The organism is Agrobacterium genomosp. 13 str. CFBP 6927, from assembly GCA_900012615.1.
In the GTDB taxonomy this organism is placed as follows: domain Bacteria; phylum Pseudomonadota; class Alphaproteobacteria; order Rhizobiales; family Rhizobiaceae; genus Agrobacterium.
The window spans coordinates 114,294-171,122 of the sequence record LT009757.1; the positions used below are offsets into that span (position 1 = coordinate 114,294).

The 56,829-nt window shown below is 58.3% G+C and carries 54 protein-coding genes (1 of these 54 cut by a window edge); 16 read left to right on the plus strand and 38 right to left on the minus strand.

What is annotated here, in order from left to right; all coding sequences use genetic code 11:
- Positions 1-156 precede the first annotated feature (156 nt).
- Positions 157-1,428, minus strand: a complete 1,272-nt coding sequence (locus tag AGR13A_RS14910; protein ID WP_080820771.1) for an ABC transporter substrate-binding protein — start codon at positions 1,426-1,428, stop codon at positions 157-159.
- A 92-nt stretch (positions 1,429-1,520) separates the two neighbouring features.
- Here AGR13A_RS14910 and AGR13A_RS14915 point away from each other — a divergent pair, with 92 nt between their 5' ends.
- Positions 1,521-2,411, plus strand: coding sequence for a helix-turn-helix domain-containing protein (locus tag AGR13A_RS14915; protein WP_080837051.1), 891 nt, complete (start codon positions 1,521-1,523; stop codon positions 2,409-2,411).
- On the opposite strand, the gene AGR13A_RS14920 is transcribed toward AGR13A_RS14915, so the two are convergent.
- Complete coding sequence (locus tag AGR13A_RS14920; RefSeq protein ID WP_080837053.1) at positions 2,408-3,262, minus strand: AraC family transcriptional regulator; 855 nt, start codon at positions 3,260-3,262, stop codon at positions 2,408-2,410. The genes AGR13A_RS14915 and AGR13A_RS14920 overlap by 4 nt on opposite strands.
- Positions 3,263-3,385: 123 nt before the next feature.
- Between AGR13A_RS14920 and AGR13A_RS14925 the strand changes: the two genes are divergently transcribed.
- Positions 3,386-4,588: an MFS transporter gene (locus tag AGR13A_RS14925; protein ID WP_003522697.1), complete on the plus strand. Its 1,203-nt coding sequence runs from the start codon at positions 3,386-3,388 to the stop codon at positions 4,586-4,588.
- Positions 4,589-4,673: 85 nt separating this feature from the next.
- Positions 4,674-5,570: a LysR substrate-binding domain-containing protein gene (locus AGR13A_RS14930; protein ID WP_080837055.1), complete on the plus strand. Its 897-nt coding sequence runs from the start codon at positions 4,674-4,676 to the stop codon at positions 5,568-5,570.
- A gap of 24 nt (positions 5,571-5,594) precedes the next feature.
- Here the strand turns inward: AGR13A_RS14930 and AGR13A_RS14935 are convergent, their stop codons facing one another.
- The 10 genes from AGR13A_RS14935 to AGR13A_RS14980 all read right to left on the minus strand — a co-directional run bounded on the left by AGR13A_RS14935 (position 5,595) and on the right by AGR13A_RS14980 (position 15,929).
- Positions 5,595-6,875, minus strand: a complete 1,281-nt coding sequence (locus tag AGR13A_RS14935; protein WP_080837058.1) for a TRAP transporter large permease — start codon at positions 6,873-6,875, stop codon at positions 5,595-5,597.
- Between the two features lie 3 nt (positions 6,876-6,878).
- Positions 6,879-7,430 carry a TRAP transporter small permease gene (locus AGR13A_RS14940; protein ID WP_059757030.1) on the minus strand — a complete coding sequence of 184 codons (552 nt, stop codon included), beginning with the start codon at positions 7,428-7,430 and terminating at the stop codon, positions 6,879-6,881.
- 129 nt (positions 7,431-7,559) lie between these two features.
- A complete protein-coding gene (locus AGR13A_RS14945) occupies positions 7,560-8,555 on the minus strand; it encodes a DctP family TRAP transporter solute-binding subunit (RefSeq protein WP_080837060.1) in 996 nt (331 codons plus the stop codon).
- Between the two features lie 20 nt (positions 8,556-8,575).
- A complete protein-coding gene (locus AGR13A_RS14950; protein ID WP_080837062.1) occupies positions 8,576-9,478 on the minus strand; it encodes an NAD(P)-dependent oxidoreductase in 903 nt (300 codons plus the stop codon).
- Between the two features lie 12 nt (positions 9,479-9,490).
- Entirely contained in the window at positions 9,491-9,793 is a 303-nt protein-coding gene (locus AGR13A_RS14955) for a putative quinol monooxygenase (RefSeq protein WP_080840203.1), read from the minus strand.
- Positions 9,794-9,810: 17 nt separating this feature from the next.
- A complete protein-coding gene (locus tag AGR13A_RS14960; protein ID WP_167377554.1) occupies positions 9,811-11,169 on the minus strand; it encodes an NAD(P)H-dependent oxidoreductase in 1,359 nt (452 codons plus the stop codon).
- A 262-nt stretch (positions 11,170-11,431) separates the two neighbouring features.
- The gene (locus AGR13A_RS14965) at positions 11,432-12,445 is read right to left on the minus strand and encodes a LacI family DNA-binding transcriptional regulator (protein ID WP_080837066.1); all 1,014 of its coding nucleotides are present in this window, start codon (positions 12,443-12,445) and stop codon (positions 11,432-11,434) included.
- A gap of 114 nt (positions 12,446-12,559) precedes the next feature.
- The gene (locus tag AGR13A_RS14970) at positions 12,560-13,570 is read right to left on the minus strand and encodes a D-altritol 5-dehydrogenase (RefSeq protein WP_080840205.1); all 1,011 of its coding nucleotides are present in this window, start codon (positions 13,568-13,570) and stop codon (positions 12,560-12,562) included.
- A 16-nt stretch (positions 13,571-13,586) separates the two neighbouring features.
- Positions 13,587-14,357 carry a galactitol 2-dehydrogenase gene (locus tag AGR13A_RS14975; protein WP_080837068.1) on the minus strand — a complete coding sequence of 257 codons (771 nt, stop codon included), beginning with the start codon at positions 14,355-14,357 and terminating at the stop codon, positions 13,587-13,589.
- Between the two features lie 258 nt (positions 14,358-14,615).
- Complete coding sequence (locus tag AGR13A_RS14980) at positions 14,616-15,929, minus strand: ABC transporter substrate-binding protein (RefSeq protein WP_046800382.1); 1,314 nt, start codon at positions 15,927-15,929, stop codon at positions 14,616-14,618.
- Between the two features lie 299 nt (positions 15,930-16,228).
- On the opposite strand from AGR13A_RS14980, the gene AGR13A_RS14985 reads away from it, so the two are divergent.
- The 5 genes from AGR13A_RS14985 (at position 16,229) to AGR13A_RS15005 (ending at position 21,355) form a co-directional block, all read left to right on the plus strand.
- On the plus strand, positions 16,229-17,236 hold the full coding sequence (locus AGR13A_RS14985; RefSeq protein ID WP_167377555.1) for a tagatose kinase: 1,008 nt from the start codon (positions 16,229-16,231) through the stop codon (positions 17,234-17,236).
- The gene (locus AGR13A_RS14990) at positions 17,233-18,510 is read left to right on the plus strand and encodes a D-tagatose-bisphosphate aldolase, class II, non-catalytic subunit (protein WP_080837070.1); all 1,278 of its coding nucleotides are present in this window, start codon (positions 17,233-17,235) and stop codon (positions 18,508-18,510) included. The genes AGR13A_RS14985 and AGR13A_RS14990 overlap by 4 nt, the downstream gene beginning before the upstream one ends.
- Before the next feature lie 123 nt (positions 18,511-18,633).
- Complete coding sequence (locus AGR13A_RS14995; RefSeq protein WP_080837071.1) at positions 18,634-19,506, plus strand: carbohydrate ABC transporter permease; 873 nt, start codon at positions 18,634-18,636, stop codon at positions 19,504-19,506.
- Positions 19,507-19,519: 13 nt separating this feature from the next.
- Positions 19,520-20,344, plus strand: coding sequence for a carbohydrate ABC transporter permease (locus AGR13A_RS15000; protein ID WP_080837073.1), 825 nt, complete (start codon positions 19,520-19,522; stop codon positions 20,342-20,344).
- A 12-nt stretch (positions 20,345-20,356) separates the two neighbouring features.
- Complete coding sequence (locus AGR13A_RS15005) at positions 20,357-21,355, plus strand: ABC transporter ATP-binding protein (RefSeq protein WP_080837074.1); 999 nt, start codon at positions 20,357-20,359, stop codon at positions 21,353-21,355.
- Between the two features lie 250 nt (positions 21,356-21,605).
- On the opposite strand, the gene AGR13A_RS15010 is transcribed toward AGR13A_RS15005, so the two are convergent.
- The 10 genes from AGR13A_RS15010 to aztA form a co-directional block, all read right to left on the minus strand.
- A complete protein-coding gene (locus AGR13A_RS15010) occupies positions 21,606-22,682 on the minus strand; it encodes an ABC transporter ATP-binding protein (protein WP_080837076.1) in 1,077 nt (358 codons plus the stop codon).
- Between the two features lie 4 nt (positions 22,683-22,686).
- Positions 22,687-23,517: a carbohydrate ABC transporter permease gene (locus AGR13A_RS15015; protein WP_035228147.1), complete on the minus strand. Its 831-nt coding sequence runs from the start codon at positions 23,515-23,517 to the stop codon at positions 22,687-22,689.
- Positions 23,518-23,520: 3 nt separating this feature from the next.
- On the minus strand, positions 23,521-24,465 hold the full coding sequence (locus AGR13A_RS15020) for a carbohydrate ABC transporter permease (protein ID WP_003525091.1): 945 nt from the start codon (positions 24,463-24,465) through the stop codon (positions 23,521-23,523).
- Positions 24,466-24,615: 150 nt separating this feature from the next.
- A complete protein-coding gene (locus AGR13A_RS15025; RefSeq protein WP_035228149.1) occupies positions 24,616-25,875 on the minus strand; it encodes an ABC transporter substrate-binding protein in 1,260 nt (419 codons plus the stop codon).
- Positions 25,876-25,913: 38 nt separating this feature from the next.
- On the minus strand, positions 25,914-27,086 hold the full coding sequence (locus AGR13A_RS15030) for a PLP-dependent transferase (protein WP_035228151.1): 1,173 nt from the start codon (positions 27,084-27,086) through the stop codon (positions 25,914-25,916).
- Positions 27,083-27,775 carry a FadR/GntR family transcriptional regulator gene (locus AGR13A_RS15035; protein ID WP_035228153.1) on the minus strand — a complete coding sequence of 231 codons (693 nt, stop codon included), beginning with the start codon at positions 27,773-27,775 and terminating at the stop codon, positions 27,083-27,085. The genes AGR13A_RS15030 and AGR13A_RS15035 overlap by 4 nt, the downstream gene beginning before the upstream one ends.
- 229 nt (positions 27,776-28,004) lie before the next feature.
- Complete coding sequence (locus AGR13A_RS15040) at positions 28,005-28,478, minus strand: ribonuclease H family protein (RefSeq protein ID WP_080837078.1); 474 nt, start codon at positions 28,476-28,478, stop codon at positions 28,005-28,007.
- Positions 28,479-28,595: 117 nt separating this feature from the next.
- Positions 28,596-29,609 (minus strand): zinc ABC transporter substrate-binding protein AztC, encoded by a 1,014-nt coding sequence (aztC, locus tag AGR13A_RS15045; protein ID WP_080837080.1) that lies wholly within the window; start codon positions 29,607-29,609, stop codon positions 28,596-28,598.
- A gap of 29 nt (positions 29,610-29,638) precedes the next feature.
- Complete coding sequence (gene aztB, locus AGR13A_RS15050) at positions 29,639-30,505, minus strand: zinc ABC transporter permease AztB (RefSeq protein ID WP_080837082.1); 867 nt, start codon at positions 30,503-30,505, stop codon at positions 29,639-29,641.
- The gene (gene aztA / locus AGR13A_RS15055) at positions 30,498-31,325 is read right to left on the minus strand and encodes a zinc ABC transporter ATP-binding protein AztA (protein ID WP_080837083.1); all 828 of its coding nucleotides are present in this window, start codon (positions 31,323-31,325) and stop codon (positions 30,498-30,500) included. The genes aztB and aztA overlap by 8 nt, the downstream gene beginning before the upstream one ends.
- A gap of 287 nt (positions 31,326-31,612) precedes the next feature.
- Between aztA and zigA the strand changes: the two genes are divergently transcribed.
- Positions 31,613-32,818, plus strand: coding sequence for a zinc metallochaperone GTPase ZigA (gene zigA / locus AGR13A_RS15060; protein ID WP_080837085.1), 1,206 nt, complete (start codon positions 31,613-31,615; stop codon positions 32,816-32,818).
- 190 nt (positions 32,819-33,008) lie between these two features.
- Here the strand turns inward: zigA and AGR13A_RS15065 are convergent, their stop codons facing one another.
- The 3 genes from AGR13A_RS15065 to AGR13A_RS15075 form a co-directional block, all read right to left on the minus strand.
- Positions 33,009-33,446 carry a YqaA family protein gene (locus AGR13A_RS15065; RefSeq protein WP_080837088.1) on the minus strand — a complete coding sequence of 146 codons (438 nt, stop codon included), beginning with the start codon at positions 33,444-33,446 and terminating at the stop codon, positions 33,009-33,011.
- A 97-nt stretch (positions 33,447-33,543) separates the two neighbouring features.
- On the minus strand, positions 33,544-33,819 hold the full coding sequence (locus tag AGR13A_RS15070; RefSeq protein ID WP_080837090.1) for a hypothetical protein: 276 nt from the start codon (positions 33,817-33,819) through the stop codon (positions 33,544-33,546).
- Positions 33,816-34,922, minus strand: coding sequence for a CobW family GTP-binding protein (locus AGR13A_RS15075; protein WP_080837092.1), 1,107 nt, complete (start codon positions 34,920-34,922; stop codon positions 33,816-33,818). Before AGR13A_RS15075 ends, AGR13A_RS15070 begins: the two co-directional genes overlap by 4 nt.
- A 474-nt stretch (positions 34,923-35,396) precedes the next feature.
- Between AGR13A_RS15075 and ugpB the strand changes: the two genes are divergently transcribed.
- From ugpB to AGR13A_RS15095, 4 genes are all read left to right on the plus strand, one after another.
- Entirely contained in the window at positions 35,397-36,707 is a 1,311-nt protein-coding gene (gene ugpB / locus AGR13A_RS15080) for a sn-glycerol-3-phosphate ABC transporter substrate-binding protein UgpB (protein ID WP_035228176.1), read from the plus strand.
- A gap of 68 nt (positions 36,708-36,775) precedes the next feature.
- The gene (gene ugpA, locus AGR13A_RS15085; RefSeq protein ID WP_035228177.1) at positions 36,776-37,657 is read left to right on the plus strand and encodes a sn-glycerol-3-phosphate ABC transporter permease UgpA; all 882 of its coding nucleotides are present in this window, start codon (positions 36,776-36,778) and stop codon (positions 37,655-37,657) included.
- A gap of 10 nt (positions 37,658-37,667) precedes the next feature.
- Positions 37,668-38,516, plus strand: coding sequence for a sn-glycerol-3-phosphate ABC transporter permease UgpE (ugpE, locus tag AGR13A_RS15090; RefSeq protein WP_080837094.1), 849 nt, complete (start codon positions 37,668-37,670; stop codon positions 38,514-38,516).
- A complete protein-coding gene (locus tag AGR13A_RS15095) occupies positions 38,516-39,577 on the plus strand; it encodes a sn-glycerol-3-phosphate import ATP-binding protein UgpC (protein WP_080837096.1) in 1,062 nt (353 codons plus the stop codon). The genes ugpE and AGR13A_RS15095 overlap by 1 nt, the downstream gene beginning before the upstream one ends.
- Before the next feature lie 47 nt (positions 39,578-39,624).
- On the opposite strand, the gene AGR13A_RS15100 is transcribed toward AGR13A_RS15095, so the two are convergent.
- The 5 genes from AGR13A_RS15100 to AGR13A_RS15120 all read right to left on the minus strand — a co-directional run bounded on the left by AGR13A_RS15100 (position 39,625) and on the right by AGR13A_RS15120 (position 44,403).
- Positions 39,625-40,731, minus strand: coding sequence for an acyltransferase family protein (locus AGR13A_RS15100; protein WP_080837097.1), 1,107 nt, complete (start codon positions 40,729-40,731; stop codon positions 39,625-39,627).
- A 231-nt stretch (positions 40,732-40,962) separates the two neighbouring features.
- A complete protein-coding gene (locus tag AGR13A_RS15105; RefSeq protein WP_080837100.1) occupies positions 40,963-41,406 on the minus strand; it encodes a glyoxalase superfamily protein in 444 nt (147 codons plus the stop codon).
- Positions 41,407-41,613: 207 nt separating this feature from the next.
- The gene (locus AGR13A_RS15110) at positions 41,614-42,312 is read right to left on the minus strand and encodes an OmpW/AlkL family protein (RefSeq protein WP_080837101.1); all 699 of its coding nucleotides are present in this window, start codon (positions 42,310-42,312) and stop codon (positions 41,614-41,616) included.
- 303 nt (positions 42,313-42,615) lie between these two features.
- Positions 42,616-43,911 carry an MFS transporter gene (locus AGR13A_RS15115; RefSeq protein ID WP_035228188.1) on the minus strand — a complete coding sequence of 432 codons (1,296 nt, stop codon included), beginning with the start codon at positions 43,909-43,911 and terminating at the stop codon, positions 42,616-42,618.
- 90 nt (positions 43,912-44,001) lie between these two features.
- A complete protein-coding gene (locus AGR13A_RS15120) occupies positions 44,002-44,403 on the minus strand; it encodes a MarR family winged helix-turn-helix transcriptional regulator (protein ID WP_035228191.1) in 402 nt (133 codons plus the stop codon).
- A 910-nt stretch (positions 44,404-45,313) separates the two neighbouring features.
- On the opposite strand from AGR13A_RS15120, the gene AGR13A_RS15130 reads away from it, so the two are divergent.
- Entirely contained in the window at positions 45,314-45,538 is a 225-nt protein-coding gene (locus tag AGR13A_RS15130; protein ID WP_080837104.1) for a hypothetical protein, read from the plus strand.
- Here the strand turns inward: AGR13A_RS15130 and AGR13A_RS15135 are convergent.
- Complete coding sequence (locus tag AGR13A_RS15135) at positions 45,511-46,281, minus strand: hypothetical protein (protein ID WP_139786071.1); 771 nt, start codon at positions 46,279-46,281, stop codon at positions 45,511-45,513. The two genes, AGR13A_RS15130 and AGR13A_RS15135, sit on opposite strands and share 28 nt — an antisense overlap.
- A gap of 492 nt (positions 46,282-46,773) precedes the next feature.
- On the opposite strand from AGR13A_RS15135, the gene AGR13A_RS15145 reads away from it, so the two are divergent.
- On the plus strand, positions 46,774-47,196 hold the full coding sequence (locus AGR13A_RS15145; RefSeq protein ID WP_080837110.1) for a DUF4174 domain-containing protein: 423 nt from the start codon (positions 46,774-46,776) through the stop codon (positions 47,194-47,196).
- Positions 47,197-48,113: 917 nt separating this feature from the next.
- Here the strand turns inward: AGR13A_RS15145 and AGR13A_RS15155 are convergent.
- The 6 genes from AGR13A_RS15155 to AGR13A_RS15185 form a co-directional block, all read right to left on the minus strand.
- Positions 48,114-48,746: a nucleotidyltransferase family protein gene (locus tag AGR13A_RS15155; RefSeq protein ID WP_080837113.1), complete on the minus strand. Its 633-nt coding sequence runs from the start codon at positions 48,744-48,746 to the stop codon at positions 48,114-48,116.
- Positions 48,747-48,784: 38 nt separating this feature from the next.
- Entirely contained in the window at positions 48,785-49,708 is a 924-nt protein-coding gene (locus tag AGR13A_RS15160) for an XdhC family protein (RefSeq protein ID WP_080840209.1), read from the minus strand.
- A 362-nt stretch (positions 49,709-50,070) separates the two neighbouring features.
- Entirely contained in the window at positions 50,071-50,919 is an 849-nt protein-coding gene (locus AGR13A_RS15165; RefSeq protein ID WP_080837115.1) for an oxidoreductase, read from the minus strand.
- A 72-nt stretch (positions 50,920-50,991) separates the two neighbouring features.
- Positions 50,992-51,519 carry a nuclear transport factor 2 family protein gene (locus AGR13A_RS15170; protein WP_080837117.1) on the minus strand — a complete coding sequence of 176 codons (528 nt, stop codon included), beginning with the start codon at positions 51,517-51,519 and terminating at the stop codon, positions 50,992-50,994.
- Positions 51,520-51,591: 72 nt separating this feature from the next.
- Complete coding sequence (locus tag AGR13A_RS15175; RefSeq protein WP_080837120.1) at positions 51,592-52,404, minus strand: SDR family oxidoreductase; 813 nt, start codon at positions 52,402-52,404, stop codon at positions 51,592-51,594.
- Between the two features lie 611 nt (positions 52,405-53,015).
- Positions 53,016-54,713, minus strand: coding sequence for an ATP-binding protein (locus tag AGR13A_RS15185; RefSeq protein WP_080837124.1), 1,698 nt, complete (start codon positions 54,711-54,713; stop codon positions 53,016-53,018).
- 606 nt (positions 54,714-55,319) lie between these two features.
- Here AGR13A_RS15185 and AGR13A_RS15190 point away from each other — a divergent pair.
- Positions 55,320-55,739, plus strand: a complete 420-nt coding sequence (locus tag AGR13A_RS15190) for a PAS domain-containing protein (RefSeq protein ID WP_080837126.1) — start codon at positions 55,320-55,322, stop codon at positions 55,737-55,739.
- A gap of 30 nt (positions 55,740-55,769) precedes the next feature.
- On the opposite strand, the gene AGR13A_RS15195 is transcribed toward AGR13A_RS15190, so the two are convergent.
- Positions 55,770-56,829 carry the 3' end of a winged helix-turn-helix domain-containing protein gene (locus AGR13A_RS15195; RefSeq protein WP_080837128.1) on the minus strand. 1,817 nt of this gene lie beyond the right edge of the window, so only the last 1,060 of its 2,877 coding nucleotides appear in the window; the start codon falls outside the window, past its right edge — the gene reads right to left on this strand; it ends in the stop codon at positions 55,770-55,772.

Genomic DNA, 56,829 nt, shown 5'->3' on the forward strand with positions numbered 1-56,829 from the left:
CGTCCCGGAGGGGGAGAAGGTCGGCCCGGAAGGGTCGGAGTGGACGGGGCTAGCTCTCCGGATATCTCCTACCCTCCGCCCCCTCATCCCGCTGCCGCGGACTTCTCCCCTCGGGGAGAAGAAACTTGTGGCACCCGCTCGGTCCTAGCCGCTGGCTTACTGCGCGACGGGCAGCCCCGTGGCCGTTTCGATCTGCTTGGCCGCATCATCAAGCGCTGCTTTCGCATCGGGATAACCGCCGGCGAAATATTTCGTCTGCGTCGCCTTGTAGATCGCATCCGCATCCGACTGGAACGCCGTGCCGCGGCTCGGCACGATCTTCGGCAGGGTGGCCAGAATATCGGTCCACACCGCCTGCCCGCCCCAATAGGCCTGCTTTTCCTTGACGAAGGGATCGTCGATGGCTGAGAGCAGCGAGGGAACGAGGCCAAAGGATTTCAGCATCGTCACCTGACCTTCATTGGTGGTCAGCGCGTAATCGATATATTTCCACGCCGCTTCCTTGTGCTGAGACGTCGAGCTGATCGCCAGCGACGAACCGCCGAGATTGGCCGCATGCGGACCATCCGCCGTCAGGCTCGGCATCAGATAGACGCCCCATTTGCCGGAAAGATCAGGCGAGCCGGAACGAACCGTGCCTTCATACCAGGCGCCATACATCTGGCTGGCGGCCTTGCCGGCGGTATTGGCCTGGATTTTCTCATCCCAGATCGCCGCCGTGATGATGCCGGCGTCCTTCATTTCCTTGACCTTTTCAAGGGTCGCGACACAGGCGGGCTGGTTGATGGTGATGTTCTGGCCATCGGTCGAAAAGTAACCGCATCCCTGCTCATTGGCGATCATGCGAAACCATTCGCTATCGCCATTGAAATCGGCCTGCGCCATCACGGTGCCGGGATTGGCGGCCATGACCTTCTTGCCGGCGGCGATGAAATCATCCCAGCTTTTGATGGTGGCCGGATCGACGCCTGCCTTCTCATAGAAGTCGCGGCGATAAAATACCGCCACCGGACCGGAATCCCACGGAACCGCATAGGCGACGCCGTCAACCTCCAGCTCCGTGCGCTTGAAATCAGGGAAAAGCGCCTGTTTCTCAGGCGTATAGCCAAGCTCGGTCAGATTGGCGAAACAATCGGGAAAACGGCTCCAGAACAGTTCCGCTTCGAAATTTTCAATGGTGACGATATCAGGAAGACCATCGCCCCCGGCTGCGCAGGCGGCCAGTGTCTTGTCGAAAACCTGATTGTTTCCAAGGTCTTCAACGACGATCTTGATGTCCGGATTCTGCTTGTTGAAGCCCTCTACCGTGGATTTCAGCGCGGAAGCTGCGACGTTCCAGCTCCAGATGGTGACGGTTTCCGTTTGCGCGAAAGCCGGGGCTGCGAGAAGCAGCATGGCCGTAGACGCGCCAAGAAATTTCAAGCACATTGAAAACCTCCCTTTTTCAATTGCCGTTCTTCAGCGAACATGGGCACATTAGCGGCGACAGGAAATCTGTCTCGTAAAAAGGGAACATCGATTTGGCGGAAAGTAAGATTGCTGAAAGAGCCTTCTACCAGCCGGGTGCAAGCAGCATCGAAGGCATGCCGACGACGCTGCAGCTTTTTCACAATCATCCGCCCATCATGCTCAGGCCTCACTGGCACGCGCAGGTGGAAGTGAATTACGTCATGTCGGGATCGGTGCATTATCGCATGGGCGATCACGACCTGACGCTTAATGCCGGCCAGATGTGCATCTTCTGGGGTGGCCAGCCGCACCAGATGGACCACTCCTCCGACGATTCCTTTTACGCCGGCGCGCATCTGCCGCTGGTGCACTTCTTCCGCATGCGGCTGCCCGCCACCGTCTCCAGCCTGCTGATGGGTGGTGCTACGATGGTGAGCGCTGAGACCGACCGGGCAGATGCGGAAAATTTCGGCCGCTGGTTCCGTTACGTCACTTCGGGCGATCCGGCGAAAGCCCAGCACGCGGTGGAGGAATTGCTGCTCAGGGTCGAGCGGATGTTCCTTGAACCCTACTCCGTCATATCATCCGCCGCCAATGGCAAACGCAGGGAGGATGACGAGGGCATGGCGCCCTCCATCGGCGTGGTGCGCATGTGCGACTTCATCGCCGCCAATTTTCTCGACGATATCGACGCGACGGAGATTGCCCGTGCCGCCTCGCTGCACCCGAAATATGCGATGAACCTGTTCCGCAAATCCACCGGCATGACGCTGATCAAATATCTGACCCTGCTCCGGCTTTCCCGCGCGCAGGCGATGCTGATGACGGGCAAGGACAATATCCTGCAAATCGCCATGGAAAGCGGCTTCGGCTCCGTCAGCGCCTTCAACAAGGCGTTCCGCCAGATATCAGGCATGTCTCCTTCCGATTTCCGCCGCGACATGCGGGCGACTGCGGCTTAACCTTCGATCTCTTCGAAATCGGAAAAAGCAGCGCTGCGCTGCCGCGCCGCCTGCCGATAGGCCCTTGGTGAACTGCCCAGCATTCTTCGGAACATGGTGGTGAAAGCCGGTATGTTTTCATAACCGGCATCCAGCGCCACATTCGTCACCGCCTCCCCCGCCGCCAGCCGCGGCAGCGAGGCGAAGATACAGGCCTGCTGGCGCCAGGTGACGAAACTCAACCCCAGTTCCTTGCGGAACAGCCGCGTAAACGAGCGGCGGCTGATGCCCATGGCCGCCGCCCAGTCGTCAATCTCCACCCGGGCCACCGGCTTTTTCAGGAAATCGCGGCACAGCGCCGCCAGACGCTGATTATCTGGAAAAGGCAGTCCGAGCGGCCTTTCCGGCAGGCGGTTGACCTCGTCCAGCAACAGCGCCCGCACAAGGCCCTGCCGGTGAAAAGCCGTCGGCTGGTGTTCTTCACCCAGCAATTCCGAAATCAGGCTGGAGGCGAGATCGGTTATTTCCACCACGCGCGGTGCGCCCGCATGAAACAGGTCCGGATGGACGTAGATCGAATGCATCTCCACCGTCGAGATGGTTTCCGCCTCATGTTGCAGCCCGGCGGGAATGAGCAATCCATGACCGGGCGGTATCATCCAGCGACCATCCGCAGTGCTGACAAGCACGACGCCCTGACGGGCGCACCAGATCTGCACGCGGCTATGGCTGTGGGGCGGCGTCCGGTGCCCGGTGGGGTAAACGCGGCAAAGCGCCAGCACCGGCTCATTGGTGCCGTCGATCAATTTCAGACTGCGTTCATGCTCGTCATGCGTCAGTCCTGAAGGCTGCCGCGATTTGATTTTTGCCATTTGGCCCACTCACAAAGAAAATCGTCCAGAACACAAATGCAGGCCAGAAACAATATGAATAAAAGCGGGAAGAAATAAAGACATGTTTCCCGTCTTCCGCCGGGAACCCGAGAGGACTTCATCATGGCCACTGTTACCAGCGCCGGCAACAGCTTCAATCCGCAACGCACGGCGTTTTCGATCATCGCAGCCGCCAGCTTCTGCCACATGCTGAACGACATCATGCAATCGCTGCTGACGTCGCTTTATCCGCTGCTGAAGGCGAATTACGCGCTCGATTTCATGCAGATCGGCCTGCTTACCTTCGCCTTTCAGGTCACTGCCTCGCTGCTGCAGCCGGTTGTCGGCATGGTGACAGACCGCTGGCCCATGCCGTTCTCCCTGCCCGTCGCCATGCTGTCCACCTGCGCCGGCCTCATCACGCTTGCTTTTGCCCATAGTTTCGAGGTTCTGGTGATCGGCGCCTGCCTCATCGGCATCGGTTCGGCGATCTTCCATCCAGAAGCCTCGCGCGTTGCGCGTCTCGCATCCGGCGGCCGTCATGGTCTGGCGCAGTCCTTCTTCCAGGTGGGTGGCAATACCGGCACCGCCATCGGCCCGCTGCTCGCCGCCTTCATCGTCATCCCGCTCGGCCAGACGAGCCTCAGCTGGTTCTCGCTGATCGCACTCGTCGGTTTTGGCGTGCTTTCCTGGGTTGGCGTCTGGTACACCCGCCACCGCCGTGCAACGGTCGGCAAGGCGCCGGCCAGCCGCACGCTTCCCCTTGCCCGTGGCACTGTCATGATGACGCTTCTGGTGCTGGTGGTTCTGACCGCCACCAAGAATGCCTATCTCGCCAGCCTGTCCAGCTACTTCACCTTCTACACCATCGACAAGTTCGGTCTTGGTGTTCAGGACGCGCAAGTTCTGCTGTTCCTCTTCCTCGGCGCTTCGGCACTGGGCGTGTTCTTCGGCGGCCCGATCGGCGACCGTTTCGGCTCGCGCGTCGTCATCTGGTTCTCGATCCTCGGCGTCATTCCCTTCGCGCTGCTGCTGCCCTATGCGAACCTGTTCTGGACGGCCATTCTCGTCGTCGTCATCGGCTTCGTGTTCTCCTCTGCTTTCTCGGCCATCGTCGTGTTCGCGCAGGAACTGGTGCCGGGCCGCGTCGGCCTCATCGCCGGCATGTTCTTCGGTTTCGCCTTCGGTTTCGGCGGCATCGGCGCTGCGGTTCTGGGTGTTTATGCGGATAAGGAAGGCATCGAATTCGTCTACCGCATCTGCTCCTACATGCCGCTGCTCGGACTGCTCACGGTGTTCCTGCCGAAACTGCCGAGCCACCGCTAAAAGCCTCGCGTTCAACGCTTTTCAACACGGTGGTCACCTGTGATACTCAGGTGACCGCCGTGATCCGTTGAGCGAAGACTGAGCCATGCAAATCCCGATAAAATCGATCCTCGTTTTCCACGCCGCGGCAAGGGCGGGCAGCATTTCCCGGGCGGCGGAAGAATTGAGCGTCACGCCATCGGCCGTTTCCCAGCAGATCCAGTTGCTGGAAGGCCAGCTCGGCACGACCCTGATGGCGCGAACCGGCCGCAAGGTGACATTGACGGAAGCGGGCGAGCGCTATTTTTCAATGATCACCGCCCAGATCGAGCAGATATCGGACGCCACCGACAGCATTCGCGGCTTCCGCTCGGTCACCACGCTGACGATCCGGGCGACGCCGACCATCTCCAACAAATGGCTGCTGCCGCGTCTCGGCTCGTTTCTGGAAGAGCATCCCGAACTGGAAGTGCGCCTCGACGGCACCAACGAGCCGACCGATTTTTCGCAGGAACTCGTCGATATAGAGCTGCGCCATGGCGATGGCCGCTGGCCGGGCCTCTTCGTGGAAGGGCTGGTGGAGGAGGAATTCCTGCCGGTCTGTTCGCCAAATTATAAGGGCGCCGGTAAATTTCTGCCCGAGGAATTGCAGAACCAGCGGCTGATCCATTCGGTCAAGGCGCAGGCGCAATGGAACCACTGGTTCCCTCTGGCCGGTGTCACGGCTGAGAAGCGCTGGCGGCGGGTCCTGTTCGACCGCAGCCACATGGCCATCGATGCCGCCGTTCTCGGCATCGGCGTGGCGCTGGAAAGCACCTTGATGATGGAGCGGGAGCTGCAGGACAAGATGCTGGTGCCGGCCGTGACGGACGCGCCGCGCATCAAGCTCGTCACCCAATGGATCGTTTGCCCGCATTCCCATCTGCGGCAGAGAAAAGTCATGCTGTTTCTGGAGTGGATGCGAAAACAACGCGACGAGTGGCGTGCCCGTCGCGTTGTCTGATTTTTCAGTTCTGTTCTTCCCGTTTCAATAAAGCCCCATCAGCCGAATCGGCCCGAGCGTCAGTACCGGGAACAGCACCAGCGCGAAGATGGCAAGCGTCAGCACCGTCATCGGCGCCAGCGAACCGCGAATGACATCCTCGATCTTCATATTCGCCACCTGTGCCGCCGCAAACAGGCAGACCCCCACCGGCGGCGTCACCAGCCCGAGCGTCAGCGTCATGACGGTCACGATCAGGAAATGGATCGGATCGATGCCCAGGGCCTCGACCGGCGGCATCAGCACCGGGATGAGGATGAACATCGCCGGGATCGCTTCCATGAAGATGCCGATGATGAGCAGGAACACGAAGATGACGAGCATGCCGGTCATCGGTCCAAGGTTCATGGCCTTCAAAAGCTCGGCCACCTGTTCGGGCAGACCATCGAAGGTGAAGACCCAGGCGGCGAGCTGCGAGGTGGCGGCGATGAACAGGATGGTGCCGGAAATGCGCGCGGTCGAGATCAATATTTCCGGCAGTTCGCGTATCGGTAGCGTGCGGTAAACGATGACGCCGAGCACCGCTACGTAAACCACCGCGATGGCAGCTGCTTCCGTTGGCGTGAAAAGGCCGCTGGCAATGCCGATGATCAGGATCAGCGGTGTCAGCATCGGCAGGATGGCGCGCAGACCCGTGACGACCACCAGACGGAAATTGAACGGTGTCGGCGGATTGTAACCGTAATGCACCGAATAGAAGTGGTTGAAGACGAGGAAGGCGAAGGCGATGAAAAGGCCGGGCACCAGACCCGCGATCAGCAGCGTGCCGATCGACACGTTGGCGATGGAACCGGCAATCACGATCAGGATCGACGGCGGAATGATCGAGGAGAGCGTCGAGGTGCAGAGTGTCATGCCGACGGCATAACCCTTTGGAAAACCGTGGCGCTCCATGGCCTTGATCTCGATGGCGCCGACCGAGGCGATATCGGCGACGGACGAGCCGGAGACGCCGGAAAAGATCACCGATGAGATGACGTTGACGTGGCCAAGCCCGCCGGGAAGCCAGCCGACCATGGCCTCGGCGAAATCAAAGATGCGCTCCGCCACTCGCCCCCGCTCCATGACCGTGCCGACCAGAATGAACAGCGGCACGGCAACGAGCAGGAAGGAGTTCATCGACGAGAACATCGTCTGCGACAGCAGGTCCATGGGCATGGATGTGAAGAGCCAGAGCGTGCCGACACTGGCGAGCGCCAGCGCGATGGCAAGCGGCACGCCGAGCATGCTGAGACCGAAAAAGGCGACGAGAAGAAAGACCGACATGGCTCAATGTCCTGCTGAAATGGAGATATCGGCATGGGCGATCTCGTCCGCCGGCAGGCCAAGTTCGGGAAGCGCGATGAGCTCCCGGCGGCTGCGCAGCGATTCGATGATGGCCAGCACGGCGATGATGGCGGAAACCGGTAACACGATACCGATGGTCCACATGGGGATCGGCAGGGTGGCGGCGGTCTCGTTCATCATGATCTGCTGGCGCACCAGGGTCAGGCCCGTCCAGCCCATCATGCCGAAAAAGAACACCGAGGAACCGACATAGATCGGCACCGCCAGCCGCCGGAAGAAGCGGTGAAACAGCACCAGAAACACCACGACACGGGCGCTTTCAACGGTGCGGAAGCCCGCGGCAAGGCCAAGGAACACCATCCAGATGAAGAGGAAACGCGTCGCCTCCTCGGTCCAGGGAAGCGGGCTGCCGGCAAGGCGGCCGATGACCTGAAGAAGAACGACGATGAGAATGCCGGCACAGGCTGCCCCTGCGGCCACATCGGCGATGAGTTTAACGATGGTGCCGAGCACCGAAGGTTTCGTATCGTTCATAACAATACCCTTCCACTGCTGAAACCGGATATCCGGTAAAACGAATGCCGCACTGCCTCTGCGGCAAAGCAACCCTTGCTGACGTTGGGGAAGGCCGGACCGAGATCCGGCCTTCCATGCACGAAAACGTCAGTTCGTCTTGAGAAAAGCCTGCGTCTTGTCGAAGAAAGCCTGATCTTTCACCAGCGCGGAGAACTTCGCCGAAAGGCCGGCCGCCACCGCCACGAAAGCCTTGCGTTCGTCGTCGGTCAGCGTGTTCACCTCCATGCCGTTCTTCTTCAGCGTTTCGAGCGACTTGTCGATATCGGCAGCGTCGTTCTGCGCCTTCCAGGCTTCGGTCTCGGTGGCTGCTTCCTTCAGCGCGGTCTTGAAGTTCTCATCGAGACCTTCGAAGCGGGCCGGGTTCATGCCCAGCACCCAGGCGTCAGCAATGTGATTGCTGATCGTCAGATACTTCTGCACTTCGTAAAGCTTGGCGCTAACCGGCACGTTGACCGGATTTTCCTGTCCGTCGACGACCTTGAGCTGGAGAGCATTATAGACCTCGGCAAAGGCCATCGGCGTCGGAGCCGCACCCATGGCGCCGAAGAATTCGACCCAGAGCGGATTGTTCGGCACGCGCAGCTTCATGCCCTTAAGATCGGCCGGCGACTTGATCGGCGCCTTGGAATTGGTGATCTGGCGCAGCGGCCGCGACCAGAGATCGAGCCCGAGAATGCCGATCTTGCTCAGATCGGTGGAAAGCTCTTTGCCGAGATCGCTGTCGAGATAGACCCGGAGCTGGTCGATATCGCGGAACTGGTAGGGAATGGCGATGGCCGTGAACTTCGGATTGAAGGTCGCGTAAAGCGAGGTCGAGTTCAACAGCATGTCAAGCGAACCGCCGGCCAGCTGCTTGACGCCCGCCGAAGGGTCGCCGCCATAAAGCGTGCCGTTCGGAAACACCTTGATCTTGAGCTTGCCGTCGGTCTTTTTCGAAACGATCTCGGCAAACTTATTGGCGGCGAGCGTGATTTCGGAATTGTCGGCATCCGGCGTCGAAAGCGTCAGCGTTTCGGCCTGCGCGATGGATGCGACCAGCATGGTGGCGGCGAGAGCCAGCCCGTAAAGTTTCGAAATTTTCATGTGTTCCTCCCTTGTTATCTCTAGACAGTTTCGAGCGTTCCTCCGAACGCATTCATGCGCTTAATCTCAAGGATCACACCGCTGTGATCAAGCTCACCCGCGCCATGCTCGACCATGGAGCGGAACAGCCGGTCAACCTCCTCGCCAACCGGTAGTCTGAGGCCCCGGCTTCTGGCGAAGGCCAGCGCCGTGGACGTATCCTTCACCTGATATTTTGCCGGGCCACCGGGGCGGAAATCGCCCTCCACCATGCGTTTTCCGTGCTGGCGGAAGACGGTGGAATCGGCAAAGCCGCCAAGCAGGGCTTGGCGCACCTGCGCCGGGTCTGCTCCCCCCTCTTCCACGAGGGTCAGAGCTTCGGCGACGGCGCATATTGTCGAGGCGACGATCAACTGATTGGCGAGCTTAGCCAGAGAACCGCAGCCCACCGGACCGACATGGGTGACGCGGCCCAAACAACCAAGGAGCGGCCGCAGCACATCCACATCCTGTTGTTCGCCGCCGGCCATGATGGCGAGCGTTCCTTCGATAGCTCCCTTTTCGCCGCCGGATACGGGCGCATCGACATATCTGACCCCGCATGCCCTGGTTGTCTCCGCCTGTTCCATTGCGGTCTCGACGGGAATGGAACTCATGACCAGCAGCACCGCGCCGGGCTTCATGGCTGAAACGACGCCCGATGGGCCGAGCAGAACCTCGTTGCAGACCGGCCCGGAACTCAGCATGCAGAGCACGGCATCCGCTTCAGACGCGGCCTCGGCTGCCGTTGTTACCGCCAGCACGCCCTTGTCGGCCAGAACCGCAGCTTTTTCAGCGCTGCGGTTCCAGACCTTGACGGAAAATCCGGCCTCCGCCAGACGCGCCGCCATGGGAGCACCCATGATACCCGTTCCGATAACGGCGATCCGGCGAATGTCAGCCATTGTTTCCATCCTTCAGAGCCATTGCCGGTTCAGAAAACGCACCGGCAGTTCTTCTTCGATGAGGGCGGGAAATGCTTCCCGAAACCGGTCGAGATGCGGTGTTTTCAGATGGTCGTCGAAAGCCTGACGGCTGTCATAGACCTCGTAGAACACCACATTGTTCCCCGCTTCCGGCCGCACCACATCGAATTGCCGGCAGCCCGGTTCATCCTGAACCGAATGCCTGGCGTCATCGCGCGCCGCATCGAGAAAGGCATCCATCGCGTCGGGCTTCACCCGGAATTCTGCGATCACCACGAAAGCTCCGTTCGACATGCTCTCTGCCCCGCCCATCACGCCGCAGCGTCTTTTTGCGGACGGAAGTTGTTTTCCATGTCCTGGCGCAGCTTCACCACATCGAGATCATTGACCAGCTCCACATCGTCGAAGCTGACGATCTGGTCTTTCTTGATGGCGCGCTTCAGCTTGACATTATGGGCAAGGCCGATGGGCAGCGCCTTGATATCAAGGCTGCGGGTGGCCGGAATGGCGTTTGCCCAGACCGCGTAACCGCCCTCGCCGTCGAGCATCTCGCCGGGCTGCATATCCTTCTTCGCGGTTGCAACCGCATCGCCGCGGAACTCCTTCGAGCAACCGGTGGCTTCATTGCGCAGCACGGCGGACAGCACGCTGATCGAGGTTTCCAGCCCGATGATGTGGAACGGACGCCACATGGAAGCATACCAGCCGGAGGGATCAGTCAGCAGGCCATATTGTTTGAAGCAGGCGCGGGCATATTCATTATGCGCCTTGAAGGTGACGAACACGCCGTAACGGATGTTGTTGAACACCTCGCGCCCATCCGGCTCCTGGCTCGCGGCAATATCGACCAGACCGGAGCGCGACATGCGGCCGCCATCGGCAGCCGGGCGGAAGACGCGGGCGAGATCATGCAGGCCGGCGGGCGGGAAGGCCAGACCGTCATCCGGGCAATCCAGCCCCGTGCCGTTGGCGACGGCCGCCATTTCGATGGCCGCCTTGGTGCCGTCGGTGAAGGAATTGTACATTTTCGGATTGAAGTCGCCCTTGGCCACTTCCTCGTCGGTCCAGCCGAAATAACCCCAGACCGTGTCCGGCGTCGAATAACGGTAACGCGGCTCGAAATTCATGCCCTTGCCGGCGGAAACGACCTCGAAGCCGGTGGCTCGCGCCCAGTCCACCAGCTCGCAGATCAGCGCCGGCTGGTCGCCGTAAGCCATGGAATAGATCAGGCCCTTGGCCCGGGCCTTTTCAGCAAGGATCGGCCCGACCATGACATCGGCTTCGACATTGACCATGACGACGTGCTTGTTGTGCTCGATGGCGCCCAGTGCATGGCGCGCGCCGGCCAGCGGATGGCCGGTCGCTTCGATCACGCATTCGATCTCGCCGCAGGCGAAAAGCTCGTTCACATCGTCGGTCACATAGGTCTTGCCGCTCTTCAGCGCATCGGCGCAGCTTGTCGCGTCGTAACGCTCCTTCGGCCAGCCGACGCGGTCAAACGATTCCCTTGCCTTGCCGACATTGAGGTCTGCGACGGCGACCATGTGGAAACCGGCGATGCGCTGCGCCTGCGCCAGCACCATGGAGCCGAACTTGCCGGCGCCGATAAGACCAACCCGGACAGGTTTGCCGCCGGCTGCACGCGCTGACAGAAGAGAATAGAGATTCATGTTTTGACATCCTTCGCTGGGGAAATTGCTGGCGAGAATGTCCAGACTGCCCGGCGAAGGCCATGCGATACCGAGGCTGCGAAGGTTCACCCCTCGCGGCGCTGGCCACATGACGTTTCTGCGTTCCTCCCGGATCCCGGCACGCCTTTGCGCCGGCTCTCGCGGTCGCCTCCCAAAGCAACCTTGAGACCAGAGTAGGAGCGTTCAGATATTAGTTCTATTTAGAAAATCAGATTTTTCGTTTAGTTTATCTAACAAGCTATCAGGCCGATTTGCGTAGCATCAGATCGGCGCTGAGCAGGATGCGTTCACGCATCCGTGTCGTGTCATCCGTCTCATCATCCAGCTTCTGCAGCAGAAGCTCGATCGACAGCCTGCCGATCTCGTTATAATTCTGCGCCACCGTGGTAATCGGCGGGCAGGCATAACGCGACAGCGGATGATCGTCATGGCCGGCAACCCTGAGGTCGTAATCGGCGCCATGGCCAACCTTGATGCCCTTCTGGAAGGCGGCGGCGATGACGCCGAAGGCGATACGGTCATTGGCGCATAAAATGGTGCGCGATGGCAAATGCCCCGCCCCATCCATCAGCCGCGTCGCTTCATCAAAGGCGAAACGCTCGAAATCCCAGGTGACGATGCCGGGAACATCGATGACATGCGGCTCGAAACCGAGACGCTGCATCGCCTCCTCATAGGCGGTGCGGCGTGTCGCGGCGTTGGTATTGACCTGCGGCATATCGAAAAAACAGGGTGGTTCGCCCGAACGGCAGAGATAATCCACCATCAGCCCGACACTCTGGCGGTTGTCCGTGCCGACAAAGGCCGAAGTCTCATCCAGCGGCGAATCGACATAAACGATCGGAATGCTGGCCGCGAGCTGCTCCAGCGTGGCGCGATGGGATTTGACGCCGAGCGGCGCGATGATGGCGCCCGCCACATTCATCGACTTGAAGGTGCGGATCGCCCGGTCCTCGATTTCCGCCTTGCCATCCGACGACAGCACGAAGGCAAGGAACCCCGCCTCGTTGGCGATGAGTTCGATGCGGCTCGTCAGCGCCATGTAGAACGGATCGGTTGAGTTCGGGATGATGATGCCGATGATATTGGAACGGCGGCGGTTGAGGTTAACGGCGAAGATATTCGGCCGGAAGCCCGATTTCTTCAGCGCATCCTCGATGGCATCCCGCGTTTTTTTGCGGACCGAGGCCGGATCATTGAAGTATTTCGAAACGGTCGGGCGGGAAAGGCCGACGAATTCCGAAAATTCTTCCATCGTCCTGATAGATTTGGCCAAAGTGCTTGCCCCCATGAAATATTACATGTGGTACTCTATATCGACCGGCCTTCGCACGAAAAGCCGGTCGAATGGTTATCAACGGCCAAACGATCATTCGGCCGCAAACTGCACTTTCATCGTCGCCGGATCAGACGGTTTTTTCGTAAAGAATGGCAGCATTTCCGAAAGCGGCAGCCGGTGCGACACCAGTCGCGCCATGAGATTGCCATCCGTCTCCAGAATGGCAAGCGCCTGCGGTATGTTGCGGTTCAACGAATGGGAGCCGACAAGCTTCAGCTGACGCCGGAAGATTTCGAAAGGCGCCACCGAAATGCGGGCATCCGGCGCGCAGACGCCGAAAAACAGCGCGGTGCCGCCATCCGCAACCAGCGGGATCATCGCTTCTGCAACGGGTGCGATACCGGTCGCATCGGCGACGACATCGAAAGACTTCTGTTGCCGCAGCAGCGCGTCCGAGCCGGAAACCGCCACCTGGAGCCCGAGACCTTCGGCAAAAGCCAGCCTGCTTTCGTTGATATCGGCAATCGTCACCGTCTCGATGCCGCGCGCTTTCAGCGACAGGGCAAGCAGCAGGCCGATGGGACCGGCGCCAAAAACGAGGGCGTTTTCAGCCACCGTTCCGTTCTCGCCAATGCCCGCGCTCTGCATGCCGTTGACGACGCAGGCGAGCGGCTCGGCCAGCGCCGCGACATGATAGGGCATGGCACCGATGCCATGCAGGTGATCGGCGTGTACGACGCTGAATTCCGCGAAACCGCCATTATGGGAAACGCCATAGGCCTTCAGCGTGCTGCAAAGATTGGTCAGCCCCTTACGGCAGCTCGGGCAGGTGCCGCAAGGCAGATTGGGATCGACCACCACCCGGTCGCCGGTCTTTATGCCCGTCACATCGGCGGCCACGGCTGCGACTTCACCGGCATATTCATGGCCCGGAATGACCGGAAAGGCACCGTCGCCGTAACGCGCGTGGAGAACGTCGATATCGGTGTGGCAGAGGCCGGAAGCCTTGACCCGCACGAGCGCGTGGCCCGGCGGCAGATCGGCAACGGGAACTTCCGCCAGAACGGCCTGTCCCTTCTCGACGAATTGAATGGCATGCATGGTCATCTCCGGCTTTTCAGCTCATCCAGTTGCCGCCGTCGACATTATATGTCTGGGCGAGAATATAATCGCTGTCGGAAGAGGCGAGGAAAACCGCAAGCCCCTTGATGTCATCGGGCGTCGCAAAACGGCCGATCGGCACGGATTTCGCCACCGCCGCCTTCTTCTCACCCGGCTTCAGGCCTTCCCATTTGGCAAATTCCGCATCGACCACTTCCCAATGCTCACCATCCACCACACCGGGTGCAATGGCGTTGACATTGATGCCGTGCTTGACGAGCGCCAGCGCCGCCGACTGCGTGGCGGAAATGATCGCCGCCTTGGAAGCGCAATAAAGCGTGACGAGCGCCTCGCCGCGACGGCCGGCCTGGCTCGCCATATTGATGATCTTGCCGCCGCGCGCCCGCTCGATCATCACATTGGAAACCGCCTTCATTATGAAAAGCGGTCCCTTGAGATTGATGTCGAAGACCCGCTCATAACTCTGTTCGGTAATGCCGTTGATCGGCGCCATGTCGAAGATCGCGGCATTGTTGACGAGAATGTCGATGCCGCCGAATTCCTCATCCACCGCCTTCACCACGGCGTCGATCTCGGAAAGATCGGTCACATCCAGCTTCACGGCCTTGGCTGCAGGGCCGATGGCGGCAGCAGAGGCTGTCGCGCGGGCAATATCGATATCGGCGATAATCACCTTCGCACCTTCATCGGCAAAAGCCTGCGCGAAACCAAGGCCGATGCCGCGGGCGGCGCCGGTGATCAGCGCGACCTTGTTCTTCAATCTCATGTCGATCTCCGTGATGCATGGTGGGGAATCTGGCCATGCTCGCTTGTTGTTAGATATTGTTCTCACCGGCTCATTCCTGTGCTTGTCACAGGAAACCAGCAGACGCGGCTCCCACGCGGCGAGAGAGTCCTTCCAGCCCAAAGACTTGGGCTGACTGGATTCCTGTGACAAGCACAGGAATGAGGGTCGCGGGTGTGTGAAACCACCCATGCCGCCCGCCCCCGAAAGGCGAACGGGCGGCACGCCGGGAGGACGCGGCTACTTGATGTAGCCCGCGCGGGTCATGTCACGCTCGACCTGTTTCTGCGCGCCTTCGAGCGCCGCATCGACGGTCTGCTGGCCGGAAAGGGCGGCCGCGATCTGCTGGCCGACAACCGTACCGATGGACTGGAACTCCGGTATGGCGACGAACTGCACGCCGGTATAGGGCACCGGATCCTTGGTCGGCTTGGACGGATCGGCAGACATGATCGCCTTCAGCACCGTATCCGCGAAAGGCGCAGCCTTCTTGTATTCCGGCAGCTCATAGGTGGATTTGCGCGTGCCCGGCGGCACGGCCACCCAGCCTTCGCTTTCACCAACCGTTTTCACATAGGACTTCGAAGTCGCCCATTTGACGAAGGACTTGGCGGTTTCAAGCTTCTTCGTGCTGTTCGGGATTGCAAGGTTCCACGACCACGACCAGCTCGAACCGTTCGGCGTTACCTCGACCGGAGCACGCGTAAACGCGGTCTTGTCGGCAACCTGGCTCTGCTTGGGGTCATAAACGCGGCCCGCCGCCGAGGTGGCGTCGATCCACATGGCGCAACGGCCGGATGAAAACAGCGTCTGGTTTTCGTTGAAGCCGTTGGCGGCCGCACCGGGCGGGCCGTAGGAGGTCATCAGCGCCACATAATCCGCAATCGCCTTTTTCCACGGCTCGCTCGTCAGCTGCGGCTTCCAGTCCATGTCGAACCAGCGGCCGCCATAGGTATTGATCATGGTGCCGAGGAAGGCCATGTTTTCGCCCCAGCCCGGCTTGCCGCGCAGGCATATGCCATATTGCTGTTTCGACTTGTCGGTCAGCTTGGCGGCGAAATCCTTGATCTGGTCGTAGGTCGGATTGTCAGGCATCTTCAGGCCGGCGGCGTCGAACAGATCCTTGCGGTAAAGCGTGAACGAGCTTTCGGTGTAGAACGGCACGGCGTAAAGCTTGCCGTCCACCGTCAGGCCCTTTTTGATCGGGTCGAGCAGATCGGCATAGTCATAATCGTCGCCGAGATCGTCGACGGGCGCCAGCCAGCCCTGCTTGCCCCAGATCGGCGCTTCGTAACCGCCGATGGTCATGATGTCGAACTGGCCGCCATTGGTGGCGATATCGGTGGTGACGCGTTCGCGCAGAACATTCTCTTCCAGCACGATCCAGTTGATCTTGTTGCCTGTTTCCTTCTCCCAGGCGCTGGAAAGCTTCTGCATGATGATCATGTCGCCATTGTTGACGGTGGCGATGTTGATCTCTTCCGCCTGCGCCAGCCCGGCCAGAAGCCCGGCTCCAACCACAGACGACGACAGAATTCCAATGAATTTGCTCATGATACCCGCTCCTCCTTTACGGATGTCCACGCATAACAATACATGCGTAAATTTTTTATCTCGCGAAATCGCATCCATTGTCAACATCCAAAAATAAATGATCGCGCAGCCAAACCGCCCGAAACCTGCATAAATCCTTGTTTATACCAATATATTCGCTTCATAATTTATTATTTCGCGCATTTTCATTGCTGCATCGCAGCAGAAATTTCATCCATCGATATATTGACGCGCGTAAACTTTAACTGATATCCGGAAAAGCAGCAGACCAAAAATGCACCTGCCCGGCAGGACGGCACATGCTTATGGAGGAGACGATGAGGCAGGCATCTACACTGGCGCCGCAGACACAGGGCCCGACCATCACGGCCGGCGAAATCCTCGTGGAGATCATGGCGACGACGGTGGGAAACGGCTTTCTCGAGCCGCAAACGCTGATCGGCCCTTTCCCGAGCGGCGCACCGGCCATCTTCATCGATCAGGTGGCGCGGTGCGGCGGAACCGCCGGCATCATCGCCGCCGTCGGTGACGACGATTTCGGTCGCCTCAATGTCGAAAGACTGCGCCACGATGGCGTCGATGTCTCGGCAATCGCCACTATTCCAGATCGCCCAACCGGCAGTGCCTTCGTGCGCTACCGGGAGAACGGCGCGCGCGACTTCGTTTTCAACATCGCCCATTCGGCGGCCAGCGAAACGCAGATGACGGATGAGGCGCAGGCGCTCATCGAAAAAGCCGGCCATGTGCACGTCATGGGATCGGCCTTCGCGATTGCCGGCATTGGCGACATCATTCTGGCGGCGATCGGACATGTCAGGGCACGTGGCGGTTCGGTGTCTTTCGATCCGAACATCCGCAAGGAACTGGCGCAGGGTGACGAAGGCCGCAGGCTGATCGACGATCTGCTTGCCGTCACCGATCTCCTGCTGCCGTCAGGCGAGGAACTTCAGGCCGCCTCCGGACTGGACGATGAGGAAGCGGCGATAGAAAAGCTGCTCGCCTCCGGTGTCGGCGAAATCGTGCTGAAACGCGGTGCGAAGGGCGCAAGCCATTTCAGCCGCACCCATGGGCGCATCGACGCCCCCGGCCTGAAGGTGGCGGAAATCGACCCGACCGGTGCCGGCGACTGTTTCGGCGCAACCTACCTCACCTGCCGCCGCCTCGGCATGCACCCGGCAAAAGCGCTCGCTTACGCCAATGCATCGGGTGCCCACAACGTCATCAGGCGCGGCCCGATGGAGGGCGCTGCCAGCCTTGCCGAACTCGATGCCTTCATGGCCGCGCAATTGTCGGAGGAAGTCCTATGACCGCCATTCTGGAAAATCTCGCCGCCGCCCGCCGCGCCGGCAAACCCGCGGGCATCACGTCCGTCTGTTCGGCCCACCCCGTCGTCCTGCGCGCCGCGATCCGCCGCGCCGCCGCCAGCAAGACAGCCGTGCTGATCGAGGCGACCTGCAATCAGGTCAACCATCTCGGCGGTTATACCGGCATGACGCCGCGTGATTTCGTTGCCTTCGTCAACAGCATCGCGGCGGAAGAAGGACTGCCCGGCGAACTCCTGATTTTCGGCGGCGATCATCTCGGACCCAATCCCTGGCGCAGGGAGAAGGCCGAAGAGGCGCTGACAAAAGCCGCCGCCATGGTCGAAGCCTATGTGGCATCGGGTTTTCGCAAGATTCACCTTGATGCATCGATGGGTTGCGCCGGTGAGCCGGCAGCGCTGGATGACGTCACCATCGCCAACCGCGCCGCCAAACTTGCGGCCGTTGCCGAAAAGACGGCCACCGATGCCGGCCTGCCCAAACCGCTTTATATTCTCGGCACCGAAGTGCCGGTGCCTGGCGGTGCCGACCATGTGCTCGACACGGTTGCGCCAACGCAGCCGCAGGCGGCGCGCAACACCATCGACCTTCACCGCGAGATATTCGCGCAGCACGGTCTTTCGCAAGCCTTCGAACGGGTCATCGCTTTCGTCGTGCAGCCCGGTGTGGAATTCGGCAGCGACAATGTCGTTGCTTATGATCCGCAGGCCGCGGAAGCGCTGAGCGCCGTTCTGGACGGCGAACCGCAGCTGGTGTTCGAGGCCCATTCCACCGATTACCAGACCGAGCCTGCCCTTGCCGCACTGGTGCGCGACGGATATCCGATCCTCAAAGTCGGTCCGGGCCTCACCTTCGCTTACCGGGAAGCGCTTTATGCGCTTGATATGATCGCATCCGAAATGGTCGGCACCTATGGCGACCGGCCGCTGGCGCGGACCATGGAAAAACTGATGTTGAGCGCGCCGGGCGACTGGCAGGGCCATTACCATGGCGACGACATCACGCTGCGATTGCAGCGCCACTATAGTTACAGCGACCGCATCCGTTATTACTGGACGCGGCCGGAAGCGTTGCAGGCCGTTTCCGCCTTGCATAAGGCGCTGGATGGGAAGACAATTCCCGAAACCCTGCTGCGCCAGTATCTCGGCGAATTACCGCTCGCCACAGTTGCGGGCGAGGACGCGGAAGAGATTTTGATCGCGGCTGTGGATCAGGTTCTGGCGACCTATCACGCAGCGACGGGCGAAGGCCGCCATTGACGGCAATCATAAATCCGGATGCCCCTGCGGCAGAGGCCGCCGGAGCGAAATGGGGGAAGTGCGAGCGGTTTCATCTGAAGTCCCGCTCATACTCATAACTATATCCGTGAGGGAGGACGACTAATGGCAACCCGAAACACGAGCGGTCTTGCGCGGGTTATGCTTGCGCCATCGGTGCTGTTATTGCTGGTGTGGATGATCGTGCCTCTGGCGATGACGCTCTGGTTCTCGTTCCAGAACTACAATCTCCTCAACCCGGCCAATGTCAGCTTTGCGGGCCTGTTCAATTACCAGTATTTCTACACCGACCCGGCCTTCTTCCAGTCGATCTGGAACACGCTTTTGATCGTCGGCGGCGTGCTTGCGATCACCGTCATCGGCGGTATCGCCATTGCGCTCTTGCTCGACAATGACATTTTCGGCCAGGGCATCGTCCGCATCATGATCATCTCGCCCTTCTTCGTCATGCCGCCGGTGGCCGCATTGGTGTGGAAGAACATGATCATGCATCCCGGTTACGGCGTGCTTGCCGATCTCTCCCGTTTCTTCGGTTTCCAGCCGGTCGACTGGTTCGCGCAGTTTCCGCTGCTGTCGATCATCATCATCGTCGCCTGGCAATGGCTGCCGTTTGCGACATTGATCCTGCTCACCGCCCTGCAGTCGCTCGATGGCGAGCAGAAGGAAGCGGCCGAGATGGATGGCGCCAACTTCGTCAACCGCTTCGTCTACCTGACGCTGCCGCATCTGTCGCGCGCCATCACCGTCGTCATCCTGATCCAGACGATCTTCCTGCTCGGCGTTTACGCGGAAATCCTCGTCACCACCAATGGCGGACCGGGTTATGCCTCCACCAACCTCGCCTTCCTCATCTATCGCACCGCGCTTCTCGGTTACGACGTCGGCGGCGCTTCGGCCGGCGGCATCATCGCCGTCATCCTCGCCAATATCGTCGCCATCTTCCTGATGCGCGCCGTCGGCAAGAACCTCGACCGGTAAAGGGGGAAACATCATGGCCCGCAAGACAACCACACGTGCGAAGATCGGCTTTTCCATCGCGGCCTGGGCCGTGGCGCTCCTGCTATTCTTCCCGATCCTCTATGCCTTCCTCACCTCGATCAAGACCGAGCCGGAGGCAATCGCCGGCTTCAGCCTCATTCCCTCGGGCACGCTTGAGAATTACGTGACGGTGCAGACCCAGCGCGATTACTTCAAGCCGTTCATGAACTCGGTCGTGCTGTCGCTCGGCTCGACGATCATTGCGCTGATCATCGCCATCCCCGCCGCCTGGGCCATGGCGTTCTCGCCGACCAAGCGCACCAAGGACATTTTGATGTGGATGCTCTCCACCAAGATGATGCCGGCCGTCGCCGTGCTGGTGCCAATCTATCTGATCTTCCGCAATGCCGGCCTGCTCGATACCCGCATTGGGCTCACCATCATGCTCACCTTCATCAACCTGCCGATCGTCATCTGGATGCTCTACACTTACTTCCGGGAAATCCCCGGCGAGATTCTGGAAGCGGCCCGCATGGATGGTGCATCCTTGTGGAACGAGATCGTGCATGTGCTGACGCCGATGGCGGTGCCGGGCATTGCCTCGACGCTGCTCCTCAACGTCATCCTCGCCTGGAACGAAGCCTTCTGGACCATCCGGCTGACGACCACCAATGCCGCCCCGCTGACGGCCTTCATCGCCTCCTTCTCAAGCCCACAGGGGCTGTTCTGGGCAAAACTCTCGGCCGCCTCGATGATGGCGATCGCCCCCATTCTCGTCATCGGCTGGTTCTCGCAGAAACAACTCGTGCGTGGCCTGACCTTTGGCGCCGTGAAATAAGGAACGACAAACATGGGCAGCATTTCCCTTCAGAACGTGTCCAAGCTCTTCGGTGAGGCGAAAGTCATCCCGTCGATCGATCTCGATATCAACGACGGCGAGTTCGTCGTCTTCGTCGGCCCGTCCGGCTGCGGCAAGTCCACGCTTTTGCGCCTCATCGCCGGGCTGGAGGACGTCTCCGGCGGCAAGATCGTCATCGACGGCAATGACGCCACCGAAAAGGCCCCGGCCGAGCGTGGCCTTGCCATGGTGTTCCAGTCCTATGCGCTTTATCCGCATATGAGTGTCAGGAACAACATCGCCTTCCCGCTGAAGATGGCCAAGCTCGACAAGGCCATCATCGATAAAAAGGTCGAGGATGCAGCCCGGGTGCTGAACCTCACCGATTATCTCGAACGCCGGCCCTCGCAGCTGTCGGGCGGCCAGCGCCAGCGTGTCGCCATCGGCCGCGCCATCGTGCGCGAACCGAAAGCCTTCCTGTTCGACGAACCGCTTTCCAACCTCGATGCGGCGCTGCGCGGCACCATGCGGCTGGAAATCTCAGAACTGCACAACACGCTGAAGACAACGATGATCTATGTCACCCACGACCAGGTGGAAGCCATGACCATGGCCGACAAGATCGTCGTCTTGAACCGCGGCAATATCGAGCAGGTCGGTTCGCCGATGGAGCTTTACCGCACCCCCGCCAACCTCTTCGTCGCCGGCTTCATCGGCTCGCCGCGCATGAATCTGGTGACCGGCGACTACGCCCGCCAAAAGGGCGCCGCCACCGCCGGCGTGCGGCCGGAGCATCTGGTGCTGTCGAAGGAAAGCGGGCTCTGGCAGGGCAAGGTCACCGTCGCCGAACATCTCGGATCGGATACCTTCCTGCATCTCGAGGTCGACGGCATCGGGCCGATCACCGCCCGCACGGACGGCGAGTTCGAATGCAAACACGGCGATACCGTCTTCATCACGCCGGATGAGACCAAGATCCACAGGTTCGATGAGAAGGGTGTGGCGATCTAGGTGCTGGCTTTCACAAGGTTTTTCCATTCACAGCGGACCCTCAGGCGCGTGAACGAAAAATCCTGTGAAAGCTCACATCCAGCCGGAGCCTCCACAATAGACGACCGAAGGGCAATCTGATGCCACGGTTGGCGCGTTTGCGAAGGTTCTCAACGTTTCCAGCTTTCCGCCGTTCCGGCTCAAGGCCGGAATGACGGAGGTGGATGTGCAACCGCACAGGAAATCTTCCTGCCGAGTACTATGCCAAACCTCACGCCTCCACGATCCTGACGCCATTCCTGTCGAAGACATGCAGCCTTTCCTGCGGGAAACCGACCCGCAGGGATTTACCCGGTTGCAACAATGCCCGGTCTGACGAAAACAGCTTGAAGGGCAATCCATGCACGGTGAGGTGCAGGATGACGCCGAGGCCGGTCGGCTCGACCAGATCGACCGTCGCTTCCACACCGCCTTCAGCCGGCGCTACGCTGACATGTTCCGGGCGGATGCCGAGCGTGACCGGCTCGCCATCGGCGAGGTCCACTTCACGGCCGAGCGCCAGACGCGTGCCGTCACCCAGCACGACGAAACTGCCGCCATTCTCCTGCACGAGCCGTCCTTCGAGGAAATTCATGCCCGGCGAACCGATGAAACCGGCGACGAAAAGATTGGCGGGGCGGTCGTAAAGATCGAGCGGCGCACCGATCTGCTGCACATGGCCGGCGTTCATGGCGACGATACGTGAGGCAAGCGTCATCGCCTCGATCTGGTCATGGGTGACGTAAACCGAGGTTGCGCCAAGATCGGCATGCATGCGCTTGATCTCGGCCCGCATCTGCTCGCGCAGCCGGGCATCGAGATTGGACAGTGGCTCATCGAACAGGAAGGCCTTTGGCTGGCGCACGATGGCGCGGCCCATGGCGACGCGCTGACGCTGACCACCGGAGAGCGCCTTCGGGCGGCGGGCGAGATAGGGATCGAGACCGAGCTTGGCCGAGGCACTGGAAACCGCCGCAGCGATGGTTTCCTTCGGGCTGCGGCGCAGCCGCAGACTATAGCTCATATTGTCGGCGACGCTCATATGCGGATAGAGCGCATAGGACTGGAAGACCATGGCGATATCGCGATCCTTCGGCCGGCGATCATTGACGCGTTCGCCGTCGATGGACAGGTCGCCGGATGTTATCTCTTCAAGCCCGGCGATCATGCGCAGCAGCGTCGATTTTCCGCAGCCGGATGGGCCGACGAGGACGATGAACTCGCCATCCCTGATATCAAGATCGACGCCATGCAGCACGGCGAGGTCGCCATAGGTCTTGCCGACATTCTTCAGCTCGATGGAAGCCATGGGATTATCCTTTCACCGCGCCGGCCGTCAGGCCCTGCACGAGATAACGTTGAATGAGCAGGAAGAAGAGGCAGGCCGGAATGAGCGCCAGAACGCCCGCCGCCATCATCTGCCCGAAATCGACGGAGAATTTCGAAACGAAGGTCAGAAGGCCAACCGGGAAAGTGGCACTCTGGTTGCCGGAAATCAGCATCAGCGCAAACAGAAGCTCGCTCCACGCGGCGGTGAAGACGAAACCGAGCGTCGCGGCAATGCCCGGCAGCGTCAGCGGCAGGATGATCTGGCGGAAGGCCGTAAACCGGCTTGCCCCGTCAATCATCGCCGCCTCTTCCAGATCCTTCGGAATGCCATCGAAGAACGACTGCATGAGGAAGGTGGCGAAAGGCACGTTGAAGGCGGTGTAGACGATGACCAGACCCGTCAGGCTGTTGGTGAGGCCGAGCGGCGACAGCATCTTGAAGATCGGCGCGACCAGCATGACCAGCGGAAACATCTGGGTGATCAGCATTAGCGCCACGATCCAGTATTTGCCCTTGAAGCGGAAGCGTGACAGCGCGTAACCCGAGAGCGATGAGAGTATCGTTACGGCAATTGCCGTGGAACCCGCGACGATGACGCTGTTCTTAAAAAACGTCGGGAAGGCACTGTTTTCTATGACGAAACGATAGTGATCCCATGTCGCCCGCGACGGCCACATCCTGACACCTTCGCTATAGAGCAGATCATTCGGCGTCACGGACACCTTGAGCAGCCAGAACAGTGGGAACAGTGCAAAGGCGATATAGGCAAGGATCGCCAGACGATGGGCAAGGGTGAGAAATATCCTTGATGTCATCGGTCAGTCCTTCTCGATCAGGCGCTGGCGCAGCAGCACGATCAGCATGGAATAGGCAAGGAGCAGCACCAGAAGCACCAGCGCAATGGCCGAGGCATAACCGAAATCCAGACGCCGGAAGGCCTGGGTGAAGATGTAGCTGGCGACGATCTGCGTGCGGTCGGCCGGCCCGCCATTGGTCATGACGATGATGAGATCGGCGAAATTGGCGATCCAAACGGTGCGCAGCAGGATGGTGATGGCGATGGTGGGCGCCAGAAACGGCAGGGTGATGGAGGTGAAACGCTGCAGCGGGTTTGCCCCGTCAATTTCCGCCGCCTCATAAAGATCGCGCGGGATGGCCTGAAGTGCGGCAAGCAAAGTGATGGCGAAGAAGGGAATGCCCCACCAGACATTGGCGATGATCGGCCCCCACATGGCAAGCTGCGGATCGGCGAGGATATTATTGGGCGCGGAGAGAAGTCCGAGCGAAACCATCCAGTGCGGCAGCGGCCCGATGACCGGGTTGAACAGCCATGCCCAGTTGAGACCGGCAAGGAAAGTCGGCACGGCCCATGGCAGGAACACCAGCGCCTGCGCCAGCCCCCTGCCCGCAAAGGGTTTATCGAGCAGCAGCGCCAGAATGAGGCCGAAGAAGAATTGCAGGAAAACCGAAGCGCCGGTCCACCACAGCGTGTTTTTCAGCGCCCGGTAAAAGGCCGCATCCTGCGACAGCGCCTCCAGATGTTTGAGGCCAACAAAACCGCCGGAAAACGGATTGAGCAGCTGCACATCGCGAAAGGCATAGGAGAGGCCGAGCACCAGCGGCACCAGCATGACCGCGACGATGAGCACCAGCACGGGCGCGCTGTAAAGCCAGGGTTCGGCCCAATCGGCAAACCGCCGCATCGCGGGCTTGCCAGCCGGTTTGCGCGCAGCCACCGGCCCGGCGCCATGGGCATAGGACATTGTATCGCTCCCTGATCGGACGACGGAACGGACGGGTTTTCCAGCCTCTCGGCTTACCGATCCGAAAAATTGCGAGGAAAAGGCCTGTCGCAGCGAAGGCCGGCAAGACCGCCGCACGGGCATTTGCGCCCGCACGGCCGGTCAATGTCGTTACTTCGAGGCCAGGAACTTCTGCTGCGCCTTGGTCATGTAATCAGCCCATTGCTTGGCAAGGTCTTCCGGCGTGATGTCGCCGAGCAGCGCTTCCTGCGATGTCTTGATCACAAGCGAATCCTTGAAGAAGGCGAATTCCTCAAGGTAGGTCGGCATTGTCGTCGGCACGGCGTTCTTGTCGGCCAGTTCATCGAACCAGCCCTTGAACTGCTCGCTGGCATAGAAGGGGTCCTTCTCCGCCGACTTGTGCACCGGCAGCGCCCCGGTCTTCTTGTTCCACTCGATATTGCCTTCCGGCCCTTCAAGCGTCTCGATCAGCTTCCAGGAAAGGTCCTTGTTTTCGGATTTCGACATCATCGACCAGCCGGCGAAACCGATCGTCGGGAAGGTCTTGCCGTCAGGTCCCTTGGGCATGGTCATGACGCCGAAATCTTCCGGCTTCATGCGCTGGGCGATGGCGATAAGCGCATCCGGATCCTGATCGAGGAAGGCGCAGGTGCCGGAATAAAAGCCGGCGACGATTTCGTTGAAGCCCCAGTTGACGCTGTCCTTCGGCGCATAACCGTTCTTGTAGAGATCGACCACATAGGTCAGGCCCTTCACCCAGCCGGGGCTGTCGAAGGTGGAGGTGCCGTCCTTGGTGAAGAACTCGTTCGAACCGGCCATGGATGCGCCGAACATGACCCAGCCGTTAAGGCCGCCCGGGCCGCCGCGCAGGCAGTAGCCCGATTTGCCGGGAAGGGCTGCGACCTTCTTGGAAGCATCGGCAAATTCCTCGAGGGTCTTCGGCGGCTCCTTCACGCCTGCCTGTTCCAGCAGTTTCTTGTTGTAGAACATGGCGCGCAGGTAGAAACCATAGGGCAGCATATAGGCCGTGTCCTTGACATCGCGGCCGAGTTCCAGCGTGCGCTCGCTCAGGCCCGCGGTGTGCTCCCATTTGGCAAGATAAGGCTCAAGGCTCTCGAGCATACCGTTATTGGCATAAAGCGACAGCCATGTGTCGGGCATTTCCATCACGTCAGGAATATCGCCGGCCGAGACCATGGTGGCGAATTTCTGGAAGGCTTCGCTCCACGGCAGGGAGATGATTTCCACCTTGGTGCCGGGATTGGCGGCCTCGAATTTCGAAACGATGCCTTTCAGTGTTTCCGTCCGCTCGGGACTTGTGATGACCTCGACCAGTTTCAAGGTCGTGTCCGCGAGCGCCGTTCCGGTCATCAGGGCGGTGAAGATTGCTGCTGTTACCAGTTTTTTCATGTCGTTCTCCCCTTTTTTGTCGTCAGTTTAAAAACGCGTCAGGCGGCGGTGGCCGCCTTGATCGCGGGTTCGAGATCGTTCCAGAGGGCTTCCGTGCCCTCCAGCCCGACATGCAGGCGCACCGAACGCGCGCTGATGCCGAAGGTGTGGGCGGAGTTTGGCTGCGCCTTCTGTTCGAGCACCACTTCGCCGGGGACGATGAGGCTTTCATGCCCGCCCCAGGAAACACCCAGTTTGAAAAGCTTGAGGCGGTCGGCAAAAGCGCGCACATCCACCCCTTCCTTGAAGATGAAGGAAAACAGGCCCGAGGTACCGTGAAGGCCGGGCGGCAGGCGGTTCGCCAGCCCCGGGTGGCAGACCTTCTCCACCACATCCAGCGCCTGCAGGCGGGTTGCGACCTCAAGTGCCGAGGCCTGATGCGCCTTCATGCGCAGCGGCAGGGTGCGAAGCCCGCGAATGAGCAGCCAGGCATCGAAGGGCGACATCTTGCCGCCGAGATAGGGATAGGTTTCCGCCCGGATGCGGTCGATCATCGCCTTCGAACCGGCCACCACACCGGAAACCACGTCGCTGTGACCGCCCAGATATTTCGAGGCGGAATGCACGACGAGATCGACTCCGAGCGAGATCGGCTGCTGGAAGACCGGGCTTGCCCAGGAATTGTCGATGACGGTGACGGCGCCATGCCGCTTGCCGATGGCGGCAAGCGCACCGACATCATGCGCCTCCATCACCCAGCTCGTCGGGCTTTCCATGTAAAACAGCTTTGCGCCCGGCATCGCCTTTTCAACCGCCGCCTCATCGCGGCCGTCGACATAGGTCACTTCGATATTCATGCGCTGCATGAAGGTGCCGAACAGGCGGAATGCATCGGGATAGACATGGCGCACGGCGACGATCCGGTCGCCCGGCGAAACGAAGGACAGCACGGTGGAGGAAATGGCCGACATGCCGCTTGCAAAACCGAGCGCATCTTCGGCCCCTTCGAGCTTCGCCAGCATCTCCTCAAACAGCCGCACGGTGGGGTTCAGCCCGCGCGTATAGACCGGCCGCACCTTTTCGCCGCGATAGGTGGAGACCATTTCGTCATAGCTGGAAAAGGTGAAAAGCGAGGTCTGCACGATGGGCGGCACCACGGCCTCGAAGGCGTGGGCCTCGTCATGCGCAACGATAAATGAGGCGGGATCGAAGAGATCGTTGCCATGGTTCATTTCGACATGTCCTTGATATCCTCCTCGACGACAGCGAGGATTTTCAGTGTTTCTTCACGCGCACCGGCCGCATCGCCGGCGGCGATGGCGTTGAACAGCGTGCGGTGAAAGGGGAAGGAGCGGCCGGCAAAATCCGGGCGGTCGAAGGGCTTCGACCAGAAACGTTCGAAACCTTCGCGCATCTGCTCGAGAAGCTGCTTGAACAGCGTATTGTGGGTGGCGTCATAAATCGACAGATGGAAGGCAAGGTCGGCCTTGCCGGAAGTGCCTTCGGCCAGATGCACCCGCTCCATCTCATCGAGCCGCGTTTCCATGATGGCGATATCCTCTGGCGTGCGCCGGCGCGCGGCTGCCATGGAGGCCTCCACTTCGATGCCACGCCGTACCTCCAGCGTCATCAGCAGCGCATCACGCAGGCTTTCGGCATCGATGGAAATCGGCATATGCACGGTGGCGGCGGAAATCGGCTTCAGCAGATAATTGCCGCTGCCCTTGCGGCTGTCGATAACGCCGAGCGCCTGAAACTTGCGAATGACTTCACGGATGGTGGAGCGACCGACGCCCAGCGCCGCCATCAGTTCCCGCTCCGCCGGCAGCCGGTCTCCCGCCTTCAGCCCTGCCCGCTCCACATAGTCGGAAAGCGCGGCCTCGACCTGGCGCACGCGGTCGCTCGGTGGAATCGGCTGCATGAGTTCCCGGCTGGACCTGTCCAAGACGCATCCTCTAAATTGGTCTGACATCTTACCATTTCAAACGGGATGGCGATTGTCAACCGGCAAGCGGCCGTGCGTGCACACCATTCGTTCGGCGTCGCGAAAGAGTACTGGCGCAACCGCTCGATACGGAAAAAGGTCGAGACCGGGGATGGCTGAAGTGAAGAGATTAATGCGCCGAATCACGGCGACTGACGGCCGCCGGCTAAGTCACCGTCGCGGAGGAAACTGCACGCGCCAAAGCATCGGCATGCTCGTTGCCGACAGTGCCGGAATGCCCTTTGCACCATTCTACAACCACATGGGGATGCCGCTCCAGCAGGCTGTCGAGCTGCTGCCAGATTTCCCTGTCGGGGATCGGTCTTCGGCGGGAGCGCTGGTTGGGCGTGATCCGCTTCCAGCCGTTGTTACGCCAGATCGCCCTATATCGACGGCAGCCTTCGATGACATGAACCGAATCCGTCCAGAGCGTAACCGCCCGCGTTGGCGCATCGGCGGCGATCCAGGATAGTGCGTTGAGGACGGCGAGGACCTCGAACATATTGTTCGATGATCCGACCGCCCTGCCCGAGGCGGAATGAATTTGATGGCCAGCATCATGAACGACGAACGCCCATCCTCCGGATCGGGAAGCATCATCGAAGGAACCGTCGGTGAAGATGTGAAGCGCATCGGACATGAGGGGGCTTTGTAGCACCGATATGAAAATCGCTAAAGGAGCGCTAGTGCTTTAACACGAAAAGCAGAGAGGGCAGCGCAAGCCACCCTCCCCTAACTCACGATGAATGAACGGAAATCACTGGCTGAGGACAGCCGCCTTGATCGTATCGATATTGTGGTTGATCATGTCGATATAGGTCGCGGCCGGGCCATCGGCCGTGGAAAGCGCGTCGGAATAAAGCGTACCGCCGACCTTCAGACCGGTTTCACTGGCGATCTGGTCGATCAGCCGCTTGTTGGTGATGTTTTCGACGAAGATTGCCGAGGCCTTGTCGTGCTTGATCTGGTCGACCAGCTTGGCGACATCGGCCGCCGATGCTTCTGATTCCGTCGAAACGCCTTCCGGCGCCAGGAATTCGAGGCCATAGGCATGCTCGAAATAACCGAAGGCATCATGCGAGGTGATGATGACGCGTTTCTCCGGCGGAATGGCGGCAATCTCGGTCTTCACCTTCTCGTTCAGAGCAGTGAGCTTGGCGACATAGGCTTCCGAATTGGCGGTGTAAGTGGCGCAACCCGCCTTGTCGACCTCGCAAAAGGCGCCGGCGATGTTCTTCACGTAGATTTCCGCATTCTTGATCGACTGCCAGGCATGCGGATCGAACTCGCCATGATGGTGGTGCCCCTCATGGTCATGCGCCTCAGCGGATTCGTGCTTGTGACCCACCTCCTCTGCCTTGTGGTCGTGAGCTTCCTCTTCTTCTGCCTCCGGATGGGCGTGACCGGCCGGCTCGTCGGAAAGCTTCAGCGGTTCCACGCCCTTGGTCAGTTCCACCACCGGCGCCTTGGTGCCGCTGGTGTCGATCAGCCGCTTCAGGAAGCCTTCGAATTCCAGACCGTTGACCAGCACCACATCCGCCTTGCTGACGGCGACGGCATCGGCCGGGCGCGGCTCATAGACGTGCGCATCGCCATCCGGCCCGACGAGCGTGGTGATCTCGACCCGGTCACCACCGACGTTCTTCGCGAAATCGGCGATGATCGAGAAGCTGGCCACGACCTTGAGTTCGGCGGCGGAGGCCTGCGCCATCAGGACCGGGGAGAGGGAAAGAAGGCTGGCGCAGGTGGCCAGACGGAAGGTTTTGAACATGAATGGTTCTCCTTTTTCAGACGCTGTTTTCAGGCCGTTCTGTGGCGGCCGGAACCGAGAAGATCGCTGAGCACGCCGCGCGTGCCGACGAGGATGGAGAGCGCATAAATGACGCCCGCGGAAAGGATGATCGCCGGGCCGGACGGCAGCGACGCGTGATAGGACAGAAGCAGGCCGGCAAAGCAGGACACCATGCCGATGCCGATCGAAATGAAGCACATGGGCGCGACGCGGTTGGACCAGAAGCGGCTGGCTGCCGCGGGCAGCATCATAAGGCCCACCGAAAGCAGGGTTCCGAGCGCCTGAAAGCCACCGACCAGATTGAGCACGACGATGGCGAGGAAGAGGAAATGCACCGGACTGCCCCAGTTGCTGACCGAACGCAGGAACAGGGGATCGAGGCATTCCGCCAAAAGCGCCCGCCAGAACACCGTCATCACCAGCAGCGTGGCGATGCAGATGCCGCCGATCAGGCCGAGCGCCTCGTTGTTCAGCGCCAGAACCGTGCCGAACAGCACGTGCATGAGATCGACGCTGGAGCCGCGCCACGAGACGAGCAGCACGCCGAGCGCCAGCGAAATCAGATAAAAGGCGGCAAGCGAGGCATCTTCCTTCTGGATGGTGAAGCGCGACACAGCACCCGCACCCAGCGCCACCAGAAGGCCGACAACCAGCCCGCCGATGGTCATCGGCAGAATTTCCAGGCCATAAAACAGAAAGCCGACAGCCGCCCCCGGCAGGATGGCGTGAGCCATGGCGTCACCCGTCAGGCTCATGCGGCGCAGCATCAGAAACACCCCGACCGGCCCGCAACTGATGGCCAGAATCAAGGCCCCGGCCAGCGCCCGCTGCATGAAGGCATATTGAATGAAGGGTTCGATGAAGATATCAGCCATGGCTATTCGAATTCGCGTGGGAATGGGCGTGAGAACGGGCTGGCGGCACCGGTGGACTTGCGTGGAGCAAGCTCGCTGCCGGCGTCTCGACCGGTTCGCACCAGGGCGCATTTTCCTCCCACGCCTCGTGGAAATGCCGCGCCTGCCGGATATTGTCCGCCTTCAGCACATCGGCCGTTGGACCAAGTCCAACGAGCTTTCGTGCAAGGAACAGGGTCTGGGGGAAATGCTGCCGGACCAGTTGATGGTCATGAAGAACGGCCAGAACGGTCCGCCCCTCCGCGACCCACGCCTTGATCAGAACCAGCAGGTCAGACACGGTCCGCTCATCAACGGCGTTGAAGGGTTCATCCAGCAGGATCAGCTGCGCGTCCTGCAACATGGCGCGGGCGAACAAGGCGCGCTGCATCTGGCCGCCGGAGAGCGAGTCGATATTGCGTTTTTCAAAACCGGAAAGCCCCACCGCCTCCAACACATGGCCCATTGCCGCCCGATCCTCGGCACGGTGGCGGCCGAGCAGGCCGCGTTTCGGCCAGAGGCCCAGCGCGACGAGATCCCGCACCTGCGCCGGAAAGGACCGGTCGAGTTCCGATTGCTGCGGCAGATAAGCGACGGAAACGCCTAAACTCACCCGGCACTCGCCGCCGAGCGGCTTCAGAATGCCGGCGATGCCCTTCATCAGCGTCGATTTTCCCGAGCCATTGGCGCCGACGACCGCAGTGAGCGATCCCCTGGCGATATCGCCATCCAGATGATGCACCGCCGCGCGGCCGGCATATCCAAGCGTCAGATTTTTGAAAACAAGGCACGGATCGCTCATCGATCCCTCCGGGGCAGGATGTCATTTGATGGCCCTTGATATGTAATGTTATTACATTCGTCAAACGAATACGTAATGAAATAACATTAACTTTAGGAAAGGTGGGTGGGTGCACCGAGCCACCTCCACCCGACACGCAATTTTTCGGCAGCCAGTTGACACGCGACGCCTATGTAATGTTATTACGTTACACAAGAGAGACACTGTGGCGATGCCCAGTCGCTCCCAAACCGCCTGCCGGGGCCGCCTGGACGTCCCCGCAACCCGCGCTGACAAACGAGGTCTTCATGTCGAAAAAACTTCCCGTCACCGTGCTTTCCGGCTTTCTCGGCGCCGGCAAGACAACGCTTCTCAACCATATTCTCGCCAATCGCGATGGTCTGCGGGTCGCGCTGATCGTCAATGACATGAGCGAGATCAATATCGACGCCGCACTGGTGCGCGATGGCGGCGCCAATCTTTCGCGCACCGAGGAGCAATTGGTGGAAATGACCAATGGCTGCATCTGTTGCACGCTGCGCGACGACCTGCTGACGGAGGTGCGGGCGCTGGCTGAACAGGGCCGCTTCGATTATCTGCTGATCGAATCCACCGGCATTGCCGAGCCGCTTCCGGTCGCCGCAACCTTCGATTTCCGCGATGAGAACGGCCGCAGCCTGTCCGATGTTGCGCGGCTGGATACGATGGTGACGGTGGTGGATGCCGCCAATCTTCTCAACGACTACGGTTCCTCCGACTTTCTGGCCGACCGGGGCGAAACGGCAGGTGATGGCGACAACCGCACCATCGTCGACCTTCTGGTGGAACAGATCGAATTTGCCGATGTCGTCGTTCTCAACAAGATCGGCACCGCCACACCGGAACAGCGAGACGCCGCCCGCAAGATCATTGTCGGGCTGAACCCGGATGCGAAACTGATTGAAGCCGATTTCGGCAAGGTGGCGCTGAAGGAGGTTCTGGGCACGGGGCGTTTCGATTTCGCCAGGGCCGAAGAACACCCTTTGTGGTTCAAGGAATTGCACGGTTTCAAGGATCACATTCCCGAAACCGAGGAATATGGCATCCGCTCCTTCGTTTATCGCGCCAAAAAACCCTTCGACCCCGTGCTGTTCCAGCGTTTCATCGATCGTGCCTGGCCCGGCGTGGTGCGTGCCAAGGGCTTCTTCTGGCTGGCGACGCGGCCCCGTTATGTCGGCGAGATCAGCCAGGCCGGCGCATTGGTGCGCACCGGCAGGATGGGCCTGTGGTGGTCTGCCGTGCCGAAGGAACAATGGCCGCGCGAAAAGCAGTTCCTCGACATGATGAAACCCTATATCGACCCGGTCTTCGGCGACCGCCGGCAGGAGATCGTCTTCATCGGTTCCGATCCGATGAGCGAAGCACGCATCCGCGCCCAGCTCGATGCCTGCCTGATCGACACCGAGGCCTTCACGCCGGATGCATGGCGGCACCTGCCCGATCCCTTCGCAAGCTGGGACCGGCAGGCGGCTTGATTGCCCTCACCGCCCGCATCAAGATGAGCGGATGCCTCTTTCGCCTTCTCCCCGGCGGGGAGAAGGTCGCGGCAGCGGGATGAAGGGGCAAGGGTGCAGTTTATCGCCGGCGTTGCCCCCTCATCCGACCCTTGGGGCCACCTCTCCCCGCAGGGGAGAAGAAACCGGCCGCACCGTTTCGTGCGAAACACTAAAGAAAATTCAGCGTGACCAGCGCCAGAATGAGATAACGCCCGACCTTGGCGATGGTGACCAGCAGCAGGAAGACCGGCAGCGGTTCCTTCATGATGCCGGCGGCAACCGTCAGCGGATCGCCGATCAGCGGCGCCCAACTGAGCAGAAGAGACCATTTGCCGTAACGCCTGTACCAGTTTTGCGCCCTTTGCAGCGCCGCTTCGCCGATGGGAAACCAGCGCCTGTGCCGAAAGCGCTCGATGCCCCGGCCCAGCAGCCAATTGGCAAAGGAGCCGGCGACATTACCGGCACTGGCCACCGCGACCAACAGCCAGACGGGCTGGGCTTTCAAGAGAATAAGCCCCGCAAGTGCCGCCTCCGACTGCATGGGCAGGATGGTCGCCGCAACAAAAGCCGTCAGAAACAAGCCCGCATATACCGCAAGATCGGCCATGCCTTACCCTTCATCACTTGCGAATCCCGTCATCGCCGCCCAAGTGCCGGATGACGGCGGCTGCCGTCAAGCACGGTGGCGCTGGCCGCATCCGGCTTTAGCGGGGTTTGGCGGCAACCGCGCGGATAATATCGTCAAATGCGACATCCAGCAGCGCCTTGTGAACAGACAATTGCCGGTTTTGGCCGGATGGGGACAGAACGAGGATCACCGTTTCTACAGGTGGGCAATCCGGCAGCGCACAGGAAAGCTCGCTGACGGAAACGATATCATCCGCCGAGAGGTGAAGCAGCTCCCGCGTCCAACGTTTCAGAAGCCGGGCCTGTGCGACGATCGCCGAGCCGCTGCGGGAAAGCGGATTTGTTGCCGTCATCGGGAAACCTTTTGCCTCGCCTGCGAGGCCAATGTGTCGAAAAGATCGCGGATAGGCTGCTGCGGTATATCCATGCCGATCAGGACAATGCGGGTTGAGCGGTTGCTGTCCGGCCAGCCGGCCAGCCGGGTCAGGGGATAAAGCCGGTGCTGCACGGCGTGAGCGACCACCGGGCGCTCTGGATCATCCGTCGCGCCAAAAATTCCCTTGAGCCGCAGGAGACCGGAGTGAACATTACTGGTGACCAGTTCAAGAAAGGTGACGATCGCCTGCGGATCGAAAGCCCCGTCGAATGTCAGATCGAACGCTTCAACCCCGACGCCGTGCCGGTTGATATCGTGCCAATGGCCGGCATGCAGGCTCAGCCTGTCCGCTGCCAGCCACCCCGGCACATCCTCCGGCTTGCCGCGCAATGAATAATCCGCTGGCGCGAAAAGCGACGGCAGATTGAAATCACCGGCATTGCGATCATGAAGACGCGCCGCGGGATTGAGATCGGAGAGGCTCTCTCGCTGCATCGCCGTCGCATCGGCAAGATCGGTTTTGGTCAGGACGATATGGTCGGCGAAGGCGAGCTGTTTCCAGCCTTCGATGAAACTGTCGAGCATCATCCGGCCCGAAGTGACGTCAAAGGCCGTGACGACGCCAGAGAGATGAAAGTGCCGGGCAACGATGTGGTCGCGCAGGCCGATAGCGGGCGTGCCGCCGGCAATGAGGCTATTGATGATCGGCGCCGGATCGGCAAGGCCGGTGGTTTCGATGACGACCCGCGATATTTCCGGCGTCACCCCCTCCAGAAAGGCCTGATGCAACTCGTAAAGTGAGGTTCGGATATCGCTGGTGGCGGTGCAGCAGATGCAGCCTGTCGTGGTCCTGAAATATCGTTCCGAACCCGTGCGGACCAGGCCGTGATCAATGGGCACCGAACCGAACTCGTTGACGATGACGGCGGCATCGCGCATGGCCGGCTCGTTCAGAAGCTCGTTCAGAAGCGTGGTCTTGCCCGCCCCGAGAAAACCTGTGAGCAGGGTGACGGGTACCGTTCCTGCGGATTGCGTGATGGCCGAATCACTCCTGAGCGCATCCGCCTTCTTTCGTTTCATTCCGAACACATCCACACCTTCAGCCAGCAAACCTTATGATGGCTTACTATGTTATGTAATAACATATCAACATGCCTGAGAAAGATTTTACGTGCTTTTGTCGTCGCCGGCCCGGTGTGGCGCGAAGGCGCCTTTCAGCGAAGGAGTTGGGCTGGCTGGTTTCACACCGCTGGCAGAGGAACGGGGGAGCGCCGGAGTTTCAGGAGAAAACTCGATCCTGGCATTAAGGAACCAATCCCCTTGCCCTGCGACACACTACGCCCGCAAGCATACGAAAAAACCAAAGCGCGCCAAAAATGGAATAATAAAACCGTTTCGTTCACTTTCGTTTTAATCGTTCCACGTTCTATTGCATTTTCGTTAGAGTTCGCTTTAAATCAGGCCGCTAATACAGAAAGGGTCGCCCACAGCCATGTCGAGGAGGATAGGCTGGAATAAGGGGCTGTATCTTTTACTGTTTTTAAAACGGGAGGAATGACCTTGAAAAAACTCAGCTACCGCCTCGCTGCGGCATCCGCGCTTTCGTTTTTTGTCACATCGAATGCTTTCGCTGCGACGGAGATCCAGTGGTGGCACGCCATGACCGGAGCCAATAACGAAGTCGTGGACGCGCTTGCGAAAGAGTTCAACGAAAGCCAGAAAGACTACAAGATCACGCCCGTGTTCAAGGGCACCTATCCGGAAACGCTGAATGCCGGCATTGCCGCATTCCGCGCCAAGCAGCCGCCGGCCATCATTCAGGTGTTCGACGCCGGTTCCGGCGTGATGATGGGTGCCGCCGGTGCCATCAAGCCAGTGGCGGATGTGCTGAAGGAAGGTGGCTACACCTTCAACAAGGATGAATATCTGGCCGGCATCGTCGCCTATTATTCCAAGCCGGACGGCACCATGCTGTCCTTCCCTTACAATTCATCCTCGCCGATCCTCTATTACAACAAGGACACCTTCCAGAAGGCAGGCCTTGACCCGGCCAACCCGCCGAAGACCTGGCCGGAAGTTTTCGAAGCCGCCAAGAAGATCAAGACCAGCGGTGCCGCGCAGTGCGGTTTCACCTCCACCTGGCTTACCTGGATCCAGACCGAAAACTTCGCCGCCTGGAACAACGTCTCCTATGGCAGCAATGAAAACGGGCTTGGTGGTACGGATGTGAAGCTTGCGGTCAACGCGCCGCTCTTCGTCGAGCATTTCCAGGCGATTGCGGATCTCGCCAAGGACGGCACCTTCCGTTATGGCGGCCGCACTTCGGAAGCCAAGCAGCTGTTCATGTCCGGCGAATGCGGCATCCTGACCGAATCCTCCGGTGGTCTCGGCGATATCGTCAAGACCGGCATGAATTACGGCATTGGCCAGTTGCCCTATTATGAAGGCCATGGTCCGCAGAACACCATTCCCGGCGGCGCCAGCCTCTGGGTATTCGGCGGCAAGAGCGACGCCGAATATAAGGGTGTTGCCGAATTCTTCCATTTCCTCTCGCAGACCAAGATCCAGTCTCGCCTGCATCAGGTCTCCGGCTACATGCCGGTAACGATCGCGGCCTATGAGGAAACCAAGAAATCCGGCTTCTACGACAAGAACCCTGCCCGCGAAACGCCGCTGCTGCAGATGATGGGCAAGCCGCCGACAGAAAACTCCAAGGGCGTGCGCCTCGTGAACCTGCCGCAGGTGCGCGACATCATGAACGAAGAGTTCGAGGCGATGCTGGCCGGCAAGCAGGACGCGAAAGCCGCCCTCGACAAGATCGTCGAGCGTGGTGACGCAGCCATCAAGCAGGCCGCCGGCAACTAATCGATCCCCTGCCCCGCCCGCATCCTTATCCGATGCGGGCGGCATTCCCACGTCATCAGGAGATCGCCGTGCAAAGCGTCGTATTCCCCAACAAGATCCTGCCTTATCTGCTGGTCGCACCGCAGATCATCCTCACGGTGGTCTTTTTCTTCTGGCCCGCAAGCCAGGCGCTCTACCAGTCGACCATGCGCGAGGACGCCTTCGGGCTGAGCAGCAACTTCGTCGGACTGGCCAATTTTTCGGCCGTGCTGTCGGATGAGAGCTATCTCAACTCCCTGCACGTCACCGTCATCTTCAGCGTGCTGACCGCCCTCGTCTCCATGGGGCTGGCGCTGCTTCTGGCGACGGCGGCGGATCGGGTGGTGCGCGGCAAGGGCTTTTACCGCACCATGATGATCATGCCCTATGCCGTGGCGCCTGCCGTCGCCGGCATGTTGTGGCTGTTCATGTTCAACCCCGCCATGGGCACCTTCTCTTATATCCTGCGCCGCAACGGCATCATGTGGGATCCGCTGCTTGACGGCAATCAGGCCATGCTGCTGGTGGTGGCCGCCGCTGCGTGGAAGCAGATCAGCTATAATTTCCTGTTCTTTGTCGCAGGCTTGCAGGCAATTCCGAAATCATTGCTGGAGGCGGCCTCCATTGACGGCGCGCGCGGTTCGCGGCGCTTCTGGACCATCGTTTTCCCGCTGCTGGCACCGACAACCTTCTTCCTTCTGGTCGTCAACACGGTTTACGCCTTCTTCGATACATTCGGCATCATCCATGCCGTCACGGGCGGCGGCCCCGCCAAGGCGACGGAAACGCTGGTCTACAAGGTCTATAATGATGGCTTCGTGAACCTGAACCTCGGCTCTTCCGCCGCGCAATCGGTCATCCTGATGGTGATCGTCATTGCGCTCACCGCCTTCCAGTTCCGCTTCGTCGAGAAGCGGGTGCATTACGGCTGAGGATTTCACAATGATTGAAAATCGCCCGGTCGCCCGCATGGTCGCCCATCTGATGCTCATTCTCGGCATCATCGTTGTGGCCTTCCCGATCTATTACACCTTCGTCGCTTCTTCCATGACGTCGACGGATATCATCCGCCCGCCCATGTCGCTTTTGCCCGGCGATCATCTGGGCGCCAATTACACCGACGCCATGGCCGGTGGCGTCGAAAGAGTGGTTGGCGTCAGCCTCGAGCGGCTGCTGTTCAACAGCTTCGTCGTGGCGCTCGCCATCGCCATCGGCAAGATCGTCATTTCGTTCCTGTCGGCCTTCGCCATCGTTTTCTTCCGCTTTCCCTTCCGCATGGGCTTTTTCTGGATGATCTTCATCACGCTCATGCTGCCGGTGGAAGTGCGCATTTTGCCCACTTACAAGGTCATCGTCGACCTTGGGCTTATCGACACCTATGCGGGATTGACGCTACCGCTGATGGCGTCGGCCACGGCAACCTTCCTGTTCCGGCAGTTCTTCCTGACCATTCCCGGTGAACTGGTCGAGGCGGCGCGTATCGACAATGCCGGTCCATTCCGCTTCATGCGCGATATTCTGCTGCCGCTGTCGAGAACCAATATCGCCGCCCTATTCGTGATCCTGTTCATCTATGGCTGGACCCAGTATCTCTGGCCGCTGCTCGTAACCAACGACGCCAAGATGAACACGATCATCATCGGCCTCAAGCGCATGGTGGATTTCACCGACGCTTCGACGCCCTGGAATTATGTGATGGTGACGGCGATCCTCGCCATCATCCCCCCGATTATCGTTGTGGTGCTGATGCAGCGCTGGTTCGTCAAAGGTTTGGTGGAGACCGAGAAGTAATGGCAAAAATTGCGCTGAAAGACGTCCGCAAGGTTTATGGCGGCAATGTCGAGGCCATCAAGGGCGTATCGATGGATATCGCCGACGGCGAAATGATCGTGCTCGTCGGCCCCTCCGGTTGCGGAAAATCCACCCTGCTGCGCATGATCGCCGGGCTGGAGGGCATATCCGGCGGCCAGATCATCATCGGCGACCGCGTCGTCAACGATCTCGAACCCTCCGACCGCGACATCGCCATGGTGTTCCAGAACTATGCGCTTTATCCGCATATGACGGTGCGCCAGAACCTTGCCTATGGCCTGAAGAACCGCAACACGCCGAAGGAAGAGATCGAACGGCGCATCACCGAGGCGGCCAAGGCGCTGGAGATCGAGCAGTTCCTGGAGCGCAAGCCGCGCCAGCTTTCCGGCGGCCAGCGCCAGCGTGTGGCCATGGGCCGCGCCATCGTGCGCAAGCCGGCGGCCTTCCTGTTCGACGAACCGCTCTCCAACCTCGATGCCAAGCTGCGCGTGCAGATGCGGGTGGAAATCCGCCGCCTGCAGCGTTCGCTCGCCACGACCAGCGTTTATGTCACCCATGACCAGATGGAGGCCATGACGCTGGCCGACCGGCTGGTTGTGCTGAATGCCGGCCGCATCGAGCAGATGGGCACGCCGATCGAGCTTTACGAAAAACCCGCGACCACCTTTGTCGCCACCTTCATCGGTTCACCTTCCATGAACCTGCTGAGCCATGGCGCGACATCGGCAAACGGCTCTTCCGGCTGGTCGGTGCAGGGAACCACGGCGCTACCGCAGGGCGTCGCCACACTCGGCATCCGCCCCGAGGATATCACCCTTGCCGATGAAGCCCCGGCAGACGCCACCTTCACCGGCACCGTGCAGGTGGATGCCGTGGAACTGGTGGGAGCGGAGAGCTATGTGCATGGCTCCTTCGCAGACGGCACCACCATCGTCTTCCGCGTTCACGGTCGCTCGCAGCTGCGCATCGGCGAAACGCTGCGGATCGCCGCCCAGGCAAAGGATTTCCATCTGTTCGACGCGTCGGGCAAACGGATTTGAAACCGAGCGCACCGGCATAGCCGCCCCCTGCGGCAATGCCGGTGTATTCATGTTGATGATATCGCCACTTGAGCGGGCTGGCGTGAGGCGAGTTTCTTCCCGAGCTTTTGTGACGGCAGCTCGATGAACCTGTAGCTCACATAAGCCATGATCACCGTCAGGGCGAAGGTCAGGATGATGGTGACGTGAACAGGATAGGGAGCCAGTTGCCGATAGGGGAGAACATATTCCACGATCGGCTGGGCGACCGGGCCAAGCAGATACACGGAATAGCTTATCGCGCCGAGCCAGACGAAAACCGGGTGCGTGATACGAAGCTTTGTCGTGAAGAGCGCAGACAGCGCCATTCCCGCATAATAGGCAATCGTATAACGGTACCAGGTCTCACCGAACCCCATATCCACATTATAGCTCAGAAGGCTGACGACAGGCACGGTGAAGATGATGAGGAGAGATGTGGCAAGGATGAGCCGCCGCATATGCGCGCTCGCTTCTTCACCCGCGCCGTGACGCCACAACAATCCCCAGAACATGACGGTCAGTCCAAGCGGAATGGCGACCGGCAATTTGATGCCCGTACCATATCGCGCGGCCCCCATGGCGACGGCGCAGAGCAGGAAGAACACCACAGCACCCGCTGCCGCCTCCGGCTTATGGAGAAGCCTGACATAGAACAGCATGGCGCTGACGACATAAAACAGGATTTCTATCTGCAGCGTCCAATAGACGCCGAGAATATTTTGTTGCCCCAGAAACTGTTGCAGCATCGTCCCATTGGCAATGATCTGGCTAAGCGTGAAGACATCTCCGCGCAGCTGCGGGATAATCAACAGAGCAAGGATCATCGACCCCCAGTAAGCGGGGTAGAGCCTGAAAAATCGCGAAATCGCAAAGCTGCGCAAGGGCGCCTTGTTTGCCTTAAGCAACGAGAAGGGAATAACAAACCCGGAAACGGCAAAGAACATAACGACGGCGATCTTGCCGAGATCGAAGTATTCCGAAAAAAAGTAAAACAGATAATGCTCGACCACATAGGTCGAAAATCTGTTCTTATAGGCGACTTCGGCAATGTGAATGTATATCACCGCCAGAGCCGCTATGCCTCGAATGGAATCGACGTAAATCCAACGCCCGGGATTGCGCTCCGCGCTCATCAATACCTCATTCAAAATTTGTTATAAAAATACAATATTCAGCAATGTAGACTTGATTATACTGCCGCCCAAACAGGAATTGCAACAGGTCATGCTCTCTTTGACGGCCTGTGCTCCCAAACAGCTGCGGCACACCGCATTCCGACCCTCAATCGGAACGCGGCGCGACGACGCCAGCGATGTGGGGCGCTGTTTCAAAGCTGACAGCAAGCAAACTCTGCCCGCCCCCCCCTACCAGACGAGCTCCACCTGCGGCCGGCCATTGGAGGTTTTCTCCACCGTGCGACCGGACGTATCGACGTTGCAGTGAACGCGCTGCCGAAAAGCGGAAAAGCTTTCGAAACTCACCACATCCACGGGATCATCGAGATGCAGGGTCAGCCGGTAACGTTCGGGATCGCCGCCGAGCGCCTGCACGCCCAGCACCGAAGCCACGAAGGGCTGGCCGAGGTAAAACCCTTCCACCCGCGACCCCAGAAGATAGGGGTTGAAGGCGGGGCGGTTACCGGCCGTGGCGTGCAGGGTATTCCAGTCGCGGAAGCCATATTGCGCGGCGATGAGTTCCAGCGCCTTCGAATGGGTGATTGCCTGCCCCTCACCTTCAAGGGCGGCGCGTAGGCGTTTTGCCTGTTCTTTCAGCCCCTCAAGTGCGGGAAGCGGTTTGGACACGTTCATAACGGTTCTCCAACATGTGCATGCCGACTATTCCGAAGGGGGTCCGCGTTGCCATCGACGACATGCAAAACATGGGATGACCGTTATTAAAGAAAGAGCTTCACCAGGGGCGCAAGCGCCTGCGGACGGCCGGGGCTCTTTGCCCGTGGCCGTCCCTATAGCTCAGAAAGCGCCGCCCGTCAAAGGGAGCGCCCGGCACCCACGCAATCAGAAGCGGTAGGTGATACCCGCGCCGATCAGCCATGGATCGAGCTTTGCCTTGCCGCTGATCGGCGTGCCGCCGAGTTCCGCCGTCCAGTCGGTTTTCAGGAAGATTTTCTTCACGTCAAAGTTCACGCCCCAATGCTCGTCCAGCATATAGTCGAAGCCCACCTGCACGGCCGCGCCGAGCTTGTTCTTGACGTCGAGATTGCTGAAACCGGGCTTTTCCGACTGATTGTAGAATAGCGAGTAGTTCACACCCGCACCGATATAGGGCTTGAAGGCGCCGAAGTCGGTAAAGTGATATTGCAGCGTCAGCGTCGGCGGCAGCAGCCACGTCTTGCCCACAGGCGTGCCGGCCAGCACACCTTCGCCATTGATTTTGGCATAGGTGGTACCAAGGATAAGCTCGGCGGCAAAGTTTTCGGTGAAGAAATAGCTGATGTCGAGTTCGGGGATTACGGTGTCCGAATAGGACAGGCCCGCACCCGGCACACCGTCAACGCTGCCGCTGTCATGGGTGATGACACCAAGGCCGCGCACGCGCAGCATCCATGGGCTTGCCGCTGCAATCGCCTCTTCGGCGGTGGGTGCCGGTGCTGCCGCTGCAAGATCGGCAGCCATCGCATTGGCCGACATCAATGTGGCCGCGACGCCAACCGCGACACTGGCAAGCAAGGCGGTTTTTTTGGTCCTGTTCGTCATTCCATCTCTCCTATAGCGCGCCGCAGCCGGGCAAGCCCGGCAAACCGGCTGATGACGGCGGGCCTTCGCGAATCCTCGCTTGCCGCAACCGCTTGGGGCCACTATCGCGAAGGGAGAGGCAAACGGATTGAGATGGATCAAACCGAAAGGCCAATGGCGAGCCAGAACGGCGAGCCGGCGTGCATTGTGACAATTGCGCAACGAACAGCCATGACAATGGTCAATATATGGATTGTCGCCGGCGGCCGGAAAACACGAAGAGGGCCTGCGAATACAGGCCCCCTTGCTTGTGTGGATTCGCCTTCAGGCTGCCTGCGGCACCAAAGTGGCAGAACCCGGTTTTTTAAGAAGCAGCACCGAGACAGCCGCGATCATGCACATCAGGCCGGCAATCTGGAGCGCGGGCATGTAGGTGTCGAAGTCGCTCTTGAAGAAACCGGCGCCGAAGGCGGCGGTAGCCGCCCCCAGCTGGTGGCCTGCAAACACCCAGCCGAATACCAGCCCCGCCTTTTCGCGACCGAAATTCTCGGCGGCAAGCTTCACTGTCGGCGGCACAGTCGCAACCCAGTCCAGCCCGTAGAATACGGCGAAGACCGAAAGCTCCACGAAGCTGAAACCCGAGAAGGAAAGATAGATGAGAGACAGACCACGCAGCCCATAAAACCAGAAGAGCAGGAAGCGATTATCGAAACGGTCGGAAAGCCAGCCGGCGAATATGGTGCCGAAGAAATCGAAAATGCCGATTACCGCCAGCGTGCCGGCCGCCGTAACCGCAGCCATGCCGAAATCGCCACAGATGGAAATCCAGTGTGTCTGGATAAGGCCGTTGGTCGAAAGCCCGCAGACGAAGAAAGTGCCGAACAACACCCAGAATACCGGGTTACCGGACACGCTCTTCAGCGTTACAAGCGGTGATGCCAGCGTTGCAAGGAACTTGTGATCCTGCTGCGGCGGCTTTGCCACCACCGTCTCGCCATAGGCGGGCAGGCCGACATCGGCGGGATGGTCTCGCATCAAAAGCAGCACGAGAACCATGGCAGAAGCAATCACCGCAACAGACAGCGTCAGGGCGGTGCGCCAGCCATAAGCTTCGGTCAAGGCCGCGAGCAACGGCAGAAAAACCAGCTGGCCGGTCGCATTGCTGGCCGTCATCAGACCGATCACCAGTCCCCGGCGCTTGGAAAACCAGCGTGACGCCACGGTCGCGCCCAGCACCAGCGCGGTCATGCCGGTGCCGACGCCGATAACCACGCCCCAGAGCAGCAGCAACTGCCACACCTCAGTCATGAAAAACGAGGCGACGATGCCGCCCATGATCAGGGCAAGCGCCGTCGACACCACCTGGCGAATGCCGAAATGGTTCATGAAGGCAGCGGCGAAAGGCCCGAGCAATCCGAAAAGCACCAGCCTGACCGCCATGGCCGACGAGATATCGGCGATGTCCCAGCCGAATTCCTGATGCAGCGGCTGGATCATCACCCCCGCCGATCCCATCGCCCCGGCGGTTGCCAGCATGGTCAGAAAGGTGGTTGCGGCAACAAGCCAGCCATAATGTATATTTCTGTCGGCCATCCAGCTGGCGAGGCGTGTGGAGAGCATGTTCAAAATCCTTTTCCAGCGGCCCACGGCCGAAATTTTACGGGTATATACCCTATTTTGCGGGCAGATACCCGTTTCATCATCAAAAAACTACAGGGCTGCGAGCAGTTCCTGCAATTGCGCGGTTTTTTCCGGCCCAAGCCGGGCCTCGATCTCATCCTGCACCCCGTCCCAGAGCGGCGCCCCCGTCTTCAGGATCGCGTGGCCCTCCTCCGTCACGGTCAGCATCGCTTCACGCTGATCCTCACCATGGCCGATGGCCACCAGCCCCATGCGGGCCAGCACCTTGGTATTGCGGCCGACGGTGGAGCGATCCAGTTCCACCCGCGCGGCAAGATCCGTCAGCGACACCGGCGCCATGCGGCTGATATTCCGCAACAGGCTGAACTGGCCGATATTGACGCCAAGCGGCGCCAGGGCCTCGTCATAATAGGACGAGACCTTGCGGGATGCTTTGCGCAACAGGATGCAGTGGCAGCTATCGTTTGACATTTGTTTCGGGTATATACCCGCAATGCATCTGAGGCAAGAGACATCAGGCACATATTGTAAGGAGTCACGGATTCTGACCGGGAGTCACAAAAGTGTCCTTAGTATTTTTTGATTATCCCAAGTGCAAATCGAAAATTGCCGTTCGACAGCAAATCAAATGCACAAAAACGAAATATTTCTATTGTACTTTTCGAGGAAAACACCTTCCAACTAAATACTCAAAGCATCACCTCACCTACTGTCTCAGTGTATATTTTTATTATATTAATTATTATTCGGTGCTTTTTAGCTTTTATATTTCACCTCGTCAATTTTTACCCAAATGAACAATACGAAATCGGCCTCATGATGAAAGAATATCCGACAGCCACCGCCGAAACAGTTGCCGTCAAAATGAGCGTTCAGACTGCTGAGTGCCGAGCCGTCATCGCCCGCGGGCTAGATTTGCGGTGGAACCTGCATCGCAGGGGGGCAAATCTATGGCGCATAGGGTCTGCGCACGATTGCGCGTTCTTTATCGAAAAGATCGATAAGGACGCCCAAGTGCTTTGGCGTAAACGCGATGATGGCTATCCAGTCGTCTTGTCTATCCTGACAAGGAGGACTCTGTGGAGGACATCACATTCTAACTCATTTTGATTTCCGGTATGACGGTAATCCAGCTCTTCAGCATTGGGCAGGTCCTTTCAGGGACTTCAGCGACATGTAGCTCCTTCCAGAGATTATCGACGCGGCTGTTGATCGACCCCCAGTAACTCAGTTAGTCGAAATGCCAGAACCCAAGAAAACTATTCAAAGTACTATGAAAATGGTACAAAAGGCACGCCGCTTGGTTGTAGCTTGCATTCGATTTGTGAAAAGTGAGTCCATCTCGAAACCCTTCAAGTCGAGCTAATTTGGAGCGAAAAAGATGCCAGAATTTGTACCAGACACTGACGACGTTATGATTGACGTCGACCGCGAGGATGAGCTCAACGCGGGTAAAATCACAGAAGTGAAGAAGTTTACCGTCCTTAGGCTTAATCAAAAGCACGGGCTTGATGCGGCTGAAATCTCACAGCAACTCAAACTGAACCGCGTAGAAGTTGAGCAGGCGCTAGCCGAATTTCAAAAGCAATCGCCGATTTTTAGGTAGCTGCGAGCACGAGCCCTTTGTTCTGCACCGAATTCATCGTCATAGAAGTCGAATTTCCCTTTCCAGGAGCAACGGCTTCCGATCAATAAGGCCTTGCTGAGCTTGATTGGAACAGCACAGCCTGGAATCGACACCGTACTCTCTAGGTCTGCGATTGACCAAATTAATGTGGGATCGTCGTCTTCGACCGCCTCACGAGCAGTCTTTTCTTCGCTTGTGTCTACATTGGTTAGTTTATTGAGTTGAGCCTTGATAGCGTGTCTCCCGCGCTCACCGTTCCAACTCTCATCGGTTGGAAGAAATCCAGCCTTGGCCCAGACATATGATCCACTATCGATGGCGGTTACCTCGACACTTCGTAGATTCAGTTTGACCGCTAGGCGGAAACAGTTCGCCATCAGTGTGGTACCTATCCCTCGCCCCTGCATTTCCATCTCAACGCTTGTTGTTGCGGGATAAAGTACGCTGTTACCGAAATCCATTCGACGCCCCGAAAAGAAGATTTTGGATGCCGAATCTGCGCTTTCAAACTCGATGTCCGTGTAATTGCGGAGTACATCCAATTTGTCCAACGTGATCATCTTTTGGCCGGGTGTCCCGTCTGTGAGAAACATTCCTACGTCTTTAGGAAGGAACTCGTGCTTTTTGAAACGCTCCCCCCACCAGGAGATCATATCGTCGGAAATAACTACACGCGTCTGAACTCCAGATGTAAAAGCCTCTGCAACTGTTGGATAATACAACTCGCTGACCCCGTGAATTATTTATACAGCGATGGCTTAAAATGTGCGCCCTAAAAATTGATTTAACGGACGCGGACGCCGATCATCAAGTTTCGAGAGCGTCCACATAAGCAAACACCCCAGGCCCTCCACCCGTCATCAAAAACAAGATGTCAGAATTCTTCGGGACCTCTCCATTATCGAGGTCCTCAATCAGGCAAGCCAGTGCCTTCCCGCCATAAAAAGGATTAACGAAAATTCTCTCCCCGCGCGCGAGCGAGTTTATCGCCTGCTTCATCCAGGAAGTTGACATGCCGTATCCCTCACCGACCTGTTTGCCGTCATCAGCTTCTCCGGGAGGCATCTGGACGACTTTGCCGACTAATTAAAATCCTTCAGTAGACTTTCTGGCTAAAGTGCTCAACGCGCATTGCAGTGTAACAGTGGTGAGTGTCGTGACGAACTATTTTGCTGTTTGCCCGTTATCTCGTGAACGATGGAAGAGACCTCAACATGATTAGACTGCTCGCCGCGGCGATAGTCGCACTCGCATCCTCGAAGGTAATCGCCATGGATAGTCTCGCTGCGCTCGAGTGGAAGAACCGCGTCGTCGTCGTATTCGGAAATCCGGAAGACCCTAAATTAGACCAACAGATCGCTCTCCTCGCTAGTCAGGAGAACGAACTTACAGACCGTGATATGTTTATTATTCGGGTCTCGGGCGGCGAGGCTCGCGCCGTCTACGGCGACGGTGACAATCTTAGACTGGATGCTGCCGCGATCAGGAAAGACGCTGATGTAAGTGACGGGCCTTTCCAAGTAGTCCTCTTGGGCAAGGACGGTAGCGTAAAGCTCCGCAGTAAACGCATCGTCGAGAATATCGAAATCTTCGACCTTATCGACAGCATGCCGATGCGCAGAGCAGAGAAAGGCTAAGTTCGCCAGGACGCGATAAGTCAAGGCCGTCGACAACCGAAACTTCATCCAGCTGCCGTAAAGGTCCTTGGAGGGCATCATTTATTATCACGATCATCAGATCGATTGAGACTTATTAGCCCTTCTCCAAAAGAGGGTTATTTGAATCATTTACACTTGAAGCACTCACGCCGTCGCCCCACTGCGATCTTATTCGCTATGGAGCGACAGGTGTGACGATCAATATAAATTCGACACTGGCAATCGCGTCTCACGAACAGCGAGTAAAGCTACTATGCCTAGCTGGCGTACATGGCGATTTGGCAAGGCGAGATTGAAACCTCGGGTTCTGGTCTAATTGTTGTTACGATAGTGTCGATTTCTTATTTCCAGTGTTCGGTCGGCATTTAGCCGATAGGTCTCATGCACTTCCCTGTGCATAGCGTCGTAAAAGCTGTGGGAGAATGTACTTCCAATTGGTGACCTACTGAGCACGTTGTTTGGCTGACCACCGTAAGTGATGCTACCCGGAATTGGCTCAAGATTGGCTTTCGCTTGTGTAACGAGGCCATCGACCGAAAAACACGCGATGGCGACTGCGATTAATTTCCTCATGACACACCTCACTCGTTGATGATGTTATGCGGCTGTCGGAGCGCTGCAAATTGATACGCAACTACACGAGGGCAAACGCACTACCGAACCCCCGATACGGCTGATTGTGACCTTTTGCGGCTTGTTCCGGTAGTTAATCGTCGAGAAACACCGTGAAGCTTTATTGCCCATCATTTCGCCCGGTCGGCATAGGCAGCAAGGCTCAAGGCAACGGGTCGCTAAAATTTAGGGCTAGCGACTGTCGAGGGATGGAGCTTCTCTTGGAAAGGATGGTCTGCAGGCGGTGTTTAATCGAGCAAACGTCTGACCACAGCCGATTAGCGTTAAACGAATCTGCCCCCAGCTGCCGCTACTTGTGCAAAGGTATCAACATCTAAGAGGGCCGAGGGACCAATCTCAACGCCCAAAACGGGTAATTTCGATGCCTCGATTAAGGTACGAGCGCCAGCATCCCCTCGAAGGCTCATAATCATAGGAAGTAGTGCGTGGGGAATTACAACTGGATTTCCAGGAGTTTCGCCGCAGATCGCGCGTACGATTGATCTTCCTTTTTCAGCTTGGAAAGCCGAAATCAGTGTGTCGAGGTGATGCGCCGTCAAGCCTGGCATATCAGCTAGCATTACGAGAACGCCTTGGGAATTTCTCACCGCAGCCTCAGAACAGGCAGTTACGAGAGAGGACGCCAACCCGTGAGAGAAGTTTGGATTAAAAACGATGGTTATAGGCAACCCGTAAATCGCGCTCTCAATCTTTTTTCGTTCATGACCCGATACGACGACGATTGTTGAGGCTCGACTTTTCAAACCTATCATTACCGAGCGACGGATTAATGGTATCCCATCAAACTCCGCAAGCAGTTTGTGGTAACCTTCTCGACCCATCCGGCTCGATCTGCCGGCAGCCAAGACGACAATTGCGACGCCCGCCTTCGATGCTTTTGGTTCCTCACCGCTCATTTTTATAGTTCAAGCTCTTTTCCTAAGCGTTTAATGGACTAGGGTACCAAGGCTAAGCGTGCTGCTGCGACGTCCGCGACAATTGAAAGTGCGAGTGAGTTCGCATCACGCGCAGGACCAAAAATTCCGATTGGCGCTTTGATCCGAGAAATTTCCTGGTTGTTCACCCCGGTCATTAAAAGACGCCGGGTGCGTTCGCGGTGGGTACGCTCGCTCCCCAGCGCTCCGATGTAAAAAGCATTCGAGTAAAGCACCGCATTAAAGATTGGAATCTCTTTCTCTATGTCGTGATGGAGAAGAACGATCGCGCTATGAGCATCTGTGGCTTCTGCAAAATCGAAGTTTCCTTCTGGGTGCCACACTACGTCGAAGCCTGCTGCATCAGCCACTGCTTTAACAGCGCGAGCCTCCACACCGTTTCCTGAAATCAACAATCGTGTCGCTGGGCGATAGACTCTCACAAGTTCACCGTTGCCCCATGACGTTCGTCTCGGCGGCGATACAATGGATAGACTTGCATCACGCGATGAGTACCGGAGTGCGACCGGGCTTCTATGCGCGAGTGCATGAACTACATGCTGTATTTGCGACACACCCCGCAGTACATGGATAGCAATCGTTATTCCTCCGCCACAAGGTAAGACAATATCGAAGAAGCGTGAGCCTGCCCCCAGTTCGATGAGCCGATCTTTTCCCTCCGCAATAGCCAACAGCGCTTCCGCCGCTACCACCGCTTCGACACACCCTCCGGACACGCAACCGCAAAATCTTCCATCAGCAGCAATGGCGACGTGTGAACCGATCGCCCTCGCTGCTCCTCCTCTGATTTCCACAAGGGTCGCAAGCGCAGCGCCGCCCTGTCGAAAAGCATCCGCAGCAAATTTGAGGACTTCAGCATCGTCGTCTGCCACTTCCACTTTGACAGGCTCCCGAGACATCATCGAGAGTTCTTTGAAACTCATGGTCATATCTTTCCGCCGCAGGCTTTCGTGGTTAGTCTGGACACTTCGCGACCGTAATTCGCCAAGACGCTCGAGTGCCGCCAATGCTCTCCAGTCACGAGTGACACCTGCCTCGGCGACGGGCATGAAACAGAACCGCTTCGGTGCCGCCGATCTCAACGGAGCAAGCGCCCCAGCTCGCGCTTTCTCATCCGGATTTCATAAAATTGAGCTAAAGATGGCATCGGGCGCGACGTTACGCGCGTGAAGTGTCGTGAACTTCGGTGAATCTCGGTCAACCCATCACGCAAACTATTCCGTGCGCCCCACTAACGGCACGTCGAGATACCGTAAGTCGTACGCACCCGACCATAGCGCGCCGACTAGGCTGATTTGAACAATGGACTGTCAAAGTCGGTCGACACCGACACGTCCCTCCAATTGGCGATAATATGCTCGTCGGATTTATGTTTCGCCTCCAAGGCGGCAATCGTATCACTTCCGACTGGCAATCGTACCGGCGGCTCATCCGCATCCGAAAATTCGACGACCAGCCGCGCGAACCTCTCTGGATCGCCCGGTTGACTGTGGTTCAAGTTGGCTGCGTGTTCTCGGACAGCCCCTGCCGTCTGATCATAGTCAGCGAACCGGGTCTTGCTGACGGACAGCGAAGACGAATCCAAGAAATCTGTTCGGAAGTAGCCAGGCTCAATCACCGTCACAAATATTCCGAGAGGCAGGAGTTCGGCATGCAGGGCTTCAGACAAACCCTCCACAGCAAATTTCGTTGAGCAATATACGCCGAAGCCAGCCGATGCTCGATAACCTCCGATTGAAGAAATATTGAGTATCCGCCCCGATTGCTGCTTGCGCATTTGTGGGAGCACCGCGCGAGTGACCGTTAACAGCCCAAACACGTTGGTCCGATAGAGCCGTTCGACTTCCTCCGACGAAGCCTCTTCGACGGCACCGAGCAACCCAAACCCCGCATTGTTGAGCAGGACGTCAATCCGTCCGAAGCGATCGACGGCACCTTCAACGGCTTGACGTCCTTGATCTTCGTTCGTGACATCGAGCGGGGCAGCCATCAAGTTTTTCCGTTCGCCGAACTTCTGGGTTAGTACAGCGGCATTGCGGGCCGTGGCAACCACGTTGTCCCCTCGCTCAAGTGCCAGTTCTGCGATGCGGGCACCGAACCCGCGGGATGCGCCGGTAATAAACCACGTCTTCATCTCCGCCTCCTGAAAGAATTGAACTGATATCCTGCGGTTACAATGTCGACCAAACACAGTGGATGGTCAGCTCTACTGCACGACCTCGACGGGAAGCCTTGTCCAAAGATCGTTAAAAGCAATGCTGTCGAAGAAAGCCGAAGCCCTGACAATTTTTCCTTCGTTTAGGTCAAGGAACCACGCATAGGTGTTCGCGTATGGCTTGCCGTCTTTTGCTGTCCCACTCGCGTCGAAAAACACGATGACGGTATCACCCTCGCTATAGATGTTGCGGATTGTGGGTCTTAGCCCGACACTCATTCGGGCATTGAACGGTCGAATAACTTCACCAATGAATGCCGCCTTACTGGAGTAGCTTTTGGAAGCGAGGGAGTTACCGGTGATAGTCCAGTTCACGTCGTCGGCCAAAAGGTCGTAGGGACTTCCTGTTCCACGTGCCCATGCCGCAAATGCACGTTGCACAATCTGCTTGCTCTCCAACTGGTCAGTCGCGTGCGCTACTTCCGGAAATGTCCCCGATGTTGCCAACGTCATGAGGACGGCTATCGCCCGGACAACGATATATCCGGGGACGCATGATCGCCATTTTCTGTTTCTCATCTCATTATTCCTTCTCAGGAATTTGCTTGGTTGTCAGAGCGAGGAGCGGAACCAGCCACCCTAGTTACTTGGTCAAATCTGATTATCCCAGGCCTTGAGTTGATGTTCCTTGAGCATGTCTTCGATGATTTTGGGGCAGACATTTCGGAATTTTCCAGTATCAGCTGGAACGATTTCGATCATGCGATCGATCATTTCTTTGGCATCCATTCGACCCTCCGGCGTCGCAAAGAAGTCGTCGAAGCCTTTTCTCAGGTCCGCGCGCTTTGTAAAGTTCTTGCTGTCATCCATCCATCGAAACGGATTGTCGGCCATGGTTTCGTTGTAACCAGTATAGTAAGCGCCGGGGTTGATAGTCTGGACTTTGATGCCGTATGCGGCCAGCTCCTGCTGCAGTGCTTCAGCGATAGACTCCAGGGCGTGTTTTGTAGATACGTAGGTGCCCCAGTTAGCTGGCGTGAAAAGGCCACCCATTGACGAAGTGAAGACTATCTTCTTTCCATGGTGCTTACCTTCACGAACCCATCGCTGGACGACGCCTTGGGTCAAAACAAGGGGGAGGAAGACGTTAGTCTCGAAGTTGCGGCGTACGATGTCGACTGGAATCTCCCAGACAGGTCCTGGTTCGCCTTGTCCGGCATTGTTCCACAGGATATCGAAATCCCATCTCTGCGCCTGCTGGATATCGTAAGGGTCGGCAAGGTCGAGCCGCTCAACACGAATGCTGTCAGTTAGGTTAAGTTTCTGGACCTCTTCTCGCAATGCCGTGACCATCGGTGAGACTTGGCAGGTCGCAATGATGTTGTGGCCATTTTTGGCCATGCCTATTGCCGCTTCTTTTCCGAAGCCCGACCCCCCTCCAGTGACAAGGATTGTTTTCGGCATGCGCGTCTCCTTTCTTGAATGATCTAATCAAGCGCCTTGGGGAACAGCTCTCAGAATCTCGAGAGTAATGACATTGTTAAACTTGGTGACCCCGATGGGCGATTAGGGAATGAAAGGCTGGTCGAGCCGACCAAGGGGCCTAGTTCTAAAACGACTGACATTTTTGCGGGTCACGATGTCGGTCGTGGCAATATTCATCCCACCATGCGACGGGAGGGTTTCAAGGTTGTTACCAAAGCCGTCAAGGCGGCAAAGGAAGATGTCGCTTTAAAGTTGCCCGGCCTCTAAACGCTTTTGACTACGAGCCGCACGAATTGAGAAACAAAGCTCTCTCGCTCCATCAAGTCCAAAATGCAACCTCCAGTTCAAGCCCTCGATTTCCTCAGCATGGGCTAAATTTTGGTGGTGGCCGAGTTTAGTTCCGTGAAGCCCCGTGAATTTACGCTCAGTGAGATTGCTCCCAGGCTACTCCGAAACCAAGATACTTTTTCAGCCCGTTGCAGGATTCGGGCAGCGCCAAATAAATACCAATCGCTCGGTAAGCGCAGTCATCACGTTTGAGTACTGGCGATATACTCACGAAAGTAGTTGCCGACCCGACCGTGGTAGCATCACCAGCCGGGAATCTCGTTGAGACGACCATCGAAGAATTCATACAACTGAGGAGCCGCGGCACTGGCAAACCGGGCCGTCCGACGATGCGGTACGGAGGAATCGCGGGCTTGTGTTATGTTATGTTGGAAGCGTTCAGTCACAGACTCAACCTCCATTGCCTCCAGCAACTTTCCCCAAGCGTAAGCGCGAACAATCTGGTACGTCCGAAAAGTTCCATTGCAGCCGCCGACGATGAATGACTTGGCGACCAATTGGCTAAAAGCTGGGATACAATCGTGTTGCCTCACGGCGGTCTCGTCCACGGCCACCGTGTACAGGTCCTCAAGCGTAAACAATCCGGGGAAGACGGAGGCCCGCCTTAACACCACCTTTTCAGTTTCGGACAGAAGTTCATACGCCCAATCGAGTGAGGACATCAATGTCTGCTGGCGTGGGACCGCGGTCCGCCTGCCATGCCATGAGAGTGCTAATCCGGCAGCACAGAGAGCATCGGTTTCCTCAAGACCGTGAACCACAAGGCGACTCGCTACCAACTCGAGAGCATGGGGCAACCCGTCGAGCTTAGTACAGATTCTCGCTACGTAACGTGCCTCTTTATCCGTGCGCTCCGGTTCATATCCGGTTGCGACCGCGCGCTCCATGAATAATTGTGCGCTTGGATAACGCAAAATTTCTTCGGCCGAGACAGTGTGCACGTCGGCAGGCAATTCAAGCGGCGGAAGTGAATATACGTGTTCACCGTGAGCTCTCAGTAGCTCACGGCTCGTGACCAGCAATGCCAGGTGTGGGAAGCGATGACGAATTTCCTCCAAGAGGTCGGTCGTGGCATCTAGCAAATGCTCACAGTTATCGAACACCAACAGCAATTGTCTGCCTACAAGCGCATGGTAAATCGCTTCCCGTCGACATAAACCGCGATTTTCCGAGCCGAGCAGGAGCGCGAGGCTGGATTCCATCTCGTCAGACGTTCGGCTAGAGCCAACATCTACAAAGATCAGCCCATCCGTAAAATGCTGAGCGAGCTCTTCCGCTACAGCGACTGCCACCGTGGTTTTGCCGATACCGCCAAAGCCGTGAACCGTCACAAATCCTGATGCGGAAACCAAGTCCTTAATTCTAGCAATGTCCTTGGCTCGCCCTACGGGGGTGACGATCCGTGGTAAGGTTTGAACGCTAATATGGTTGAATAGTCTTGGCTGGGGCTGACTGCTTTTTGCAACGGCCGTAACAAGGCTATAGCCTCGTCCAGCAATGTTCGCGATGTAACGCGCGCCTTCCTGCCCCTCGCCAAGTGCTTTACGGAGCTTTGCGACCTGCACGCGTAGGCTGCTTTCTTCGACATTGATGCCGGGCCAAACAGTTTGAACGATGCGCTTTTTGGCGACTACGCCGCCAGCATGTTCGCTCAACAGAACGAGTATATCCAGCGCGCGACTACCGAGTTGAACTGGCATGCCATTTTTAAGCAAGCGTCGTTCAAGCGGAAAAAGTCGAAATGGTCCGAAATCGAAGTATTCCGGGCTAACGTTTAACACCATCGGGGACGATACGGTCTCGTCAACGTCAGCGCATTTTGCCGGATCAACGACGTCGCTTGGGCTAAAATTTTTCGGACTTGCATCCCGCAACTTCGATAGGAGGCTCGCATTCAAATTCTTCGACATCGCCTCACCGAATTCTGCTTCGCTTCTCATGGGTATCCCCCCGATCGCTAAACGCTTTCAGGTGAGACTAACCGATCCGTCGGCGGTGCAACCATTATGGTTTTCTATAAGAAGACAACGCGGTGAGACGCGATGTAGTAACTTTTTCGAGAGCAGCGCCAAGTCATAGAACCATGCGTCCTCGAATGGGGGGGCACTCAAGGTTCATAGAGTGATGACCCTTGCCCGTACCAGCGAGGGTGCGCCGGTACTTAACCGAGAGGGCCAGCTGGCTGCACGCGGCTGGCCCTCTCTAGCAGACCAGTTAACCTGGACTGCCATCAAGCGCAGCGGGAGGCCTGCGCTATAATAATCTCGCACGTAGGCAATGATCGGCCGTAAGAAATGCTCGTTTGCTTAGTGTAAAGCTATCGGACTTGCTCAACTCGTTCTCCGCCGGTTTGAGCTTATCCGTAATTTTACGAAGGTTCGCGTGAAACGATGTTGAAACTCGATTAAAGGTGCTGCGCTTTATGGCGTCCTTCACAAATCATCACAACGCAGCATCATATAACGCTTAGCACCCAAGCCCCAGGCTTGTCTCAGTGCTAGCGTTTCCCGTACTATTTCACTGAAATCAGACTGGGAGCTCCTCGCATGTCATACGAGAATTTGGTTCGGAAATCCCCCACGCCCAGGGAAGAGATTGAGGACGCAGGCTTATTGGTTTGGGACCTCGCACAGAATTTGATCTATGCTGATACTACGGTGGCCAAGCTTTTCGGGCTGGACGCGCGCGAGGCAGGAATGGGGTTGCCTGTCGATGCGTACGTCGCCAGAGTACATGACGAAGATAGGGCAGCATTTGTTAAAGCGCTGAGCATTACGATCGTTGCCGAACATCAGCAGCACGAAGTCTACCGGGTCAACTCCTCAGCAGGACGTTATCGTTATGTAGTAGGATTCGGGCGCACGTTTCGGGATATAGCTGGTTCACCCATTTTTTATTCCGGCATTGTTGTGCCTGCATGCGCCACCGCTGTTGACCGTCAGGTCCTGGTGAACTTGCATTCGTAGACCTGCGGATGTGAAGCCTGCAAAGCGCGGCTACCCAACCGCCAATCGCTGACGGAATTGATCAAGCAAAGCTTCCGCCTTTCGCAAGTCTTCACTTCCGCTACCCTCGTCGAAACTTCCGTAAATGTCGATCAGACAGCTGACTGCCGCTCGCTCATCGCCCCGGTCGAGGTAGTGTTCCGCAAGACTTGTTGCTGTTCGCAACTGCCATCCGAGAGCGCCCTGTTGTCTGCAAAGAGCCATAGACGCATGAAGATCAGTTTCGTATGGTAATCCGAAGCGCTTCCTAATCACCCCCCTCAATCGCAGGAGTTCCGGTTCGCACCATTTCTCACCGGAAAGTCGCGCGCGAGAAAGGGCTTCTTCTATAGCGGCAATTGCTTCGCCGGCCCGACCACGCTTTGCCAATTCATCAGCATAGAAAGCAAGCGCCCTCGAACAAACCGGCGCTCGATGTGCCCTCCTCAGCTGACCCAATGCGTCATGTAAAATTTCGAGGCCGACATCGTTTCCTCGCTTCAATTGCAAAATGCCGCTGAAGCATCCAGCAATGGTGTGCCAAACATCTAACCCGTTACGTGCGGTTCGGCAAAGTGCGAGCTGGCTGTAGTGCTCCAACAGCGAGAGATTGCCGACATTCCAGGCGACCTGGCACCCACCCTCGGTAAGCGCGTATGAAATCGTCGCCGAATGCCCTATCGCGATTGCGTCTTCCACGTTACCGATGGCCAATCCAATAGCCTTGTCGGCGAAACCTTGCAGCCATAAGGCCTGCGCAAGAAAGCATCGCGCAGTGATACGCTGGTGGAACTGGAATGAAACAACATCCCGTCCTGCATGAGGGCTCGACGCCACCCGCTCGGCAAGCCTTCGAGATAACGCAAGTTCTCCTTGGAAAAAATGCGATATCGAGGACATACGGTCTGCATTGACCAGCACGAGAGGATCATTTGACTTCCTAGAGAGACGCGTGAAACGTTTGCTCAGAATAGAAGCGGATACGAAATCACCACGATTCCGCGCGTCGACCCACAGACCCCATAGAGACTTTAGGCGGTTACCGATGTCTCCCGTGCGGCCAGCTTGCCTG

Excerpts from the sequence above, each read along its gene's own strand:
- AGR13A_RS14910 (WP_080820771.1), bottom strand. The coding sequence starts at position 1,428 with ATGTGCTTGAAATTTCTTGGCGCGTCTACGGCCATGCTGCTTCTCGCA.
- AGR13A_RS14920 (WP_080837053.1), bottom strand. The coding sequence starts at position 3,262 with ATGGCAAAAATCAAATCGCGGCAGCCTTCAGGACTGACGCATGACGAG.
- AGR13A_RS14925 (WP_003522697.1), top strand. The coding sequence starts at position 3,386 with ATGGCCACTGTTACCAGCGCCGGCAACAGCTTCAATCCGCAACGCACG.
- AGR13A_RS14930 (WP_080837055.1), top strand. The coding sequence starts at position 4,674 with ATGCAAATCCCGATAAAATCGATCCTCGTTTTCCACGCCGCGGCAAGG.
- AGR13A_RS14935 (WP_080837058.1), bottom strand. The coding sequence starts at position 6,875 with ATGTCGGTCTTTCTTCTCGTCGCCTTTTTCGGTCTCAGCATGCTCGGC.
- AGR13A_RS14940 (WP_059757030.1), bottom strand. The coding sequence starts at position 7,430 with ATGAACGATACGAAACCTTCGGTGCTCGGCACCATCGTTAAACTCATC.
- AGR13A_RS14945 (WP_080837060.1), bottom strand. The coding sequence starts at position 8,555 with ATGAAAATTTCGAAACTTTACGGGCTGGCTCTCGCCGCCACCATGCTG.
- AGR13A_RS14950 (WP_080837062.1), bottom strand. The coding sequence starts at position 9,478 with ATGGCTGACATTCGCCGGATCGCCGTTATCGGAACGGGTATCATGGGT.
- AGR13A_RS14955 (WP_080840203.1), bottom strand. The coding sequence starts at position 9,793 with ATGTCGAACGGAGCTTTCGTGGTGATCGCAGAATTCCGGGTGAAGCCC.
- AGR13A_RS14960 (WP_167377554.1), bottom strand. The coding sequence starts at position 11,169 with ATGAATCTCTATTCTCTTCTGTCAGCGCGTGCAGCCGGCGGCAAACCT.
- AGR13A_RS14965 (WP_080837066.1), bottom strand. The coding sequence starts at position 12,445 with ATGGAAGAATTTTCGGAATTCGTCGGCCTTTCCCGCCCGACCGTTTCG.
- AGR13A_RS14970 (WP_080840205.1), bottom strand. The coding sequence starts at position 13,570 with ATGCATGCCATTCAATTCGTCGAGAAGGGACAGGCCGTTCTGGCGGAA.
- AGR13A_RS14975 (WP_080837068.1), bottom strand. The coding sequence starts at position 14,357 with ATGAGATTGAAGAACAAGGTCGCGCTGATCACCGGCGCCGCCCGCGGC.
- AGR13A_RS14980 (WP_046800382.1), bottom strand. The coding sequence starts at position 15,929 with ATGAGCAAATTCATTGGAATTCTGTCGTCGTCTGTGGTTGGAGCCGGG.
- AGR13A_RS14985 (WP_167377555.1), top strand. The coding sequence starts at position 16,229 with ATGCTTATGGAGGAGACGATGAGGCAGGCATCTACACTGGCGCCGCAG.
- AGR13A_RS14990 (WP_080837070.1), top strand. The coding sequence starts at position 17,233 with ATGACCGCCATTCTGGAAAATCTCGCCGCCGCCCGCCGCGCCGGCAAA.
- AGR13A_RS14995 (WP_080837071.1), top strand. The coding sequence starts at position 18,634 with ATGGCAACCCGAAACACGAGCGGTCTTGCGCGGGTTATGCTTGCGCCA.
- AGR13A_RS15000 (WP_080837073.1), top strand. The coding sequence starts at position 19,520 with ATGGCCCGCAAGACAACCACACGTGCGAAGATCGGCTTTTCCATCGCG.
- AGR13A_RS15005 (WP_080837074.1), top strand. The coding sequence starts at position 20,357 with ATGGGCAGCATTTCCCTTCAGAACGTGTCCAAGCTCTTCGGTGAGGCG.
- AGR13A_RS15010 (WP_080837076.1), bottom strand. The coding sequence starts at position 22,682 with ATGGCTTCCATCGAGCTGAAGAATGTCGGCAAGACCTATGGCGACCTC.
- AGR13A_RS15015 (WP_035228147.1), bottom strand. The coding sequence starts at position 23,517 with ATGACATCAAGGATATTTCTCACCCTTGCCCATCGTCTGGCGATCCTT.
- AGR13A_RS15020 (WP_003525091.1), bottom strand. The coding sequence starts at position 24,465 with ATGTCCTATGCCCATGGCGCCGGGCCGGTGGCTGCGCGCAAACCGGCT.
- AGR13A_RS15025 (WP_035228149.1), bottom strand. The coding sequence starts at position 25,875 with ATGAAAAAACTGGTAACAGCAGCAATCTTCACCGCCCTGATGACCGGA.
- AGR13A_RS15030 (WP_035228151.1), bottom strand. The coding sequence starts at position 27,086 with ATGAACCATGGCAACGATCTCTTCGATCCCGCCTCATTTATCGTTGCG.
- AGR13A_RS15035 (WP_035228153.1), bottom strand. The coding sequence starts at position 27,775 with ATGCAGCCGATTCCACCGAGCGACCGCGTGCGCCAGGTCGAGGCCGCG.
- AGR13A_RS15040 (WP_080837078.1), bottom strand. The coding sequence starts at position 28,478 with ATGTCCGATGCGCTTCACATCTTCACCGACGGTTCCTTCGATGATGCT.
- aztC (WP_080837080.1), bottom strand. The coding sequence starts at position 29,609 with ATGTTCAAAACCTTCCGTCTGGCCACCTGCGCCAGCCTTCTTTCCCTC.
- aztB (WP_080837082.1), bottom strand. The coding sequence starts at position 30,505 with ATGGCTGATATCTTCATCGAACCCTTCATTCAATATGCCTTCATGCAG.
- aztA (WP_080837083.1), bottom strand. The coding sequence starts at position 31,325 with ATGAGCGATCCGTGCCTTGTTTTCAAAAATCTGACGCTTGGATATGCC.
- zigA (WP_080837085.1), top strand. The coding sequence starts at position 31,613 with ATGTCGAAAAAACTTCCCGTCACCGTGCTTTCCGGCTTTCTCGGCGCC.
- AGR13A_RS15065 (WP_080837088.1), bottom strand. The coding sequence starts at position 33,446 with ATGGCCGATCTTGCGGTATATGCGGGCTTGTTTCTGACGGCTTTTGTT.
- AGR13A_RS15070 (WP_080837090.1), bottom strand. The coding sequence starts at position 33,819 with ATGACGGCAACAAATCCGCTTTCCCGCAGCGGCTCGGCGATCGTCGCA.
- AGR13A_RS15075 (WP_080837092.1), bottom strand. The coding sequence starts at position 34,922 with ATGAAACGAAAGAAGGCGGATGCGCTCAGGAGTGATTCGGCCATCACG.
- ugpB (WP_035228176.1), top strand. The coding sequence starts at position 35,397 with ATGACCTTGAAAAAACTCAGCTACCGCCTCGCTGCGGCATCCGCGCTT.
- ugpE (WP_080837094.1), top strand. The coding sequence starts at position 37,668 with ATGATTGAAAATCGCCCGGTCGCCCGCATGGTCGCCCATCTGATGCTC.
- AGR13A_RS15095 (WP_080837096.1), top strand. The coding sequence starts at position 38,516 with ATGGCAAAAATTGCGCTGAAAGACGTCCGCAAGGTTTATGGCGGCAAT.
- AGR13A_RS15100 (WP_080837097.1), bottom strand. The coding sequence starts at position 40,731 with ATGAGCGCGGAGCGCAATCCCGGGCGTTGGATTTACGTCGATTCCATT.
- AGR13A_RS15105 (WP_080837100.1), bottom strand. The coding sequence starts at position 41,406 with ATGAACGTGTCCAAACCGCTTCCCGCACTTGAGGGGCTGAAAGAACAG.
- AGR13A_RS15110 (WP_080837101.1), bottom strand. The coding sequence starts at position 42,312 with ATGACGAACAGGACCAAAAAAACCGCCTTGCTTGCCAGTGTCGCGGTT.
- AGR13A_RS15115 (WP_035228188.1), bottom strand. The coding sequence starts at position 43,911 with ATGCTCTCCACACGCCTCGCCAGCTGGATGGCCGACAGAAATATACAT.
- AGR13A_RS15120 (WP_035228191.1), bottom strand. The coding sequence starts at position 44,403 with ATGTCAAACGATAGCTGCCACTGCATCCTGTTGCGCAAAGCATCCCGC.
- AGR13A_RS15130 (WP_080837104.1), top strand. The coding sequence starts at position 45,314 with ATGCCAGAATTTGTACCAGACACTGACGACGTTATGATTGACGTCGAC.
- AGR13A_RS15145 (WP_080837110.1), top strand. The coding sequence starts at position 46,774 with ATGATTAGACTGCTCGCCGCGGCGATAGTCGCACTCGCATCCTCGAAG.
- AGR13A_RS15155 (WP_080837113.1), bottom strand. The coding sequence starts at position 48,746 with ATGAGCGGTGAGGAACCAAAAGCATCGAAGGCGGGCGTCGCAATTGTC.
- AGR13A_RS15160 (WP_080840209.1), bottom strand. The coding sequence starts at position 49,708 with ATGAGTTTCAAAGAACTCTCGATGATGTCTCGGGAGCCTGTCAAAGTG.
- AGR13A_RS15165 (WP_080837115.1), bottom strand. The coding sequence starts at position 50,919 with ATGAAGACGTGGTTTATTACCGGCGCATCCCGCGGGTTCGGTGCCCGC.
- AGR13A_RS15170 (WP_080837117.1), bottom strand. The coding sequence starts at position 51,519 with ATGAGAAACAGAAAATGGCGATCATGCGTCCCCGGATATATCGTTGTC.
- AGR13A_RS15175 (WP_080837120.1), bottom strand. The coding sequence starts at position 52,404 with ATGCCGAAAACAATCCTTGTCACTGGAGGGGGGTCGGGCTTCGGAAAA.
- AGR13A_RS15185 (WP_080837124.1), bottom strand. The coding sequence starts at position 54,713 with ATGAGAAGCGAAGCAGAATTCGGTGAGGCGATGTCGAAGAATTTGAAT.
- AGR13A_RS15190 (WP_080837126.1), top strand. The coding sequence starts at position 55,320 with ATGTCATACGAGAATTTGGTTCGGAAATCCCCCACGCCCAGGGAAGAG.